This is a genomic window from Streptomyces sp. NPDC003393 (assembly GCF_053589015.1).
The window spans coordinates 1-56913 of the sequence record NZ_JBSFRB010000024.1; the positions used below are offsets into that span (position 1 = coordinate 1).

At 71.4% G+C, this 56913-nt stretch carries 49 protein-coding genes and 2 pseudogenes (1 of these 51 only partly in view); 25 read left to right on the forward strand and 26 right to left on the reverse strand.

Annotated features, from left to right (window positions below; genetic code table 11):
- The 3 genes from ACWDUZ_RS22565 to glgB all read left to right on the forward strand — a co-directional run.
- Positions 1-227, forward strand: a 227-nt coding sequence (locus tag ACWDUZ_RS22565; RefSeq protein WP_451633583.1) for an alpha-glucosidase C-terminal domain-containing protein, incomplete at its 5' end; no start/stop codon positions are given.
- A gap of 92 nt (positions 228-319) precedes the next feature.
- Complete coding sequence (locus ACWDUZ_RS22570; RefSeq protein WP_451633584.1) at positions 320-1759, forward strand: maltokinase N-terminal cap-like domain-containing protein; 1440 nt, start codon at positions 320-322, stop codon at positions 1757-1759.
- Between the two features lie 60 nt (positions 1760-1819).
- Positions 1820-4555, forward strand: coding sequence for a 1,4-alpha-glucan branching enzyme (gene glgB / locus ACWDUZ_RS22575; protein ID WP_451633585.1), 2736 nt, complete (start codon positions 1820-1822; stop codon positions 4553-4555).
- Between the two features lie 57 nt (positions 4556-4612).
- Here the strand turns inward: glgB and ACWDUZ_RS22580 are convergent, their stop codons facing one another.
- The 4 genes from ACWDUZ_RS22580 to ACWDUZ_RS22595 form a co-directional block, all read right to left on the reverse strand.
- Positions 4613-6847, reverse strand: coding sequence for a HelD family protein (locus ACWDUZ_RS22580; protein ID WP_451633669.1), 2235 nt, complete (start codon positions 6845-6847; stop codon positions 4613-4615).
- A 196-nt stretch (positions 6848-7043) separates the two neighbouring features.
- Positions 7044-7379, reverse strand: a complete 336-nt coding sequence (locus ACWDUZ_RS22585; RefSeq protein WP_451633586.1) for a thioredoxin family protein — start codon at positions 7377-7379, stop codon at positions 7044-7046.
- Positions 7376-7807: a MerR family transcriptional regulator gene (locus ACWDUZ_RS22590; protein WP_451633587.1), complete on the reverse strand. Its 432-nt coding sequence runs from the start codon at positions 7805-7807 to the stop codon at positions 7376-7378. The genes ACWDUZ_RS22585 and ACWDUZ_RS22590 overlap by 4 nt, the downstream gene beginning before the upstream one ends.
- 29 nt (positions 7808-7836) lie before the next feature.
- The gene (locus ACWDUZ_RS22595) at positions 7837-8631 is read right to left on the reverse strand and encodes a DUF2127 domain-containing protein (RefSeq protein ID WP_451633588.1); all 795 of its coding nucleotides are present in this window, start codon (positions 8629-8631) and stop codon (positions 7837-7839) included.
- Between the two features lie 78 nt (positions 8632-8709).
- Between ACWDUZ_RS22595 and ACWDUZ_RS22600 the strand changes: the two are divergent.
- A pseudogene (locus tag ACWDUZ_RS22600) lies at positions 8710-8907 on the forward strand (TetR/AcrR family transcriptional regulator); the annotation flags it as partial.
- Positions 8908-9091: 184 nt separating this feature from the next.
- On the opposite strand, the gene ACWDUZ_RS22605 reads toward ACWDUZ_RS22600, so the two are convergent.
- A complete protein-coding gene (locus tag ACWDUZ_RS22605; RefSeq protein ID WP_451633589.1) occupies positions 9092-10501 on the reverse strand; it encodes a cation:dicarboxylate symporter family transporter in 1410 nt (469 codons plus the stop codon).
- Positions 10502-10653: 152 nt separating this feature from the next.
- Here ACWDUZ_RS22605 and ACWDUZ_RS22610 point away from each other — a divergent pair, with 152 nt between their 5' ends.
- The 3 genes and pseudogenes from ACWDUZ_RS22610 to ACWDUZ_RS22620 all read left to right on the forward strand — a co-directional run bounded on the left by ACWDUZ_RS22610 (position 10654) and on the right by ACWDUZ_RS22620 (position 13933).
- Positions 10654-12393: a sensor histidine kinase gene (locus ACWDUZ_RS22610; protein ID WP_451633590.1), complete on the forward strand. Its 1740-nt coding sequence runs from the start codon at positions 10654-10656 to the stop codon at positions 12391-12393.
- The gene (locus ACWDUZ_RS22615; RefSeq protein WP_451633591.1) at positions 12390-13088 is read left to right on the forward strand and encodes a response regulator; all 699 of its coding nucleotides are present in this window, start codon (positions 12390-12392) and stop codon (positions 13086-13088) included. The genes ACWDUZ_RS22610 and ACWDUZ_RS22615 overlap by 4 nt, the downstream gene beginning before the upstream one ends.
- A gap of 134 nt (positions 13089-13222) precedes the next feature.
- Positions 13223-13933, forward strand: a pseudogene (locus ACWDUZ_RS22620) (XRE family transcriptional regulator).
- Here the strand turns inward: ACWDUZ_RS22620 and ACWDUZ_RS22625 are convergent.
- Complete coding sequence (locus ACWDUZ_RS22625) at positions 13930-14955, reverse strand: ATP-dependent 6-phosphofructokinase (RefSeq protein ID WP_451633592.1); 1026 nt, start codon at positions 14953-14955, stop codon at positions 13930-13932. The pseudogene ACWDUZ_RS22620 and the gene ACWDUZ_RS22625 sit on opposite strands and share 4 nt — an antisense overlap.
- Positions 14956-15211: 256 nt before the next feature.
- Between ACWDUZ_RS22625 and pta the strand changes: the two genes are divergently transcribed.
- From pta to pyk, 3 genes are all read left to right on the forward strand, one after another.
- Positions 15212-17314 (forward strand): phosphate acetyltransferase, encoded by a 2103-nt coding sequence (gene pta, locus ACWDUZ_RS22630; protein ID WP_451633593.1) that lies wholly within the window; start codon positions 15212-15214, stop codon positions 17312-17314.
- Positions 17315-17350: 36 nt separating this feature from the next.
- Complete coding sequence (locus tag ACWDUZ_RS22635) at positions 17351-18568, forward strand: acetate kinase (RefSeq protein WP_451633594.1); 1218 nt, start codon at positions 17351-17353, stop codon at positions 18566-18568.
- A gap of 109 nt (positions 18569-18677) precedes the next feature.
- Positions 18678-20108 carry a pyruvate kinase gene (pyk, locus tag ACWDUZ_RS22640; protein ID WP_451633595.1) on the forward strand — a complete coding sequence of 477 codons (1431 nt, stop codon included), beginning with the start codon at positions 18678-18680 and terminating at the stop codon, positions 20106-20108.
- Positions 20109-20207: 99 nt separating this feature from the next.
- Here the strand turns inward: pyk and ACWDUZ_RS22645 are convergent, their stop codons facing one another.
- From ACWDUZ_RS22645 to ACWDUZ_RS22660, 4 genes are all read right to left on the reverse strand, one after another.
- The gene (locus ACWDUZ_RS22645; RefSeq protein ID WP_451633596.1) at positions 20208-21593 is read right to left on the reverse strand and encodes a hypothetical protein; all 1386 of its coding nucleotides are present in this window, start codon (positions 21591-21593) and stop codon (positions 20208-20210) included.
- Positions 21583-22134, reverse strand: a complete 552-nt coding sequence (locus ACWDUZ_RS22650) for a DUF6114 domain-containing protein (RefSeq protein WP_451633597.1) — start codon at positions 22132-22134, stop codon at positions 21583-21585. Before ACWDUZ_RS22650 ends, ACWDUZ_RS22645 begins: the two co-directional genes overlap by 11 nt.
- Positions 22135-22262: 128 nt before the next feature.
- Positions 22263-22895, reverse strand: coding sequence for a DUF6230 family protein (locus tag ACWDUZ_RS22655; RefSeq protein ID WP_451633598.1), 633 nt, complete (start codon positions 22893-22895; stop codon positions 22263-22265).
- Positions 22896-23546: 651 nt separating this feature from the next.
- Complete coding sequence (locus ACWDUZ_RS22660; RefSeq protein ID WP_451633599.1) at positions 23547-24521, reverse strand: tetratricopeptide repeat protein; 975 nt, start codon at positions 24519-24521, stop codon at positions 23547-23549.
- 292 nt (positions 24522-24813) lie between these two features.
- Between ACWDUZ_RS22660 and ACWDUZ_RS22665 the strand changes: the two genes are divergently transcribed.
- Positions 24814-25461 carry a TetR/AcrR family transcriptional regulator gene (locus tag ACWDUZ_RS22665; protein WP_451633600.1) on the forward strand — a complete coding sequence of 216 codons (648 nt, stop codon included), beginning with the start codon at positions 24814-24816 and terminating at the stop codon, positions 25459-25461.
- A 93-nt stretch (positions 25462-25554) separates the two neighbouring features.
- On the opposite strand, the gene ACWDUZ_RS22670 is transcribed toward ACWDUZ_RS22665, so the two are convergent.
- The 4 genes from ACWDUZ_RS22670 to ACWDUZ_RS22685 all read right to left on the reverse strand — a co-directional run bounded on the left by ACWDUZ_RS22670 (position 25555) and on the right by ACWDUZ_RS22685 (position 29591).
- Positions 25555-27255: an acyl-CoA mutase large subunit family protein gene (locus ACWDUZ_RS22670; protein ID WP_451633601.1), complete on the reverse strand. Its 1701-nt coding sequence runs from the start codon at positions 27253-27255 to the stop codon at positions 25555-25557.
- A 97-nt stretch (positions 27256-27352) separates the two neighbouring features.
- Entirely contained in the window at positions 27353-27691 is a 339-nt protein-coding gene (locus ACWDUZ_RS22675; RefSeq protein ID WP_451633602.1) for a DUF3817 domain-containing protein, read from the reverse strand.
- Positions 27692-27767: 76 nt separating this feature from the next.
- Entirely contained in the window at positions 27768-28277 is a 510-nt protein-coding gene (locus tag ACWDUZ_RS22680; RefSeq protein ID WP_030170104.1) for a MarR family winged helix-turn-helix transcriptional regulator, read from the reverse strand.
- A gap of 33 nt (positions 28278-28310) precedes the next feature.
- Positions 28311-29591, reverse strand: a complete 1281-nt coding sequence (locus tag ACWDUZ_RS22685; RefSeq protein WP_451633603.1) for an MFS transporter — start codon at positions 29589-29591, stop codon at positions 28311-28313.
- Between the two features lie 81 nt (positions 29592-29672).
- On the opposite strand from ACWDUZ_RS22685, the gene ACWDUZ_RS22690 reads away from it, so the two are divergent.
- Entirely contained in the window at positions 29673-30659 is a 987-nt protein-coding gene (locus ACWDUZ_RS22690; RefSeq protein ID WP_451633604.1) for a DUF5937 family protein, read from the forward strand.
- Between the two features lie 105 nt (positions 30660-30764).
- Here the strand turns inward: ACWDUZ_RS22690 and ACWDUZ_RS22695 are convergent, their stop codons facing one another.
- Together ACWDUZ_RS22695 and ACWDUZ_RS22700 are read right to left on the reverse strand one after the other, a co-directional pair.
- Positions 30765-31067, reverse strand: a complete 303-nt coding sequence (locus ACWDUZ_RS22695) for an MTH1187 family thiamine-binding protein (RefSeq protein ID WP_451633605.1) — start codon at positions 31065-31067, stop codon at positions 30765-30767.
- Positions 31064-31408 (reverse strand): DUF3817 domain-containing protein, encoded by a 345-nt coding sequence (locus tag ACWDUZ_RS22700; protein ID WP_451633606.1) that lies wholly within the window; start codon positions 31406-31408, stop codon positions 31064-31066. Before ACWDUZ_RS22700 ends, ACWDUZ_RS22695 begins: the two co-directional genes overlap by 4 nt.
- 131 nt (positions 31409-31539) lie before the next feature.
- Here ACWDUZ_RS22700 and ACWDUZ_RS22705 point away from each other — a divergent pair, with 131 nt between their 5' ends.
- The 4 genes from ACWDUZ_RS22705 to ACWDUZ_RS22720 all read left to right on the forward strand — a co-directional run bounded on the left by ACWDUZ_RS22705 (position 31540) and on the right by ACWDUZ_RS22720 (position 34190).
- Positions 31540-32172: an AIM24 family protein gene (locus tag ACWDUZ_RS22705; RefSeq protein WP_451633670.1), complete on the forward strand. Its 633-nt coding sequence runs from the start codon at positions 31540-31542 to the stop codon at positions 32170-32172.
- A gap of 1 nt (position 32173) precedes the next feature.
- The gene (locus tag ACWDUZ_RS22710; RefSeq protein WP_451633607.1) at positions 32174-32824 is read left to right on the forward strand and encodes an AIM24 family protein; all 651 of its coding nucleotides are present in this window, start codon (positions 32174-32176) and stop codon (positions 32822-32824) included.
- Positions 32821-33618, forward strand: a complete 798-nt coding sequence (locus ACWDUZ_RS22715; RefSeq protein ID WP_451633608.1) for an AIM24 family protein — start codon at positions 32821-32823, stop codon at positions 33616-33618. The genes ACWDUZ_RS22710 and ACWDUZ_RS22715 overlap by 4 nt, the downstream gene beginning before the upstream one ends.
- Positions 33619-33713: 95 nt before the next feature.
- Positions 33714-34190 carry a MarR family winged helix-turn-helix transcriptional regulator gene (locus ACWDUZ_RS22720; protein ID WP_451633609.1) on the forward strand — a complete coding sequence of 159 codons (477 nt, stop codon included), beginning with the start codon at positions 33714-33716 and terminating at the stop codon, positions 34188-34190.
- Positions 34191-34269: 79 nt separating this feature from the next.
- Here ACWDUZ_RS22720 and meaB read toward each other — a convergent pair whose 3' ends face one another.
- Both meaB and ACWDUZ_RS22730 read right to left on the reverse strand, forming a co-directional pair.
- Positions 34270-35226 carry a methylmalonyl Co-A mutase-associated GTPase MeaB gene (gene meaB, locus ACWDUZ_RS22725; protein WP_451633610.1) on the reverse strand — a complete coding sequence of 319 codons (957 nt, stop codon included), beginning with the start codon at positions 35224-35226 and terminating at the stop codon, positions 34270-34272.
- 170 nt (positions 35227-35396) lie between these two features.
- Positions 35397-36605, reverse strand: coding sequence for an acetyl-CoA C-acetyltransferase (locus ACWDUZ_RS22730; protein WP_451633611.1), 1209 nt, complete (start codon positions 36603-36605; stop codon positions 35397-35399).
- Positions 36606-36754: 149 nt separating this feature from the next.
- On the opposite strand from ACWDUZ_RS22730, the gene mce reads away from it, so the two are divergent.
- The 7 genes from mce to ACWDUZ_RS22765 all read left to right on the forward strand — a co-directional run bounded on the left by mce (position 36755) and on the right by ACWDUZ_RS22765 (position 46773).
- Positions 36755-37195, forward strand: coding sequence for a methylmalonyl-CoA epimerase (gene mce / locus ACWDUZ_RS22735; protein WP_451633612.1), 441 nt, complete (start codon positions 36755-36757; stop codon positions 37193-37195).
- A 256-nt stretch (positions 37196-37451) separates the two neighbouring features.
- On the forward strand, positions 37452-41366 hold the full coding sequence (scy, locus tag ACWDUZ_RS22740; RefSeq protein ID WP_451633613.1) for a polarized growth protein Scy: 3915 nt from the start codon (positions 37452-37454) through the stop codon (positions 41364-41366).
- Between the two features lie 228 nt (positions 41367-41594).
- The gene (locus ACWDUZ_RS22745) at positions 41595-42530 is read left to right on the forward strand and encodes a cellulose-binding protein (protein ID WP_451633614.1); all 936 of its coding nucleotides are present in this window, start codon (positions 41595-41597) and stop codon (positions 42528-42530) included.
- 85 nt (positions 42531-42615) lie between these two features.
- Positions 42616-43713, forward strand: coding sequence for an ATP-binding cassette domain-containing protein (locus tag ACWDUZ_RS22750; protein ID WP_451633615.1), 1098 nt, complete (start codon positions 42616-42618; stop codon positions 43711-43713).
- 3 nt (positions 43714-43716) lie between these two features.
- Complete coding sequence (locus ACWDUZ_RS22755; protein WP_451633616.1) at positions 43717-44490, forward strand: ABC transporter permease; 774 nt, start codon at positions 43717-43719, stop codon at positions 44488-44490.
- Positions 44491-44629: 139 nt separating this feature from the next.
- A complete protein-coding gene (locus tag ACWDUZ_RS22760; protein WP_451633617.1) occupies positions 44630-45901 on the forward strand; it encodes an ABC transporter ATP-binding protein in 1272 nt (423 codons plus the stop codon).
- Positions 45898-46773 (forward strand): ABC transporter permease subunit, encoded by an 876-nt coding sequence (locus ACWDUZ_RS22765; protein ID WP_451633618.1) that lies wholly within the window; start codon positions 45898-45900, stop codon positions 46771-46773. The genes ACWDUZ_RS22760 and ACWDUZ_RS22765 overlap by 4 nt, the downstream gene beginning before the upstream one ends.
- Positions 46774-46780: 7 nt before the next feature.
- Here the strand turns inward: ACWDUZ_RS22765 and ACWDUZ_RS22770 are convergent, their stop codons facing one another.
- Positions 46781-47113, reverse strand: coding sequence for an ATP/GTP-binding protein (locus ACWDUZ_RS22770; RefSeq protein ID WP_451633619.1), 333 nt, complete (start codon positions 47111-47113; stop codon positions 46781-46783).
- Between the two features lie 256 nt (positions 47114-47369).
- Here ACWDUZ_RS22770 and ACWDUZ_RS22775 point away from each other — a divergent pair, with 256 nt between their 5' ends.
- Complete coding sequence (locus ACWDUZ_RS22775; RefSeq protein ID WP_451633620.1) at positions 47370-48398, forward strand: LLM class flavin-dependent oxidoreductase; 1029 nt, start codon at positions 47370-47372, stop codon at positions 48396-48398.
- Positions 48399-48480: 82 nt separating this feature from the next.
- Here ACWDUZ_RS22775 and ACWDUZ_RS22780 read toward each other — a convergent pair whose 3' ends face one another.
- Positions 48481-48873 carry an SCO5389 family protein gene (locus ACWDUZ_RS22780; protein ID WP_030170159.1) on the reverse strand — a complete coding sequence of 131 codons (393 nt, stop codon included), beginning with the start codon at positions 48871-48873 and terminating at the stop codon, positions 48481-48483.
- A gap of 301 nt (positions 48874-49174) precedes the next feature.
- Here ACWDUZ_RS22780 and nucS point away from each other — a divergent pair, with 301 nt between their 5' ends.
- Positions 49175-49846, forward strand: coding sequence for an endonuclease NucS (gene nucS / locus ACWDUZ_RS22785; protein ID WP_451633621.1), 672 nt, complete (start codon positions 49175-49177; stop codon positions 49844-49846).
- 71 nt (positions 49847-49917) lie between these two features.
- On the opposite strand, the gene ACWDUZ_RS22790 is transcribed toward nucS, so the two are convergent.
- The 6 genes from ACWDUZ_RS22790 to ACWDUZ_RS22815 form a co-directional block, all read right to left on the reverse strand.
- Positions 49918-52554: an ATP-binding protein gene (locus ACWDUZ_RS22790; RefSeq protein ID WP_451633622.1), complete on the reverse strand. Its 2637-nt coding sequence runs from the start codon at positions 52552-52554 to the stop codon at positions 49918-49920.
- 349 nt (positions 52555-52903) lie between these two features.
- A complete protein-coding gene (locus tag ACWDUZ_RS22795) occupies positions 52904-53227 on the reverse strand; it encodes an STAS domain-containing protein (RefSeq protein WP_451633623.1) in 324 nt (107 codons plus the stop codon).
- A 169-nt stretch (positions 53228-53396) separates the two neighbouring features.
- Positions 53397-54245 (reverse strand): 3-hydroxyacyl-CoA dehydrogenase family protein, encoded by an 849-nt coding sequence (locus ACWDUZ_RS22800; protein WP_451633624.1) that lies wholly within the window; start codon positions 54243-54245, stop codon positions 53397-53399.
- Between the two features lie 313 nt (positions 54246-54558).
- The gene (lepB, locus tag ACWDUZ_RS22805) at positions 54559-55275 is read right to left on the reverse strand and encodes a signal peptidase I (protein WP_451633625.1); all 717 of its coding nucleotides are present in this window, start codon (positions 55273-55275) and stop codon (positions 54559-54561) included.
- 34 nt (positions 55276-55309) lie between these two features.
- Positions 55310-55771: an SMI1/KNR4 family protein gene (locus ACWDUZ_RS22810; RefSeq protein WP_451633626.1), complete on the reverse strand. Its 462-nt coding sequence runs from the start codon at positions 55769-55771 to the stop codon at positions 55310-55312.
- A 161-nt stretch (positions 55772-55932) separates the two neighbouring features.
- Positions 55933-56913, reverse strand: partial view of a golvesin C-terminal-like domain-containing protein gene (locus ACWDUZ_RS22815; RefSeq protein ID WP_451633671.1) — the final stretch only. The gene runs 6759 nt beyond the window's last position; 981 of the gene's 7740 nt are visible here — the last part of the coding sequence; the start codon falls outside the window, past its right edge — the gene reads right to left on this strand; it ends in the stop codon at positions 55933-55935.

Genomic DNA, 56913 nt, shown 5'->3' on the forward strand with positions numbered 1-56913 from the left:
TCGCGTTCCTGCGCGAGCACGAGGACGACCTGGTCCTGTGCGTGCACAACTTCTCCCGCTTCGCCCAGCCCACCGAACTGGACCTGAGCGCCTTCCGCGGCAGGCACCCCGTGGAGCTGTTCGGCGGGGTCCGCTTCCCGGCCATCGGCGATCTGCCGTACCTGCTGACGCTGGCGGGACACGGCTTCTACTGGTTCCGGCTCCGTACGGACGCCGCCACCGCGTAGCGCCCCCTGGTGGGGCGGTTTCCGCCGCCCCACCTGTGGGCACGCGTCAGTACACCCGACCAGCGATTGGACGCGACGCCATGTCGGAAGCCATGTCGCAAGCCGTCACACGCTCAGTCACCACCGGCCCTGCCGCCGGCGGCTCCGTCACCACCAGCGGCCACGGTCTCCTCGCGTCACTGGACCCGCTGCTGCGCGAGTGGCTGCCCCGGCAGCGCTGGTTCGCGGGAAAGGGGCGCCCGGTCACGGGATTCTCGCTGGTCGCCGCCACGGAGCTGCTTCCCGTCGAAGGGAAGCTGGGGCTGTACCACCTGCTGGTCCGCGCCCATCAGCCGCTCGCGGCGGTACAGGGGCACGTACCGCACCCCGGCGACTGTTACCAGCTGCTCATAGGCGTGCGCGAGGCGCTGCCGCCCAGGCTGGCGCCCGCGCTGATCGGCCACGTCCACGAGGGCACGCTCGCCGGCCGCACGGCGTACGAGGCCCTGTACGACTCCCGGCCCGCCGAGGTGATCCTGGAGGCGCTGCGCACCCAGGCCCGTATCGGCGGGCTGCGCTTCGAGCGTCGCGACGAGATACGTCCCGACCTGGTCCCCCGCAGGGTGACCGCCGAGCAGTCCAACTCGTCCGTCATCTACGGCGATACGTTTATTCTCAAACTGCTCCGCCGGGTGCTGCCCGGCATCAACCCCGACCTGGAGCTTCCGCTGGCCCTGGCCCGCGAGGGCTGCCCGAGGGTCCCCCCGCCGACGGCGTGGATGACGGCGGAGGCTCCCGCCGAGTCGGGCACCGACGAGCCGTACGTCCTGGGCGTGCTCCAGCCGTTCGTGCCGGGCGCCTCGGACGGCTGGGAGCTGGCGCTGCGCGCGCTGGCCAAGGGCGAGGACTTCAGCGTCGAGGCCCGGGCGCTGGGCCGCGCCACGGCCGAGGTGCACACCGCGCTCGCCCGGGCACTGCCCACCGTCTCCCTGGGCCACCTCCAGCTCCAGTCGCTGGTCGACGGCATGACCGAGCGCCTGGAGGCGGCGGCGCAGGCGGTGCCCGCGCTCCAGCCGTACGCCCCCGCTCTGCGTTCCGCCTTCGATGCGCTGGCCGACCTGGCCGCCGAGGGCGAGACCTGGACGGCCCAGCGCATCCACGGCGACCTCCACCTCGGGCAGTGCCTGCGCTCACCCGCCGGAGAGTGGTCGCTGATCGACTTCGAGGGCGAGCCGGCGAAGCCGCTGGCCGAGCGGCGGCTGGCCCAGCCCGTGGAGCGGGACGTCGCCGGGATGCTGCGTTCCTTCGACTACGCGGCGCACTCGGCGGGCGGCCCGCCCGCAGCGGAGTGGGCCGAGGCCTGCCGGGCCGCCTACTGCACCGGATACGCGGAGATGGGCGGGCGCGACCCGCGCACCGACCCGGTGCTGCTGGGGGCCTACGAGACCGACAAGGCGATCTACGAAGTGCTCTACGAGGCCCGGCACCGCCCCGACTGGCTCGCCGTGCCGCTCTCCGCGGTGCGCCGCCTGGCCGGCTCCGCCCCGGTGTGATCCCTCTGTCATCACGCACCGACCCGATCTGTCCTGTTCTGCGCCGAGGAGGCTCCGCCCGTGACTGACCGCCCCCCGTCCAGCGGTTCGGACCCGAAGCAGACGGCCGGGACCGCCGGCGCCGAGCAGCCGGCGGTCGCGAAGAAGGCCACCTCGAAGAAGACCGCGGCGAAGAAAGCAGCCACGACGAAGAAGACCGCCGCATCGAAGAAGACCGCCGCGACGAAGACCACGGCGAAGAAGGCGGCCGCGAAGAAGGCCCCCGCCAAGAAGACGGCTGCCAAGAAGACCGACGCGGCGACGGCGATGACCACGGCGAAGAAGACCGCCGTGAAGAAGACGGCCGCCAAGAAGACCGTCGTCAAGACGGCGGCGAAAAAGACGACGGTGAGGACGACGGCCGCTGGGGAAGCGCCCGCCGCCAAGACCCCCGCGAAGAAGACCCCGGCCAAGAAGCCCCCTGCCGAGAAGGCGCCCGAGAAGCAGGCCGCCGCCAGGAAGGCCCCCGCCGGGAAGGCCGCCGCGAAGAGGCCACCCGTCGAGGTGGTCGCCCCCGCCGCCGCGCTGTCCGTGGGGGCCCCTGAGCAGGACGCGTCCGCGGGCACGACCGTCTCCCCCGCCCTCGGCGCCCTCGACCGCGAGCGGCTGCTCAGCGGCACGCACCACGACCCGCACACGGTGCTCGGCGCACATCCCGTGCCCGGCGGGGTCGCCGTGCGCGCCTTCCGGCCGTACGCGCTGGGCGTGGCCGTCATCGCCGGTGACCTCCAGGTCGAGCTGCGGCACGACGGAGGGGGCTTCTTCTCGGGGCTGCTGCCGCTGCCGGACGTACCGGAGTACCGGCTGGAGGTGGCCTACGAGGGCACCGTGCTGCGCACCGAGGACGCCTACCGGTTCCTGCCCACGCTGGGCGAGCTGGACCTGCACCTGATCGGTGAGGGACGGCACGAGCAGCTCTGGCAGGTGCTCGGGGCGCATCCGATGACCCACCAGGGCGTGGCCGGCACCCGGTTCGCGGTGTGGGCGCCCGACGCGCGGGGCGTGCGGGTGGCCGGGAACTTCAACTTCTGGGACGGCACCGCGTTCCCGATGCGCTCGCTCGGCTCCACCGGTGTGTGGGAGCTGTTCGTGCCCGGGATCGGGGAGGGCGAGCTGTACAAGTTCGAGATCACCCGGCCGGACGGCTCCAGGACGCTGCGCGCCGACCCGCTTGCCCGCCGGACCGAGGTGCCGCCCGCCACCTCGTCGGTCGTGCACGCCTCGCACCACGAGTGGAAGGACGGGGAGTGGATCCTCCGGCGGGCACAGCGCCCCGCGCACGAGGCGCCGTTCTCCGTGTACGAGGTGCATCTGCCCTCCTGGCGCCCCGGGCTGACCTACCGTGAACTGGCCGAGCAGCTGCCCGCCTACGTCAAGGACCTGGGCTTCACCCATGTCGAACTGATGCCGGTCGCCGAGCACCCCTTCGGCGGCTCGTGGGGCTACCAGGTCACCGGCTTCTACGCGCCGACCGCGCGCCTGGGCACCCCGGACGACTTCAAGTACCTGGTGGACCGCCTGCACCAGGCGGGCATCGGGGTCCTGATGGACTGGGTGCCGGCGCACTTCCCACGCGACGAGTGGGCGCTGGCCGAGTTCGACGGGCGCCCGCTGTACGAGCACTCCGATCCGCTGCGGGCCGCCCACCCCGACTGGGGCACCCTGGAGTTCGACTTCGGCCGGCGCGAGGTGCGCAACTTCCTCGTCGCGAACGCCGTGTACTGGTGCGAGGAGTACCACATCGACGGGCTGCGCGTGGACGCGGTGGCCTCCATGCTCTACCTGGACTACTCGCGCGAGCCCGGCCAGTGGACGCCGAACCGGTACGGCGGCCGGGAGAACCTGGACGCGGTGGCGTTCCTCCAGGAGATGAACGCCACCCTGTACCGCAGGGTGCCGGGCGTGGTGACGGTGGCCGAGGAGTCCACCGCCTGGGACGGCGTCACCCGGGCCACCCATCACCGCGGCCCGAGCGGCTTCGGCGGCCTGGGTTTCGGACTGAAGTGGAACATGGGCTGGATGCACGACTCGTTGGAGTACATGAGCCACGAGCCGATCCACCGCAAGTACCACCACGACGAGATGACGTTCTCCATGGTGTACGCCTACAGCGAGAACTACGTGCTGCCGATCTCCCACGACGAGGTGGTGCACGGCAAGGGCTCACTGGTGTCGAAGATGCCCGGCGACTGGTGGCAGCAGCGCGCCAACCTGCGCGCCTACCTCGGCTTCATGTGGTCCCACCCCGGCAAGCAGCTGCTGTTCATGGGCCAGGAGTTCGCCCAGGGCAGCGAGTGGTCCGAGGAGCGCGGCCCCGACTGGTGGCTGCTGGATCCGTCGTACGGCGCGGCGGCCGACCACCGGGGCGTGCTGGACCTGGTCCGCGACCTGAACACCGCCTACCGGGCGACGCCGGCCCTGTGGGCGCGGGACATCCACCCCGACGGCTTCCAGTGGATCGTCGGGGACGCGGCGGACGACAACGTGTTCGCGTTCCTGCGCCATGACGCCGAGGGTGCTCCGCTGCTGGCGGTGTCCCACTTCGCTCCGACGGTCCGCCACGACTACCGCCTCGGCGTCCCCGACGACGTCCCCGCCTGGCTGGAAGTGGTCAACACGGACGCGGCCCGCTACGGCGGCAGCGACGTCGTCCACCCCGATCCGGTCAAGCCGGAACCCCAGGGGTGGCACGGCCGGCCGGCGAGCATCCGGCTGACCCTGCCGCCCCTGGCGACGGTGTGGCTGCGCCCGGCGTGAATGCCCCCGGGAGCTACCTCCGTAGCCCCGCGGCGACCGGAGCCGCGACGAACACCGTCACCCGGTGAACGCGGCGGCCAGGGCCGGGGGCAGCGCCCCGGTGTGCACCACGCCGAGCCGCTGCGTGGCCCGCGTCAGGGCCACGTAGAGGTCGCTGGTGCCGTAGCGGCCCGGCTCGACCACCAGGACGGAGTCGAACTCCAGGCCCTTGGCCTGGCGCGGGTCGAGAAGGACGACCGTGTGCGTCAGGTCGGGCTCGGCGCCGGCCGTGACCCCGTCCAGCCGGGCTGCCAGGGCGCGGTGCAGCTCGCGCGGTGCGATCACGGCGAGCCGGCCCTCGTCGGGGGTGAGCTCGGCGACCGCCTTCTCCACCGCGCCGGGCAGGTCGTCGGTGGCGCGGGCCCAGGGCCGCACGCCCGTGGAGCGCACCGAGCTCGGCGGCCGGAAACCGGGGTTCTCCGCGCGGACCACGGCGGCCGCCACGTCCATGATCTCGGCCGGGGTGCGGTAGTTGACGCCGAGGCGGGTGTGCTCCCAGCGGTCCTCGACGTACGGCTCGAGGATGCTCTCCCAGGAGCCGACGCCGGCCGCCTCCGCGGTCTGCGCCGGGTCGCCGACCAGGGTCATCGAGCGGGTGGGGCAGCGCCGCATCAGCAGCCGCCACGCCATCGGCGACAGCTCCTGCGCCTCGTCGACGATGATGTGCCCGAACGCCCAGGTGCGGTCGGCCGCGGCACGCTCGGCGGCGCTGCGGTGGTCGGCCTCCTCCTGCCGCTCGGCGAACCGCTCGGCGTCGATGATGTCGTGCGCGGACAGCACCTCCGACCCGTCCGGGTCGCCGTCCTCCTTGTCCTCGAACTCGTAGGTCCGCGAGGCGTACGACACGTCCAGGACGCCCTGCGCGTACGCCACCTGGGTCTCGCGCTCCCGCTCGGCGCGGGCCCTGGCCGGCCGGTCGTCCTCGCCCAGCAGCTCGGCGGCCTCGTCCAGCAGGGGGACGTCCGCCATGGTCCACGCCCGCGTCACCGGCCGGCGGACGGCGTCCGCGTCCTCCTTCGGCAGATACCCGTCGGGATCGGCGAGGAGGTCCGCGACCAGCCGCTGCGGGGTCAGCCGGGGCCACAGCTGGTCGATGGCCGCCCAGACCTCGGGGTTCTCGGCGAGCTCGTCGCGGATCTGGGTGATGTCGGAGGCGTCGAGAAGGCTGGAGCCGTCGTAGGGGTCGGTGCCGACCCGCTCCGCGTACAGCTCGGTCAGCGTGTTGAGGATGTGGCCCTCGAAGTGCTCGCGGGCCACGTTGTGCGGCAGCTTGGCGGCGCGGGTGCGCTCCCGGGCCACGCCCACCAGGCCTTCGTCGAGCATGAGCACCTCGCGGTCGTGCTCGACGGCGATCACCGGGTCGGGCAGCGCCTGCCGGTCGCGTACGGCGGCGGCGAGCACGTCGGCCATGTCGGCGCGGCCCTTGACGGCGGCCGCCTCGGGCCTGTCGGTGGCCGTGGCCCGCACGCCCGGGAACAGCTCGCCCACCGTCGCCAGCAGCACACCGGTCTCGCCGAGCGAGGGCAGCACCTCGCCGATGTAGCCGAGGAAGGCGGGGTTGGGGCCGACGATCAGCACGGCGCGCCGGGCGAGCAGCTCGCGGTGCTCGTAGAGCAGATAGGCGGCCCGGTGCAGCGCGACCGCGGTCTTCCCCGTGCCCGGGCCGCCCTCCACCACCAGCACTCCGCGATGCGGCGCGCGGATGATCCGGTCCTGGTCGGCCTGGATGGTCCGTACGATGTCGCCCATCCGGCCGGTGCGCGCGGAGTTGAGCGCGGCCAGCAGCACCGCGTCGCCGGCCGGGTCCTCGTGCCCGGTGCGGGTGGCGTCGCCGAGGTCGAGGATCTCGTCGTGCAGGGAGGTGACCCGGCGGCCGTCGGTGGAGATGTGCCGGCGGCGGCGCAGGCCCATCGGGGTGTGGCCGGTGGCCAGGTAGAAGGGCCGTGCGACCTCGGCCCGCCAGTCGATCAGGATCGGCGTGCGCTCGGCGTCGTCGGCGCGCAGCCCGATACGGCCGATGTGATGGCTGACCCCGTCGGTGAGGTCGATCCGGCCGAAGCAGAGCGAGCCGTCCACGGAGTTCAGCGCGGCGAGCAGCCCCGAGCGTTCGGCGACGAGGATGTCCCGCTCCAGCCTGGCCTGCATGGGCTTGTCGCCCTGTGCGAGGGCGTCCGTGACGGAGGCCTCGGTGTCGCCGCGCAGGGCGTCCACGCGCACATACAGTCCGTCGATGAATTCCTGCTCCTGCCGCAATTCACCGTCGTGAAATTCGGTGTTTGACAATTCCGCTCCCGCCCGGATATACTGTGCCCACAACGCTTCTCGGTGACCCGATTTCTCAGAAGTCATGAATCACCGAATATACGCAGAGAAATCCCCCGAGCGCAATTGCACTCGGGGGATTTCTCGTGTCCGCGGGACCCTGGCCGGCCTCCTGCCGCCGAACCTCTCAGAGCACGTCGGCCAGCTCCTCCAGCAGTCGCCGCTTGGCACGAGCCCCCACCATGGACCTCACCGGCTCCCCGTCCCGGAACACCATCAGCGTCGGGGTGCCCAGCACTCCGTAGGCGAGGGTGGTCCCGGGATTCCGGTCCACGTCCAGCTGGACGATCTTCAGGCGGTCGCCCTCCTCGAACGCGATCTGCCCCAGCACGGGCGCCAGCTGCCGGCAGGGCCCGCACCACTCGGCCGTGAACTGCACCAGCACCGGCAGGTCCGCCCCGAGCACCTCCGCCTCGAAGTCCGCGTCGGTCACCTCGGCCACCCCGGCCACCTGCTTGATCATGACTCCTGCCCTCCCGGCACCTGCGCGGGCACCAGCTCGCACCTCGGCTCCGGCCCACCCGGAACCAGCGCCTCGGCGGCCAGCTCGGCGCGCGCCAGCTGTCCGGCGACCCGCTCCCGCACCGCCCGCAGCTCGCCGATCAGCGCGTCCAGCTCGTCCAGCTTGCGCCGGTACACCGCGAGCGAGGCCGGACACGAGTCACCCTCGGGATGCCCGGCCCGCAGACACTCCACGAAGGGGCGCGTCTCCTCCAGCTCGAACCCGAAGTCCTGGAGCGTCCTGATCTCCCGCAGCAGCTTCAGGTCCCGCTCGTCGTAGGTCCGGTGCCCGTGGGCGTCCCGCCGCGCGGGCAGCAGCCCCCGCGACTCGTAGTACCGCACCGCCCGCGTCGTGGTACCGGCCCGCCCGGCAAGCTCACCGATTCGCATGCCGTCGACCGTACGGCTTGACGCCGACGTCAAGGCAAGCGCGCGCCCTCGCGGACCGTCCGGTCCAGGACGCCCGCCGACTCCTCCACCTCCAGCAGCGAAGCGCTGCGGCGTTCCTCGTCGAAGGCCCGGCGGCCGCCGCGCAGGCCGAAGAGGCGCTTGGTGACCGCGATGTAGAGGACGGCCAGGACGTTGAGGGCCAGAGTGGTGATCTTGACGGCGCTGATGTGCTCGGTGAGCTCGTAGACCTCGAGGGGGAGGAACGCCGCGGTGGCGACCACCGTCAGGTACTCCGCCCAGCGCCTGGCGTACCACAGGCCGACCGCCTCGATCAGTTCGATCAGCGCGTAGGCCAGCAACAGACCGGCCACCAGCAGCAGGGTGGAGTGCCGGTAGCCGAAGGTCTTCTGGATGGTGCCGACGACCGGCGAGTGGTCGAGGTCGTAGTGGAAGTGCCGGAAGACGGGCCGGAAGACGTCGAGGTACTCGTTGAACAGCCGGCGTACTGCGTCCTGGCTGTTGCTGAACTTCCACACGGCGACCGCGACCAGCACGATGAACACCCCGCGCACGGCCCGCTCGACGGCGAGAAAGCGCAGGACGAACAGATCCCTCAGCACCTTGCCGCGGGGCACCAGCGGAGCGTTCGCGGCCGGGCCGGAGCCGTGCGGCTCGCCGAGCACGAAGTCGCCGCAGCGCAGGCAGCGCCAGACCTCGCCGAGCGCCGTGTCGGCGTGCAGCCGGATGCGCAGCCGGGGATCGTCGGGGGCGTAGGTCACATGGCCCTTGCGGGCGCAGGTCCGCCGGTTCCAGTCGATCGCCATCCCCCGTGCCTCCGTCTTCGTGCTCGCGCGGCCGTGCCGCGCCGGTCGATCCGGCACGGCACGGTAGTGCATCGCGGGGGCGCCTTCAGCTCCCCGCTGCCCGCGCCGGCCCTCGCGTACGTCCACGAGCAGATCCTGTTCGCCCTGATGGAGGCCGTGAACGACGGCCTGCTGGCGTCGCGGGAGGCGGGGCGTTCGGCGGCGGTCACGGTGCTGACGTCGGCGGGGGTGCCGGCCGCGCTCGCGGGCGCGCTGGTGGAGAAGATCGGCGACTGACCGGCCGGTGTGCGCCGGCCCGGTCCGCCGGGCCGGCGCACAGAAGGACCGAGCGGCCGGCCCACGGGGAAGGGCTCGGCCGCTCGGCGGTATTTCGTCGTCGCCGGACGCCCGGCCCGGGTCAGGCGGAGCCGGGCGTCCGGAGCAGGGGTCCGTCAGGGGACCGGTCGACGGGCGTTCTGTGTCAGGCGTTCGCCAGTTCCTTCTCGCCGCCTCCGCGCTGCTCCGGCACGTCCGCAGGGGCGTTGTCGCCCGCGGAGTCGTCCAGCAGGGTCCGCTCGTCGAAGGGCAGGTCGCCGGCGAGCACCCGGCGCACCCGGTCCTTGTCGACCTCGCCGGTCCAGGTGCCGATCAGCAGCGTGGCGACGGCGTTGCCCGCGAAGTTGGTCAGGGCGCGGGCCTCGCTCATGAAGCGGTCGATGCCGACGATCAGGCCGACGCCGTCGACCAGGGCGGGCTTGTGGGACTGGAGGGCGCCGGCCAGGGTCGCCAGGCCGGCGCCGGTGACACCGGCGGCGCCCTTGGAGGCGACCATCATGAACAGCAGCAGGGTGATCTGCTGACCGATGGAGAGCGGCTGGTCCATGGCGTCGGCGATGAAGAGGGAGGCCATGGTCAGGTAGATCATGGTGCCGTCGAGGTTGAAGGAGTAGCCGGTCGGCACGGTGATGCCGACGACCGGGCGGCTGACGCCGAGGTGCTCCATCTTGGCGATCAGCCGGGGCAGGGCCGACTCCGACGAGGACGTGGACAGGATCAGCAGGAACTCACGGCCCAGGTACTTCAGCAGCTGGAAGATGTTGACGCCGGCGACCAGGCGGGTCATCACGCCGAGCACCACGAACACGAACAGCAGACAGGTGACGTAGAAGCCCAGCATGATCGTGGCCAGTGCCTTCAGGGCGTCGACGCCCGTCTCACCGACGACGGCGGCCATGGCGCCGAAGGCGCCGATCGGGGCGGCCCACATGATCATGGCGAGCACCCGGAAGACCAGCCGCTGGATGTGCTCGACCCCGCGCAGGATCGGCTCGCCCTTGCGGCCCATGGCCTGCAGCGCGAACCCGACGAGGAGGGCGACCAGCAGCGTCTGGAGCACCTGGCCCTCGGTGAAGGACGACACCAGCGTGGTCGGGATGATCCCGAGCACGAAGTCGACCGGGCCCTCCTTGGCGGCGTCCGCCTGGGCGTGACCCACGCCCTTCACGGCCTCGGTGAGGTGCATCCCGCTGCCCGGGTGCACGATGTTGCCGACGACCAGGCCGATGGCCAGCGCCACGAACGACATGGCGATGAAGTAGCCAAGGGCGAGCCCGCCCACCTTGCCGACCTGCGCCGCCTTGCGCACCGAACCGACGCCGAGCACGATCGTGCAGAAGATGATCGGGGAGATCATCATCTTGATCAGGTTCACGAAGCCCGTGCCGAGCGGCTTGAGCTCCTTGGCGAAGTCCGGTGCGGCGAACCCGACGATGATGCCGAGGACCACCGCGGCGATCACGGCTATGTACAGATAGTGGGTGCGGTCCCGCTTTGCTGCGGGGCCGGATCCTGCGGTGGGTGCGGCAGGTGCCTTGTCGGCTGCGCTGCTCACGAGCGGCCCTCCTTGACGACGTCGTCGGCATCACCGGCGTGCGGCTCACGTCCGGGGGTTTTCGGGGATGCGGTGACTATCTCGTGCGCTGTGAGGGCGGTCACCCTTCCGTTCATTTAGTTCACGCCATAACGGAGGGGCAGACTGACGGCATGCGGATACCCGTCCCTTCGAAACCTCGCAGCCTGGCGGGCCAGCTCTTCGCCATGCAGGCCGTACTGCTGGCGCTCGTCGTGGCCGGATATGCGTCGTTCACCTTCGTCAGCGACCGCGGCCAGGCCGAGGGCGCGGCCCGCCGTCAGTCGACGGCGGTGGCCCGCTCGATCGCCGACTCCCCCTCGGTCCGGTCCGCGATCCACACCCCGGACCCCACGGCGGAGCTCCAGCCGTACGCGGTGAAGGTGATGAAGGACACCGGCGTGGACTTCGTGACGATCATGACGCCCGAGGGCATCCGCTGGACGCACCCGGAGCCGCGGCAGATCGGAAAGCCCTTCATCGGCACGATCGCCCCCGCCCAGCGCGGCGTGACGTTCACCGAGACCTACACCGGCACCCTCGGCCCGTCCGTCCGGGCGGTCACGCCCGTGGAGGAAGACGGGCACGTCATCGGCCTGGTCAGCGCCGGCATCAAGGTCGAGGCGATCAGCCAGCGGATCCGGGAGCAGGTCACCGCGCTGTTCGGGGTCGCGGGCGGCATCCTCGCGCTCGGCGCGCTCGCCACGTACGTCATCAACGCACGGCTGCGCCGGCACACCCACGGGATGAACGCCGAGGAGCTCAGCCGGATGCACGACTACCACCAGGCCGCGCTGCACGCGGTGCGCGAGGGGCTGCTGATGCTGGACGCCCAGTACCGGGTGGCGCTGATCAACGACGGCGGGCGGGAGCTGCTGGGAGTGGGCGGCGAGGCCGGTGAGGCGGACGTGGTGGGCAGGTCGGTGGCGGACCTCGGCCTGCCCGTGCCGCTGACGGGTGCGCTGCTGGCCTCGGAGCCGCGGGTGGACGAGGTGCATCTGACCGACTCGCGGGTGCTGGTGGTGAACACCTCGCCGGTGTCGGGCGGCGAACGCCGGGGCACGGTGGTGACCCTGCGCGACGTCACCGAGCTGCAGTCGCTGATGGGTGAGCTGGACTCCGAGCGCGGTTTCACGCAGGCGCTGCGCTCCCAGGCGCACGAGGCGGCGAACCGGCTGCACACAGTGGTGTCGCTGATCGAACTGGGCCGCGCCGAGGAGGCCGTCGAGTTCGCCACGGCGGAGCTGGAGCTGGCGCAGGCGCTGACCGACCAGGTGGTGGCGGCGGTCAGCGAACCGGTGCTGGCCGCGCTGCTGCTCGGCAAGACCGCACAGGCCAACGAGCGCGGCGTGGAGCTGGTGGTGTCCGAGGACAGCGGCCTGGACGACGGCCTGCTGCCCCACACCCTGCCGGCCCGGGACCTGGTGACGATCCTCGGCAACCTCGTCGACAACGCGGTGGACGCGGCCCAGGGGGCCCAGAGCGGCGCACGGGTGACCGTGACGGTGACGACGGGCGCCGAGGCCGCCGAGCTGGTCCTGCGGGTCGCGGACACCGGCCCCGGCGTGGACCCCGCCCATGCCGGCCTGGTCTTCCAGCGCGGCTTCTCCACCAAACCGACGGGACCGGGCGGCCGCGGCCTGGGGCTCGCCCTGGTGCGCCAGGCGGTCCATCGCCATCGGGGCATCCTGACGGTGACCGAGGCGGAGAGCGGCGGCGCCCTGTTCGAGGTACGCCTGCCACTGGGCGACGGCCCCCCGACCGGCTCCGGGGGCCCGGCGCTGGAGAGGTCCGGGTCCGGGGCCGAGGGCGGAGCCGATACCGGAGCCGAGGCCGCAGCCGAGTCCGGGGCCGGGGCCGGGGGGCGAAGATGACGGGCGGAGAGGCGATCCGTGTACTCGTCGTCGAGGACGATCCGGTCGCGGCGGACGCGCATGTGATGTACGTGGGGCGGGTGCCCGGCTTCGTCGCCGTCGGGAAGGCGCACACGGGTGCGGAGGCCCGGCGGGTGCTGGAGCGGACCCCGGTGGACCTGCTGCTGCTCGATCTGCACCTGCCGGATGTGCACGGGCTTCAGCTGGCCCGTTCCCTGCGGGCCACGGGCCATCACGCGGACGTGATCGCGGTGACCTCGGCGCGGGACCTCGCGATGGTGCGCGAGGGGGTCTCGCTGGGCGTGGTCCAGTACGTCCTGAAGCCGTTCACCTTCGCGACCCTGCGGGACCGTCTGGTCCGCTACGCCGAGTTCCGCGCGGCGGTCGGCGAGGCCAGCGGACAGGACGAGGTGGACCGGGCCCTCGCGGCGCTGCGCGCCCCGGGGCCCGCCGCGCTGCCCAAGGGGCTGAGCGCGCCCACGCTGGAGCGGGTCACCGGGACGCTGCGCACGGCGGAGGAGGGGCTCACGGCGGCCGGGGTCGCCGAGGCGGTGGGCATCTCCCGGATCACGGCCCGCCGCTACCTGGAGCACCTGGTGGACATGGGGCGGGCCGCGCGGCGCCCCGTGTACGGGCAGGTGGGCAGGCCGGAACTGGTGTACCGGTGGGTGCCGGGGTCCGCGCCGGGCCGGTAGCCGGGCCCGGACGGTGCCGCGACCGCCGCGCCGTGGCCGGCGCGCAGAACCTACGGAACCGTAGCTTCGTACAAGCGGTGTTCCTGTGGGAACGGACCGTAGTCACCCGGCCCGTGGAGCCCTAGCTTGTGGGCGTGCGCCGACCCGACCGGCCCCGTTCGTCCGCCGCTCTGCCGTTCGACGCCCCGGCCGCGCGGCGGCTTCGCGCCGCGCTCGGGACGGGGCCCGCACACGTCGCCCACGGGATGCGGGTCTCGTACGGGCTGTCCCACGTCACCCCCGACCTCGTCACCGCCTGGGAGCGCGGGACCGCCTCCCCGTCCGGCAGGGAGCTGACCGCGCTCGCCGGTGTGCTGTGGTGTGCGCCGGGCGAGCTGATCGGCAGGCCGCGCACCCTGCGCGAGCACCGCATCGCGCGCGGGCTGCCGCCGGAGGACGTGGCCCGCGCGGTCGGGCTCGACCTGGCGCGCTATCTGCGGATGGAGGACCACGACGACTTCAGCGGCACCGAGCGGCAGTCCGCCGCGCTCGCGGACGTGCTGGAGCTGTCGCTGCCCGACTTCGTCGCCGTCACCGGGCGCGAGCACGCACTCGCCGAGCTGCTGCGCGGCGCCGTGGACACCCGCCGGCAGGCCTACGTCCGTCCGGTGGGCAAGGTGGTGCCCCTGCCGCGGCGGGTACTGGAGACGGCGCTCCAGGAGTTGCACCAGGACTACCAGGGGCAGATGGTGGCCTCGCTCAGCTGAGGCGGGAACAGCGCCGCCGGCCAGGCGGGCGACGCCGGACGCGTGTTTCTGGAGCGGATCGTGGAGCGGTTCTGGGCCGCGGTCGGCCCGTACGGCTAGAAGACCGACTCCGTCTCGTCCATCCGGTCCTTGGGGACCGTCTTCAGCTCGGTCACGGCCTCGGCCAGCGGCACCATCACGATGTCGGTGCCGCGCAGCGCGGTCATGTGGCCGAACGCGCCGCGGTGCGCGGCCTCCACCGCGTGCCAGCCGAAGCGGGTGGCGAGGACGCGGTCGTAGGCGGTGGGCACGCCGCCGCGCTGGACGTGGCCGAGGATGACCGGCTTGGCCTCCTTGCCGAGCCGCTTCTCCAGCTCGTAGGCCAGCGCCGTGCCGATGCCCTGGAAGCGCTCGTGTCCGAACTTGTCGATCTCGCCCTTGCCGTAGTCCATGCTGTCCTCGACGGGGTGGGCGCCCTCGGCGACGCAGATCACGGCGAACTTCTTGCCGCGGGCGAAGCGCTCCTCGACCATCTTGACCAGGTCTACGGGGTCGAAGGGGCGTTCGGGCAGGCAGATGCCGTGGGCGCCGGCGGCCATGCCGGACTCCAGAGCGATCCAGCCCGCGTGCCGGCCCATGACCTCGACGACCATCACGCGCTGGTGGGACTCGGCCGTGGTCTTCAGCCGGTCCATGGCCTCCGTCGCGACGCCGACGGCGGTATCGAAGCCGAAGGTGCGGTCGGTGGAGGAGATGTCGTTGTCGATGGTCTTGGGCACGCCGACGACCGGGAGGCCGGCGTCGCTCAGCATGCGGGCCGCGGTCAGGGTGCCCTCGCCGCCGATCGGGACGAGCGCGTCGATCCCGAACCGGTGGATCATGTCCGAGGCGTTCTCACAGGCCTCGCGCAGCCGGTCGCGCTCCAGCCGCGAGGAGCCGAGGATGGTGCCGCCGCGAGCCAGGATACCGCCGACCGCGTTGAGGTCCAGTTCGCGGTAGCGGCCGTCGAGCAGGCCGGCGTAGCCGTCCTCGAAGCCGATGACCTCGTCGCCGTACGCCGTGACCGCTCGGTGCACGACCGACCGGATCACCGCGTTCAGTCCCGGACAGTCGCCGCCTGCCGTGAGAACTCCGATACGCATCGTGCTGTGTCTCCTGCTCGCTGTTGACACCGGTGATCCTGTCCGATTGTTTCACGAACCAGGAGGCTGCTCTGTCTTGACGGGCGCCCTACCTAGTGGCCGGAGTATTGTCAAGAGGGCTCCGCTCGCCCCAGGGCGTTTTTTTGCCTGCCCGGGTGACACTTCGCCACACTTCCGATGAAGCCAACCATCTCGACGCACCCGATCAACGACCACCACGACGTACCCGATGAACCCGATGGAACGGAGAGCCCGCGTGACGCGCAGCGTGTACGTGACCGGCATCGACCGCGGCGACGGCCGCCAGGTCGTCGAGCTGGGAGTCATGGAGCTGCTGACCCGGCAGGTCGACCGGGTGGGTGTCTTCCGCCCACTCGTCCACGACGGTCCGGACCGGCTCTTCGAACTGCTGCGCTCCCGCTACCGGCTGGCCCAGGACCCGGCGACCGTCTACGGCCTGGGCTACCCGGACGCGTCCGCGCTCCAGGCCGAGCAGGGCACCGACGAACTCGTGTCCGCGCTCGTCGACCGCTTCCACCTGGTGGCCCGGGACTACGACGTGGTGCTGGTGCTGGGCACCGACTTCGCCGACACCCAGCTGCCCGACGAGCTGTCGCTGAACGCCCGGCTCGCCAACGAGTTCGGCGCCTCCGTGCTCCCGGTCGTGGGCGGCCGGCGGCAGACCGCGGAGTCCGTGCTCGCGGAGACGCGCAACGCCTACCGCGCCTACGACGGCCTCGGCTGCGACGTGCTGGCCATGGTCACCAACCGGGTGGCCCGCGAGGACCGCGACGAGATAGCCCGGCGGCTGTCCGGCCGGCTGCCCGTGCCCTGCTGGGTGGTGCCCGACGAGCCCGCCCTGTCCGCACCGACCGTCGCGCAGATCACCCAGGTCCTGGACGGCAAGGTGCTGCTGGGCGACGACGCGGGGCTGTCCCGGGACGCCCTCGACTTCGTCTTCGGCGGCGCCATGCTGCCCAATCTCCTCAAGGCCCTGACCCCGGGCTGCCTGGTCGTCACGCCCGGCGACCGCGCCGACCTGGTCGTCGGCTCGCTCGCCGCGCACAGCGCCGGCACCCCGCCGATCGCCGGCGTCCTGCTCACCCTGAACGAGGAGCCGGGCGAGGAGATCCTCACCCTGGCCGCCCGGCTCGCCCCGGGCACCCCGGTCGTCTCGGTCACCGGCAACAGCTTCCCCACGGCCGAGCGGCTGTTCTCCCTGGAGGGCAAGCTGAACGCGGCCACCCCGCGCAAGGCCGAGACCGCGCTAGGCCTGTTCGAGCGCTACGTCGACACCTCCGACCTCAACAAGCGGGTCTCCGCGCCCAGCAGCGACCGGGTCACGCCGATGATGTTCGAGCACAAGCTGCTCGAACAGGCCCGCTCCGACAAGCGGCGGGTGGTGCTGCCCGAGGGCACCGAGGAGCGTGTGCTGCACGCGGCCGAGGTGCTGCTGCGCCGCGGGGTGTGCGACCTGACGCTGCTCGGTCCCGAGGACGCCATCCGCAAGAAGGCCGCCGATCTCGGCATCGACCTCGGGGACTCGCAGCTGATCGACCCCGCCGTCTCCGACCTGCGGGACGCCTTCGCCGAGAAGTACGCCCGGCTGCGCGCCCACAAGGGCGCCACGGTCGAGCTGGCCTACGACGTCGTCTCCGACGTGAACTACTTCGGCACGCTGATGGTCCAGGAGGGCCTGGCCGACGGCATGGTGTCGGGGTCGGTGCACTCCACGGCCGCCACCATCCGGCCCGCCTTCGAGATCATCAAGACGAAGCCGGGGGCCTCCATCGTGTCGTCGGTGTTCTTCATGTGCCTGGCCGACAAGGTGCTCGTCTACGGCGACTGCGCGGTCAACCCGGACCCGGACGCCGAGCAGCTGGCCGACATCGCCGTCCAGTCGGCGACCACCGCCGCGCGGTTCGGTGTCGAGCCGCGGATCGCGATGCTGTCGTACTCCACCGGCACGTCCGGCTCGGGCGCCGACGTGGACAAGGTGCGCGAGGCCACCGAGCTGGTACGGCTGCGCCGCCCGGACCTGATGATCGAGGGGCCGATCCAGTACGACGCGGCCGTGGAGCCTTCGGTGGCCGCCACCAAGCTGCCGGACTCGGAGGTCGCCGGGCAGGCCACCGTGCTGATCTTCCCGGACCTGAACACCGGCAACAACACCTACAAGGCCGTGCAGCGCTCGGCGGGCGCCATCGCGGTCGGGCCGGTGCTCCAAGGCCTGCGCAAGCCGGTGAACGACCTGTCCCGGGGCGCGCTGGTGCAGGACATCGTCAACACCGTCGCGATCACCGCGATCCAGGCCCAGGCCCAGAGCCCCGCGGCGCCCGCCGCCGAGCCCGCCCGCTGACGTCCACGACACCCGCACAGAGAGCTTTCGAACACCGTGAACGCGACCCGCGTCCTCGTCCTCAACTCCGGTTCCTCCTCGGTGAAGTACCAGCTGCTCGACATGCGCGACGCGAGCCGCCTCGCCGTCGGACTGGTCGAGCGCATCGGCGAGCAGACCTCCCGGCTCAAGCACACACGCGTCGCCTCCGGGGAGACGCGTGAGCAGAACGGCCCCATCGCCGACCACGACGCCGCCCTGAAGGCCGTCGCCGAGGAACTGGCCAAGGACGGGCTGGGCCTGGACTCCCCCGAACTGGCCGCGATCGGGCACCGCGTGGTGCACGGCGGCATGTTCTTCACCGAGCCGACCGTCATCGACGACGCCGTGCTCACCGAGATCGAGCGACTGATCCCGGTCGCCCCACTGCACAACCCGGCCAACCTGACCGGCATCCGCACCGCCATGGCGCTGCGGCCCGATCTGCCCCAGGTCGCGGTCTTCGACACCGCCTTCCACACCACCATGCCGGAGTCGGCGGCCCGCTACGCCATCGAGACCAAGCTCGCCGACCGGTACCGGGTGCGCCGCTACGGCTTCCACGGCACCTCGCACGCCTACGTCTCCCGCAGGACCGCCGGACTGCTGGGCAAGGCGCCCGAGGACGTCAACGTCATCGTGCTGCACCTGGGCAACGGGGCGTCCGCCTCGGCGGTGCGCGGCGGCAGGTGCGTGGACACCTCCATGGGGCTCACCCCGCTGGAGGGGCTGGTGATGGGCACGCGTTCCGGTGATCTGGACCCGGCCGTCATCTTCCATTTGCAGCGAGTCGGTGGAATGTCCATGGACGAGATCGACACTCTTCTCAACAAGAGGAGCGGTCTGTTCGGCCTGTGCGGCGACAACGACATGCGGGAGATACGGCGGCGGATGGACGAGGGCGACGAGCAGGCGCGGCTCGCCTTCGACATCTACATCCACCGGCTGAAGAAGTACATCGGCGCCTATTACGCGGTACTCGGCAGCGTGGACGCGGTCGCGTTCACCGCCGGGGTGGGCGAGAACGCGGACTTCGTGCGCGCCGCCGCCGTCGCGGGCCTGGAGGCGCTGGGCCTCGCGGTGGACGACGGGCGCAACGCCGTGCGCGGCGACGAGGCTCGGCTGATCTCTCCCGACGGCGCGCGGGTGGCCGTGGCCGTGGTTCCCACGGACGAGGAAATGGAGATCGCCAGTCAGACCTACGCACTGGTCGGAAAGGACAACCGAGACAACTGAATTCATTCGACACCCCTTCGACCGGCACTCGCCTGAGCGCGGACGCGCCCATTTGTATTTTCCGCCAGCCGGAATATTCCGCAGCGAAACAAACCGATAGGATCGCCCCATGCGCCGTTCGAAAATCGTCTGTACTCTCGGCCCCGCGGTCGACTCCCACGAGATGCTCGTGTCCCTGATCGAAGCCGGCATGAACGTGGCCCGCTTCAACTTCAGCCACGGCTCGCACGCCGAGCACCAGGGCCGCTACGACCGCGTCCGCGCCGCCTCCAAGGAGACCGGCCGGGCCATCGCCGTCCTCGCCGACCTGCAGGGCCCGAAGATCCGTCTGGAGACCTTCGCCGAGGGTCCGGTGGAGCTGGAGCGAGGTGACGAGTTCACCATCACCACCGAGGACGTCCCGGGCGACAAGCAGGTCTGCGGTACGACGTACAAGGGGCTGCCGGGTGACGTCTCGCGCGGCGACCAGATCCTGATCAACGACGGCAACGTCGAGCTGAAGGTCGTGGACGTCGAGGGCCCGCGGGTGCGGACGATCGTCATCGAGGGCGGCGTGGTCTCCGACCACAAGGGCATCAACCTGCCCGGCGCGGCCGTGAACGTGCCCGCGCTGTCCGAGAAGGACGTCGAGGATCTGCGCTTCGCGCTGCGCATGGGCTGCGACATGGTCGCCCTGTCCTTCGTCCGGGACGCCAAGGACGTCGCCGACGTCCACCGGGTCATGGACGAGGAGGGCCGTCGCGTCCCGGTCATCGCCAAGGTGGAGAAGCCGCAGGCGGTCGAGAACATGCAGGACGTCGTGATGGCGTTCGACGGTGTGATGGTGGCCCGCGGCGACCTGGCCGTCGAGTACCCGCTCGAGAAGGTCCCGATCGTGCAGAAGCGCCTGATCGAGCTGTGCCGGCGCAACGCCAAGCCGGTGATCGTGGCGACCCAGATGATGGAATCCATGATCACCAACTCCCGTCCGACCCGCGCCGAGGCCTCCGACGTGGCCAACGCGATCCTGGACGGCGCCGACGCGGTGATGCTCTCGGCCGAGTCGAGCGTGGGCGCGTACCCGATCGAGACCGTCAAGACGATGTCGAAGATCGTCACGGCGGCCGAGGAGGAGCTGCTGTCCAAGGGCCTGCAGCCGCTGGTGTCGGGCAAGAAGCCGCGTACGCAGGGCGGTTCGGTGGCCCGTGCCGCCGCCGAGATCGCCGACTTCCTCGGCGGCAAGGGCCTGGTGGCCTTCACCCAGTCCGGTGACACGGCCCGCCGGCTCTCCCGCTACCGTGCGGCCCAGCCGATCCTGGCCTTCACCACCGACGAGTCCACCCGCAACCAGATGGCGCTCAGCTGGGGCGTGGAGCCGCACCTCGTGCCGTTCGTCAACAGCACCGACGCGATGGTCGAGCTGGTCGACCAGGAGCTGATCAAGCTCAAGCGGTTCAACGAGGGCGACATCGTGGTCATCACCGCCGGCTCCCCGCCCGGCGTTTCGGGCACCACGAACATGGTCCGCGTCCACCACCTGGGCGGCGGCCAGCGCGACTGACGCGCGGACGGTTCCGTACGGCGCCGAGGGCGCCCCTCGCCTTGCGGCGGGGGGCGCCCTCGGCTGTCGCGCGGCTCCCGGAGGTGCTGTCGGTGCCCGTCAGTCGGTCGTGTACACGTGCATGCCGGGCACGTGCAGATTGCCGCCGAACTGGGCCGCCTGGACCACCTTCACGTGGGTGAAGTAGATCAGAGGGATGTTCAGCGGGGGCGGGCTGTCCGGGCTGAAGGTGACCGGGATCAGACCGAGCAGGTTGCCGGAGATGGACTCGGTGTACATCACCGTCTTCCCGCCGCGGATCGTGGACGTCGAGCCCTTGGCCGCCTGCACGTGGTAAGTCTTGCCGGACTGCTTGTCCTTCACCGTCTGGTGCAGGTCGCCGATGTCCGTGCCGTTGGAGACGACGTACTTCAGCACCTTCTTCACGGTGCCGTTGGCGGTCTTGACCTCGACGACACCCTGGTAGTCGGCGCCCTTCAGCAGCAGCGAGCTGGCGTTCAGGTACCACGGGTCGTCCGCCAGGGGCACCGTGTTGTCGATGCCGCCCTCGGCGTCGGTGGCCGCCGGGCAGTTCTCGGGGTCGGTGGTGGAACCCGCGGACGGGCTCGACGAGCCGGTGACCGTGCCGACGGTGTCGTTCACGGTGTCCTCGACCGTCCCGGTGACGTCCCCGGCCGTCTTGGACACCGTGTCGGTGGTGTCCTTCACGGTGTCCTCGACGGTGCCGGTGACCTTTCCGGTGGTGTCCTTGACGGTGTCCCTCACCGTGTCGGTGAGGCTCGCGCCGGCGGAGTCACCGGTGGCGCTCGCCGACGGCGTGGCGGAGGCGGACGGGGTGGCCGTGGCGTCCTGCGTCGTACCGGAGTCGGACTTCCCGCCGGTCAGGACGTTCCCCAGCGTGTCGCCGAGCGCGCCCAGGAGGCCGCCGCCGCTGCCCGAGGTCTCCGACGCGGACGGCGATGCCGTGTCGCCGCTTCCGGAGCCCGAGCCGGAGGTGGACGTCTGGGGCGCGGCCTTGTCGTCGGAACCTGAATCCGGTGAAGAGGACGCGTCCGAAGGCGACTTGTCCCCCGTGCCGCCGGCGTCCGCGGAGGAGGACGGCGTCGGGGTCGGCTGCGCCGAGCCGTCGTCGGCGGTCTTGCCGTCCTCGGTGGAGTCGCCGTCGCTCGTGGAGGGCGACGGCGTGGGCGAGGCCGAGGACGCCTCCTCGGCGCCGTCCAACGCCGCGACGCAGTCCTTGTACTCGTCGGCCGTCAGGGTGTTGGACGGCGAGGACGTGGAGCTGTTGTTGTCGGCGAGGGCGAGCGAGGACGTGAACCCCATTCCCATGAGGACGGCCGTCGGCATCGCCACCGTGGCTATCGCCTTGCCGGCCGGCATGTGGAACCTGGTGAACAGCGGCTTCTTGGGTGCCGCATGGCGCGGCCCGGTTCTCGCACGGGACTCGTCCACCTCGGTCCCGTGGGTCACCTCGTCAGCCGGCACTGTGCCTCCCGTTCGCCCCGTTGGCCGGGCTCGTTCCTGACAGGTCGTTCGACTCGTTGCTCGTCTGGTCCACCGCCGGGCCGGACGCGGCCTCCGGGACGGCACCCCGTGCCGTCCCGCTCTCCTCGGCGTCCTCCGGCGCGGGCGCGTCGCCCGGTACCCATGCCACGGCCATCGCGCCGCCGATCATCGCGAACAGGAAGCCGACGACGAAGCCGCCGAAGTTCGACACGGGAAGGGACACCAGCGCCAGCAGGATCGCCGCGACGCCCGCGAAGACCCGGATGTGCTTCTGGAACCACAGGCTGATGCCCAGGACGATGAGCAGCACGCCGATGATCAGGGAACCGGCACCCGCGGTGGTGGCCATCGCCAGGGTCAGATGACCGAGCTGGAGATGGGCGTACGGGAAGTACATGATCGGAAAACCGGCGATCAGGACGAACAGGCCGGCCCAGAACGGTCGGGTGCCCCGCCAGGCGCGGAACTGCAGCCTCCGGCGGGTGAACTGGCCGGATGCGGCAGGAGTTTCGGCGCTCATGGAAAACAGCTCCCTGGTGCGGCGTTGCTGTGGTGAGGGGTGGTACTGCGTGTGGGGGGTGTGTGAAGGAGCGGGTGAAGGTGGAACGGGCGGGGGCGCCATCGGCTCCCCCGCCCGTCACCGAGCGCTCAGTAGCACTCGTGGGTACCCGTCTTCAGCGACATCTTCAGCCCGCTGAGCTTGAAGGTTCCGGCAGTGGTCGCCCACGCCGTCTGCTTCACGCCGGTCAGCGTGGCCGAGTCGGCCTGCTGGGCGAACCCGTACGGGTTCGACATCTCGCCGTTGCCCTTCATGCCCGGACCCTTGTTGGCGTCCTTGGCGGCCACACCGATGTCGATGTTGTTGAAGGTGGCGTCGGCGTTGAGGTCGGCGACGTCGATGTAGAGGTTGTCGGCCTCGACCGGCTTGTCACCGCCCGCCTTCAGGACCAGGCTCACCGAGCCCAGCAGCGGGATGTCCGGCGTGACGACGGACTGGCACATGTTGTTGATCGAGGCCTTCTTGAAGGCCGAGACCGCGACCGGGTGTGCCGTCTTCTGCCCGTCGAGGGTGTAGCCCTGGTCGACCGCGCCGTACTGCTCGAACCCGGTGCCGACCAGCTTGTCGGCCGTCACCTTGAACGACTGGCCGGACACGCTGAACGACGCGGCGAGAGCACCCTGCGCCAGGGCCACGCCTATCGCCGCCGTGGCGGCCACGCTGGGCACCATGACCACGGCGAACCGCTTCCATCTGGTCCCGCCACGCACCTGGGACTCCATATTTCCTCCTTCTCGGACGTACATCTCCTGGCCTCGACTCGCCCCCGGGTCGGCGGCTCAAGCCGGGCAGGGATGGGAGAAGTGCTACGTCCTCGGGAAGGAGAGCGCCTGCACTCGTCAGGCGCGAACCGCGCCCGCATCACCGGCGATCACCCCCGAGCGACAACCACTGGTCGCGCCTGACACGCATCACGCACAACCTTGCTGGACAGGCTTCGTCGGGAAAGGACGAAGACCCCCCTGTCCAAGAGCCGGCGCCACTGCCGCCGGCTCTGCTCGGTGGGGACCCAGACATCCCGCGACCCGACCGGCTGCCGGGGTACGGGAATGGACCGAGCGTCGCCGATCGTGGTGCATTCTCGCCGCCCGCACAAGGGGGTTCGTTACTGGCTAGTAACGGCCGGATAACCCCGCGACGACACACCGGCCCCGAACGGCGACACTCGGTGGTAACAAGGGCCGGTACAAAACTGTTGATGACTGGATAGAAGCGGGCAGAACAACGCCCTCGACTTACTCGCAGTAACAGCGGCCGCGATTACCAAGTTTTGGTAAAGCGCGGCCGCTGTGACGGCTCGTCGCAGATCTTTCACTCCGGCATCACATGCCCCGGCGTTTAGCGACTGGTCAGCCGAGGGGCTTCCGAACGGCTCAGAACAGCGCCCGGGCGAGCGCCCGGCGCGCCCCCGCCACCCTGGGGTCCTCGGCTCCGACCACCTCGAACAGCTCCAGCAGCCTCAGCCGCGCCGCGTCCCGGTCCTCACCGGCGGTGCGCTGCACGGTCTCGATCAGCCGGCCGAAGGCGTCCTCCACATGCCCGCCCACCAGGTCGAGGTCGGCGGCCGCGATCTGCGCCGTCACGTCGGTCGGCTTCTCGGCCGCCTCCTGACGCACCTTCTGCGGGTCCATGTCCTGCACCCGCTGGAGCAACTCGGCCTGCGCGAGGCCCAGTTTGGCCTCGGGGTGGGCCGGGTCGTCGGCCAGTACGTTCTTGTACGCCTGGACGGCGCCGCCCAGGTCACCGGTGTCCAGGGCCTCTGCGGCGGCGTTCAGGAGCGCGTCGTACGGGCCGGCCTTGGGCTGGGGGGCCGTCTCCGCGCCGCCCGGCTGGGCGTCCGGGTCGACCGTCAGGCCGGTCAGGCCGAAGCGCTGCTCGGCGACCTGTACCAACTGGTCCAGCGTCTGCCGGATCTGGGCCTCGCCCGCGGCCCCCTGGAACAGGGGCAGGGCCTGGCCGGCCACCACCGCGAAGACCGCGGGGATGCCCTGGATCCCGAACTGCTGCATCAGCAGCTGGTTGGCGTCCACATCGATCTTGGCGAGGAGGAAGCGCCCGTTGTACTCGACGGCCAGCCGCTCCAGGACCGGGCTCAGCTGCTTGCAGGGCTGGCACCACTCGGCCCAGAAGTCGATGACGACCGGGACCTCGGCGGAGCGCTGGAGGACGTCTCGTTCGAAGGTGGCCTCGTCGACGTCGATGACGAGATCGGCCGGCGAGACGGCCCCCGTCCCGCCTTCCCTGGCGGCTTGGGCGCGCACCTGCTCCGCCTTCGCCTTGGCCTCCTGGGCCGCCTTCACCGCGGCGAGGTCGACGACTCCGCTCATGGACATGTTCCGTGGCTGCATGCGTCTATCCTCCCCCGATCCGCGTCGCTGAGTGAAAACGGCTGGGAAAGCCGGTTCGTTCCCGGCGCCTGATCCCCACCGGGCGCCGGTGTGCTTGCTGCTGCGTGATGCCGCTCTGTACGGCCGTGCGGCGGTGCCGCGGTGTGGTCGTCGCTCGGGCACGGGCTGCCGCCCGCGCTTTCGATACGACCCGTAGCGTAATGGCACGGGGTGCCTTCGCGAAACCACACCCCGGTGATCTCCCTCACGACCGCTCACGAACGGCCGGTTTCGGTCCGGTTATGGTCGTGGGATGCAGAGCCGCACCCCGCCCGCCCGTGCCGGCCGCCCGCGCAGCGCCGCCGCGGACGCGGCGATCCTGGCCGCCACCCGCGCGGCCCTGGTGGAGCTCGGCTGGTCCAAGCTCACCCTGGGAGACGTGGCCACCCGGGCCGGGGTCGCGAAGACCACGCTCTACCGCCGCTGGACGGGCAAGAACGAACTGGTCGTGGACGCGGTCGCCGAGCTCTTCGACGAACTCCGGATGCCCGACCTCGGCGACCTCGCGGCCGACATCGAGGGCGTGGTCCTGCAGTTCGCGGCGATCCTGGCCCGCCCCGAGGCCAGGAGCGGACTGATGGCCGTCGTCGCCGAGTCCACCCGCGACGACGCGCTGCGGGAACGTATCCGCACCTCGATCGTGGACCGGCAGAAACGGCTGGTTCTCGAGGGTCGTGCCCGCGCCCAGGCCCGCGGCGAACTCCCCGTCGAGGAGCACCCCGGCGAGGCCGCCCGCACCGCCGACCTCATCTTCGACGTGGTGGCGGGCGCGGTCGTCCACCGCACCCTGTTCAGCGCGGAACCGGCGGACGCGGAGTGGGTACGGAGCTTCACGCGGGTGCTTCTGACCGGGCTGGCATCGGGCAGCCCGTCCGAGGGTGCCCCCTCCGCGGGAGATTGAGGACGAGGTCGTCGAGGCCGATACCGGCGCCCGGGGACGGGACGGTGGGGCGGCGGGGCGGGACCCTCCACCGCCCGCACCGCCCTCGGCGCCTCAGAACCCTGCGGGTTCCGTGTACACCCCCCACTCGTCCCGCAGTACCCCGCAGATCTCGCCCAGCGTCGCCTCGGCCCGCACGGCCTGAAGCATCGGCTCGATCATGTTCGCCCCGGAGCGCGCGGCCGCCAGCATGGCGTCCAGCGCCGAGCGCACCGCCGTCTCGTCCCGCGCGGCCTTGCGCTCGGCGAGCACCCGTACCTGCTCCCGCTCCACCTCGTGGCTCACCCGCAGAATCTCCAGGTCGCCGGTGACGGACCCGGTGTGCACGTTGACGCCGACGACCCGCTTGTCGCCCTTCTCCAGCGCCTGCTGGTACCGGAACGCCGACTCGGCGATCTCGCCGGTGAACCAGCCGTCCTCGATGCCCCGCAGAATGCCGGAGGTGATCGGCCCGATCGGGTGCTGCCCGTCGGGGTGGGCGCGCAGCCCGCGCTCCTTTATCTGCTCGAAGATCTTCTCGGCGTCCGCCTCGATCCGGTCCGTCAGCTGCTCGACGAACCACGAACCGCCCAGCGGGTCGGCGACGTTGGCGACGCCGGTCTCCTCCATCAGCACCTGCTGCGTGCGCAGCGCGATCTCGGCGGCCTGCTCGCTGGGCAGGGCGAGGGTCTCGTCCAGGGCGTTGGTGTGCAGCGAGTTGGTCCCGCCGAGCACCGCCGCGAGCGCCTCCACGGCCGTACGCACGACGTTGTTGTACGGCTGCTGCGCGGTCAGCGAGACACCGGCGGTCTGCGTGTGGAAGCGCAGCCACTGCGCCTTCTCGCTCCGCGCGCCGTACACGTCCCGCATCCAGCGGGCCCAGATGCGGCGCGCGGCGCGGAACTTGGCGATCTCCTCGAAGAAGTCGACGTGCGCGTCGAAGAAGAAGGACAGGCCGGGCGCGAACACGTCCACGTCCAGGCCGCGGCTGAGCCCCAGTTCGACGTAGCCGAAGCCGTCGGCCAGGGTGTACGCCAGCTCCTGCGCGGCCGTCGCCCCGGCCTCGCGGATGTGGTAGCCGGAGACGGACAGCGGCTTGTACGCGGGGATGCGCGCGCTGGTGTACTCCATCAGGTCGCCGATGAGGCGCAGGTGCGGCTCGGGCTGGAAGAGCCACTCCTTCTGGGCGATGTACTCCTTGAAGATGTCCGTCTGGAGCGTGCCGTTGAGGACGGAGGCGTCCACGCCCTGCCGCTCGGCGGCGACCAGGTACATGCAGAAGACGGGGACGGCCGGCCCGCTGATCGTCATCGAGGTGGTGACGTCGCCGAGCGGGATGTCCTTGAACAGGACCTCCATGTCGGCCGCGGAGTCGATGGCCACCCCGCAGTGGCCGACCTCGCCCAGCGAGCGCGGGTCGTCGGAGTCGCGGCCCATGAGCGTGGGCATGTCGAAGGCGACCGAGAGCCCGCCTCCGCCGTTGCGGAGGATCATCTTGTAGCGCTCGTTGGTCTGCTCGGCGTTGCCGAAGCCGGCGAACTGCCGGATGGTCCACGTCCGCCCTCGGTAGCCGGTCGGGTACAGACCGCGGGTGTAGGGGTACTCACCGGGCCAGCCGATCCGCTCGAAGCCCTCGTAGCTGTCCCCGGGCCGGGGTCCGTACACCGGCTCCACGGGGTCGCCGGAGAGCGTGGTGAAGTCTGCGTCGCGCTTGCGTGCGGCGTCGTACCGGGCCTGCCAGCGTCGGCGGCCCTCTTCGATGGCGTCAGCGTCCATACCCTCGAATTTACTAGGACGTCCTAGTAACTGTCGACGGCAGACCGCCGTACGGAGGTGTGACGTACGGCGGTGCGGCCGCGGTCCGCGGTCGCGGTCAGGCCTCGGCGACCGCGGGCGCGGCGTCCGCGACCGTGGCCTCGAGCTCGCGGCTGACCTTGCGCTCCACGAAGAAGGCGGCGGTCGGGATGGTCCCGGCGAGCAGCACCCACAGCTGCGTGGTGACCGGCCACTTCGCCTTGGAGCCGAGGTCGAAGGCGAAGACCAGATAGATCACGTACAGCCAGCCGTGCGCGATGCCGATGACGGTGGTGAACCGGGCGGCGCCGTCGATCTGGAGGCCGTACTTGGCGATCACGCCGAGGGTCAGCAGGACCAGCAGCACGCCGGTGACGTAGGCCATGACGCGGTAGCGGGTCAGCACGCTCTTCTTCATGCCGTCGAGCGTAACCGCCCGTTCCGGGAGATCTTGTCCCGGGTCACCCGCGGGGGCCGGTGCGCCGAGGGCCGGGTCAGTCCTCTTCGAAGTCGTGTGCGGCGACGCGCAGCGGGCGCAGCATCGCGAAGATCTCCGCACACTCCTCGGCGTCGTAGGCGCCCAGGCCGAAGTCCATCGCCATCAGGTCGCGGGTGGCCGACTCGACCACCTCGCGGCCCTTGTCGGTGATGACGGCGAGGGTGCCGCGGCCGTCGTTGGGGTTGGGGCGCTTGGCCACCAGGCCGGATCTGACCAGGCGGTCCACGGTGTTCGTCACGGACGTGGGGTGCACCATGAGCCGCTCACCGATCTTGGACATCGGCAGTTCGCCGGCCTTGGAGAAGGTGAGCAGCACCAGGGCCTCGTACCGCGCGAACGTCAGTTCGTACGGCTTGACCACCGCGTCGACCTCGGCCAGCAGGATCTGGTGGGCGCGCATGATCGAGGTGATCGCCGCCATGGACGGCACATTGCCCCAGCGCTGCTTCCAGAGTTCGTCGGCGCGGGCGATGGGATCGAACGGGAGACTGAGGGACTTCGGCACGTCACCAGACCCTACCCGGCGGTCATATCCCGGTCAGCCCTGTCTCGCCCCTCGGTCCCTCGCGGGACCGGCGCCACCGCGGGCGGCCCTGGCGAGCAGGGCGCAGCACACCGTGCCCAGCACCCCGGCCCCCGCGACCGTCGCCGTCACCCCGGCGAACTCCGCCGCGACGCCCGCCAGGGCCATGCCCACGCCCTGGATCGTCATGAGACCGGCCGTGAGCAGGGTCATCGCCCGCCCGCGGAGCTCCTCGGGCACGGCCCGGACGAACCACTGGTCCAGGCCCAGCGTGTACGCGGACCCCGCACCGGACAGCAGCAGCAGAACCAGTGAGACGGCCAGATCCGGATGGAAGGCGTAGCCGAGGTACGGCAGCAGCGTGACGCAGACCAGGGGAAGGGCGATCCGCTCCCGGACGGCGGGCCGCAGCCGTGAGCCGGCGTACAGCTCGCCCGCGACGGTACCGACCGGCAGCGCGCACATCAGCAGGCCGAGTCCGCTGGAACCGGTGCCGAGCGCGGCGGCGTACGGAGCCGCCAGCGCCTCGGGCACCACCGTGAACATCGGCGGTACCCAGAACAGCAGGAGCAGCAGACGGACCCGGCGGTCGGCGAGCACCTGCCCGGCGCCCCGGAGCGAGTCGCTCACCAGCGCGCCCGGGGCGCCGCCGCGCGCCGGGCGACGCCGGGTGCCGAAGCGGAGCACGGTGGCGGAGACCAGGAAGGTGCCCACTGTGATCAGCAGCGCGTGCCGGGGGCTGACCACGCTGAGCAGCAGGCCGCCGAGTCCGAAGCCGACGAGCAGGACGCTCTGCGAGACGATCCGCAGCAGGGAGCGTCCGAGGACGAAGAGTTCGCCGTCGCCGAGGATGTCGGCGAGGGTGGCCATGCGCGTTCCCTGGAACACGGGCGACACGACGGCGAGGGCGCACCGCAGGGCGAGCACGACGCCGATGTGCGCGCCGGGCACCGTCATGAGGGCCACGCAGGCCGCGCACACCAGATCGCACACCACCAGGACCCGGCGGGCGGGGAAGCGGTCGGCGATCCCCGCGAGAAGCGTGCCGCCCACGACGTACGGCAGGAATCCCAGCGCGAAGGTGAGGGCGCTGAACAGGGGCGAGCCGGTGAGGGCGTAGACGAGGACCGAGAGGGAGACCTCGCTGACGATCACGCCGAGGAGCGAGAGGGCGTGGGCGGCGAAGACGGCACGGAACTCGGGGACGGCGAGGACCCGGGCGTAGCCGGGAGCGGCGTCGCGGGCGGCGATGCCGGGGCCGGCCGATGCGGGAGGGGCGGCGGGGCGCTGTTGCATACAGGGAGGGTGCGGTGCGGGCGGCGGACGCCCTAGAGTTTCGGCGTCCGCCGAATCTTCACCCCGGGGTGGGTCGCCGTCATGCCGTACCTTCTGCACTTCGGAGACGACGACCTGCTGCGGTGCCGGTTCGCCGTGTCCCCGCTGTGGGAGACGCAGGAGGCGGTGCGGACCCTGGGGCGGCCCGACCGGCACGGGTACCACCCGCACTGGCTGCGGCGGATCCAGCGGGCCGCGCGGCAGCTGGATCTGGGCCCGCTGTGGCTGCTCATGCCGTCGCGCGGGCACACCCCGGACTTCCTGGCGGCGCCACCGATCGGGCCGGCGGCCACGTTCGAGGAGGAGATCGCGGCGGTGCGGGCGACCGACCCCGCGATCGCCCGCAAGGATCTGGCGCTGTCGCTCGCCGATACCGCCGGCGCGCTGCGGTCCGCACGCGGCCAGGCACTGCTGGCCGATCCGGAACGGGCGGTCCAGGAGCTGTCCGATCTGCTTCAGGCCGCGTGGCACGCGCTGGTCGAGCCGGAGTGGCCGCGGCTGCGTGCACTGCTCGAGGCCGATGTGGCCTTCCACTCCAGGCGGCTGGCCGAGGTGGGGCTGGGCGCGCTGTTGACGGAGCTGGACCGGCGGCTGTCCTGGGACGGGCGGACACTGACCGTCGACTGGAACACCGAACACGAGCGTGAGCTGGGCGGGCAGGGACTGGTGCTCATGCCGAGCGTCTTCTGCTGGCCGGACGTGATCAGCGGCTTCGAACCGCCGTGGCAGCCGACGCTGGTGTACCCGGCGCGAGGACTGGCCGGCCTGTGGGCGGAGCCGGGCGCGCGGAGCACGTCCAGCCGGGCGCTGGCCCGGCTGCTGGGACGGGGGCGGGCGGCCGTGCTGACCGCGCTGACCGATCCGGCGACGACGACCGCCCTGGCGCACCGGCTGGGACTGGCGCCGTCGTCGGTGTCCGCGCACCTGGGGGTGTTGCGCGACGCGGGGCTGCTCACGTCACGGCGGTACGGGCATCAGGTGCTGTACGAGCGCACGCCGCTGGGGACGGCACTGGCCGCCGGCGACTGAACGCCGGGCGGCTCGCGGTGCGCCCGCGGGGACGTCGCCGATCAGGACGGTGACGGCACCCCCGCGGCCGGCCCCCGCCGGCGCGCGGCTGCCGGTTCCGGACGGTTATTCGCCCCGCGACGCCAGGTGACGCTCCACGGTCTCCACCTTGGAGGTGAGACCGTCCGTCACGCCGGGGCGGATGTCGGCCTTGAGGACCAGGGAGACGCGCGGGGCACGCGCCTCCACGGCGGCCACGGCGCGCCTGACGACGTCCATGACCTCGTCCCACTCCCCCTCGACGGAGGTGAACATCGCGTCGGTGCGGTTCGGCAGGCCGGACTCGCGGACCACGCGGACCGCGTCGGCCACGTACTCCCCCACGTCCTCGCCGACGCCGAGGGGGGTCACGGAGAAGGCGACGATCATGCGTTCACGATCCCTTCGCGGCGGGCGCGGGAGGCGATCACCGCGTCCTCGGCCTCGCGCTTGAGCTTGCGTTCGGCGAAGAAGCCGCCGGTCGGCAGGACGGAGAGGACGAAGTAGAGGGCGGCGGTCTTCAGCGGCCACTTCGTACGGTTCCAGGCGTCGGCCCAGAAGAGCACGTAGAGGACGAACAGGATGCCGTGGATCGCGCCCATCACCGGTACCGCGTTGAAGTCCGTGGTCCGCTTCAGGACCGAGCAGATCAGCAGCAGGATGAAGGACACCGCCTCGGGGGCGGATACCAGGCGGAGGCGGCGGAGGGCGGTGGCGGTCTTGATGTCCACGGGTCACCTTCGGTGGGAGAGACGCGTTTGTGAACGCGCGCACAAAGTTTCGTCCATTGTGGCAAATCGTCCGCGGATGGACGGGAGGGGGTGTCCGCACACCCGTCCGCCGCTACCTTCGCACCGTGGCGATGTTCCGACTTCAAGGCAGCAAGGTGCTCGCCGTCGACATGACCGGGGACGCCGTGAAGGCGAAGAACGGCTCGATGGTCGCGTACGACGGGCAGATGGCCTTCAAGAAGCTGACGGGCGGCGGTGAGGGCCTGCGGGGGATGGTGACGCGGCGGCTCACCGGTGAGCAGATGACGGTGATGGAGGTGCGGGGGCAGGGGACCTGCTGGTTCGCCGACCGGGCGTCCGAGATCAATCTGGTGCGGTTGCAGGGCGAGAAGCTGTTCGTCGAGTCGAGCAATCTGCTGGCGACCGACGCGGGGCTCAGGACGGGGACGACGTTCACCGGGCTGCGGGGCGCCTCGCAGGGCAACGGGCTGTTCACGACCACCGTCGAGGGGCACGGGCAGGCGGCGATCCTGTCCGACGGACCGGCGGTGGTGCTCCGGGTCAGCCCGCAGTATCCGCTGATCGTCGATCCGGGGGCGTACGTGGCGCATCAGGGGAACGTGCGGCAGTCCTTCCAGTCCGGTGTGACCTTCCGCACTCTCCTGGGTGAGGGCGGCGGGGAGGCCTTCCAGATCCGGTTCGAGGGGGACGGGGTCGTGTACGTGCAGCCGAGCGAGCGAAACACGATCGCGGGGGACATCTGACATGACCTTGCGGGAGATCAACTCCAAGATGGTCGAGGCCACGGTGGCGCCCGGGCAGCGGCTGTTCAGCCAACGGGGGGCGATGCTGGCGTACAAGGGGGACGTGTCCTTCACGCCCGACATCCAGGGCGGTCAGGGCGGGCTGATGTCCATGGTCGGACGGCGGGTGGCGGGCGAGGCCACGCCGCTGATGACCGTGGAGGGCAGCGGGACCGTGTTCTTCGGGCACGGCGGGCACCATGTGCAGGTGATCAACCTGTCGGGCGACACCCTGTACGTGGAGGCGGACCGGCTGCTCGCCTTCGAGGGCACGCTCCGGCAGGGCACGATGTTCATGGGCTCGCAGGGCGGGGTCATGGGCATGGTGCGCGGCCAGGTCACCGGCCAGGGGCTGTTCACCACCACCCTCACGGGGCACGGCGCGGTCGCCGTCATGGCGCACGGCGGCGTCTTCGAGGTGCCGATCACCCCGCAGCGCCCCGTCCACGTCGACCCGCAGGCCTACGTCGCCCACCATGGGGACGTACGCAACAAGCTCTCCACGGCGCTGGGCTGGCGCGACATGGTGGGGCGCGGGTCCGGCGAGGCCTTCCAACTGGAGCTGAGCGGCAACGGCGCGGTGTACGTACAGGCCTCGGAGGAGAAGCTGTGAGCGGTTACGGAACGGCCGGGCCCGTGGTGTACGACCCGATGAACCTGCCGGCGGACGACAACGTCAACAGCTACACCTTCTGCGTGGAACTCAAGGGAGGCCAGTGGTTCCTGCAGAAGGGGAAGATGATCGCCTACTACGGGACGATCGAGTTCAACGGGGTGGGGCACGGGCGGCTGGACCGTCTGGTGCGGACCTCGTTCCATTCGCCTCTGCACGCGAGCGACTGGGTCGTGGCGGAGGGCTCGGGCAAGATGCTGCTGGCCGATCGGGCCTTCGATGTCAACTCCTACGACCTGGACGACGGCAATCTGACCATTCGCTCGGGCAATCTGCTTGCTTTTCAGCCAAGTCTCGCGCTCAAACAGTCGATCGTGCCGGGCTTTCTGACCCTGATCGGAACCGGGAAGTTCGTGGCCGCGTCCAACGGACCGGTGGTGTTCATGGAGCCGCCGATCAGGGTGGACCCGCAGGCGCTCGTCGGGTGGGCCGACTGCCCCTCCCCCTGCCATCACTACGACCATGGGTACATGACCGGGGTGATGGGCGGTCTACGTGCGATGACGGGCCTGGGCGGGGCCTCCGGGGAGGAGCATCAGTTCGAGTTCGTGGGAGCAGGCACGGTCCTGCTGCAGTCGACCGAGACCCTCATGGCCGAGCAGGCCACGGGAGTGGTTCCGCACGAGCCCGGGGTACCCGGTGGCTCGGGAGTGTCCGGAAGCCACGGACCGCAAGCCGGCGCACCGCGCCTTCCCGGACAGCTCGGAGACCTCCAGCGTCGCTTCGGGCTGTGAGCGGTAGTCTGCGGACCGTGACGGCTCGAACACGTGCGCGCCATCACACCACCCCTCACTAGTACGCCTTTCAACTTCTTAGGTAGACTTCATTCATGGAGACCGAGACGGCCACCCGCTGGCTCACCGATGCGGAGCAGTGCGCCTGGCGCACCCACCTGGAGGTCAACAAGCTGTTGACGTACCAGCTCGAAAAGGACCTGCAGCCGTTCGGCCTGACGATCAACGACTACGAGATTCTGGTGAATCTCTCCGAGTCGGAGGACATGCGGATGCGGATGAGCGACCTCGCGACCGCCACTCTTCAGTCCAAGAGCCGCCTCTCGCACCAGATCACCCGCATGGAGAACGCGAACCTGGTGCGCCGTGAGAACTGCGAGTCCGACCGCCGGGGCCTGTACGCGGTCCTCACCGAGCACGGCTTGGAGACCATGCGGAAGGTCGCGCCGCACCACGTGGCGTCCGTGCGGAGGCATTTCATCGACCTGCTGGAGCCGGAGGCGCTGATGGAGCTGGACAAGGCCCTCAAGCCCATCGCCGAGCATCTGCGGGGGCAGCGAGGGCGCCCCTGAGGGCCCCGGCGGGCCCTCACGTACGGAGAAGGCGGAGCCCTGGGGCTCCGCCTTCTCCGTACCGTGCGGCCGACCGGTTTCAGGCCTGCGTCAGGCCCGCCACCAGTTCGTCCGCCGCCCGGTACGGGTCCAGTTCGCCGGCCACGATGCGCTCGGCGAGGGCGCCCAGATGACGGTCTCCGTGGAGGTCGCCGATGCGCTCCCGCAGGGCCGTGACCGCGATCGTCTCCACCTCGTGCGCGGCGCGGGCCAGGCGGCGCCCGGTCAGGACGCCGTGCTCCTCCATCCACGCCCGGTGCTTCTCCAGGGCCTCGACGACCTCGTCGACGCCCTCGGCGCGGGCCGCCACCGTCTTGACGATGGGCGGTCGCCAGTCGCCGGGGGCGCGGGACTCGCCCAGGCCCAGCATGTGGTTCAGCTCGCGGGCCGTGGCGTCGGCGCCGTCGCGGTCGGCCTTGTTGACGACGTAGACGTCGCCGATCTCCAGGATGCCCGCCTTGGCCGCCTGGATGCCGTCGCCCATGCCGGGGGCCAGGAGGACGACGGAGGTGTCCGCCTGGGAGGCGATCTCCACCTCCGACTGGCCGACGCCGACCGTCTCGACCAGGATCACGTCGCAGCCCGCCGCGTCGAGGACGCGGATCGCCTGCGGGGCGGCCCAGGCCAGCCCGCCCAGATGCCCCCGGGTCGCCATCGAGCGGATGTAGACACCCGGGTCGGAGGCGTGCTCGGACATGCGCACGCGGTCGCCGAGCAGCGCGCCGCCGGAGAACGGAGACGACGGGTCGACCGCCAGGACGCCGACCCGCTTGCCCTGCTTGCGGTACGCGGTGACCAGCGCCGCGGTGGACGTCGACTTGCCGACACCCGGGGAGCCGGTCAGGCCCACGACGTAGGCGTTGCCGGTCAGCGGGGCGAGCGCCGCCATGACCTCCCTGAGCTGCGGGGACGCCCCCTCCACGAGGGAGATCAGCCGGGCGACGGCCCGGGGCCGGCCTTCCCTGGCCTGGGCCACCAGCGAGGAGACGTCCTGCATCACTGCTCCGTTCTGCGTCTTCCTTCGCCTCAGGGGGTGCTTCAGCCGGTGTCGAGAGCCGGACCGTGCTCAGCCCTTCGGGCCTGAGCGCGGTCGGACTGTCGACACCGGCGCACCCCCATCGGCTCACATGTTCTACGTGAGGTCGTTCGTCGGTCCGAGAAGGGTTCTTACGCCTTCGGCACCCGGACGATCAGCGCGTCGCCCTGGCCGCCGCCGCCGCACAGCGCCGCCGCGCCGACACCGCCGCCGCGACGCTTCAGCTCCAGCGCCAGGTGCAGCACGAGCCGGGCCCCGGACATCCCGATCGGGTGACCCAGGGCGATGGCGCCGCCGTTCACGTTCACCATTTCCGTGGACACGCCGAGGTCCTTCATTGACTGCACGGTGACGGCGGCGAACGCCTCGTTGATCTCGATCAGATCCAGGTCGGAGACCTCCAGGCCCTCCTTCTTCAGGGCGTGCAGGATCGCGTTGGAGGGCTGCGACTGGAGGGAGTTGTCCGGCCCGGCCACGTTGCCGTGGGCGCCGATCTCGGCGATCCAGTCCAGGCCCAGCTCCTGGGCCTTGGCCTTGCTCATCACGACCACGGCCGCCGCGCCGTCGGAGATCTGCGAGGAGGAGCCGGCGGTGATCGTGCCGTCCTTGGTGAAGGCCGGGCGCAGCTTGGCCAGCGACTCGGCGGTGGTGTCGCCGCGGATGCCCTCGTCCTTGCTGAACAGGACCGGGTCGCCCTTGCGCTGCGGGATCTCCACCGGGGTGATCTCCGCCTCGAAGACGCCGTTCTTCTGGGCGGCGGCGGCACGCTGGTGGGAGAGGGCAGCGATCTCGTCCTGCTCGGCGCGGCCGATGCCCAGGCGGGTGTTGTGCTTCTCGGTGGACTCGCCCATGGGGATGTTCTCCCACGGGTCGGTCAGGCCGTCGTGGGCCATCGCGTCGAGCATCTGCACCGCGCCGTACTTGAAGCCCTCGCGGGACTTCGGCAGCAGGTGGGGCGCGTTGGTCATGGACTCCTGGCCGCCGGCCACGATCACGTCGAACTCACCCGCGCGGATCAGCTGGTCGGCCAGCGCGATCGCGTCCAGACCGGACAGGCACACCTTGTTGATCGTCAGGGCCGGGACGTTCATCGGAATGCCCGCCTTGACCGCGGCCTGACGTGCCGGGATCTGCCCCGTGCCGGCCTGCAGCACCTGGCCCATGATCACGTACTGCACCTGGTCGCCGCCGATCCCCGCGCGGTCGAGAGCGGCCTTGATCGCGAAGCCGCCGAGGTCGGCTCCGGAGAAGGACTTCAGTGAGCCGAGCAGCCGGCCCATGGGCGTACGGGCGCCCGCGACGATCACCGAGCTGGTCGTACCGGGAGTTCCAGAAGTCATGAGCTGCGATCCCCTTACCGGCCTGCACAGCCGAGGAGTGAACGAGGGTTTACTTCGAATGTACTGACGCGCGGTCCGCTCCGTCATCGGGCCGTCGGTGTGATCGCGCGCACGTTGCGTAACCACCGGGTTGGCGTTGCACTGAGACCATGCTGACGCGAATCGACCACATCGGGATCGCCTGCCACGACCTCGACGCCACCGTCGAGTTCTACCGGGCCACCTACGGCTTCGAGGTGTTCCACACCGAGGTCAACGAGGAGCAGGGCGTGCGCGAGGCCATGCTCAAGATCAACGAGACGTCCGACGGCGGTGCCTCCTACCTGCAGCTCCTGGAGCCGACCCGCGAGGACTCCGCCGTCGGGAAGTGGCTCGCGAAGAACGGTGAGGGCGTCCACCACATCGCTTTCGGTACGGCGGATGTGGACGGCGACGCCGCCGAGATCCGGGGCAAGGGCGTACGCGTTCTGTACGACGAGCCGCGACGCGGCTCCATGGGGTCACGGATCACCTTCCTGCACCCCAAGGATTGTCACGGTGTCCTGACAGAACTGGTCACTTCGGCGGCTGTTGAGTCGGCTGAGCACTGACCCTCGTACATAAGGGCCGGTAGGGTTGGGGGCGGTCGTCCCTGAATGCGGGGGCGGCCGGGTTCTGCCGTCGCGGCCGGGTTGTGCCGTAGCGGGCGGCGGAACCTCGCCGGGGTCCGGGTTTCGGGGGACGAGCGACGGGGCAGCAGCCCGTGCTCCGCCGTTGATCTGACACCATTCCCCGGGGGCCCCGTTCGGCGGATGGACGGAGCTCGTTTGGACAGGCTTGCGACCAGGGGACGGATGGGACCGCGCAGTGCGGGGCTACGAACGCCAGGAGCGAGAGCCGGCGGCTGACGTCGACCACCTCTCTCGGTTCGAGGCCGAGATGGAGCGGCTGAAGACCGAGCGGGAAAAGGCGATCCAGCACGCCGAGGACCTCGGCTACCAGGTCGAGGTGCTGCGCGCCAAGCTGCACGAGGCGCGGCGCACCCTCATGACCCGGCCCGCCTACGACAGTGCCGACATCGGCTACCAGGCGGAGCAGTTGCTGCGCAACGCGCAGATGCAGGCCGACCAGCTCCGCGCGGACGCCGAGCGGGAGCTGAGCCAGGCCCGCGCGCAGACCCAGCGCATCCTCCAGGAGCACGCCGAGCAGGCCGCGCGCCTGCAGGCCGAGCTGCACCAGGAGGCGGTGACCCGCCGCCAGCAGCTCGACCAGGAGCTGGCCGAGCGCCGGCAGACCGTCGAGTCGCACGTCAACGAGAACGTGGCCTGGGCGGAACAGCTGCGCGCCCGCACCGAGCAGCAGGCCCGCCGGCTCCTCGACGAGTCCCGCGCCGAGGCCGAGCAGGCGATGGCCGCCGCCCGCGCGGAGGCCGAGCGGCTGACCGCCGAGGCCCGGCAGCGGCTGCAGAGCACCGCCGAGGAGGCGCGCGCCGAGGCCGAACAGATCCTGCGCCGGGCCCGTACCGACGCCGAGCGCCTGCTCAACGCCGCCTCCAACCAGGCCCAGGAGGCCACCGACCACGCCGAGCAGCTGCGCAGCAGCACGGCGAGCGAGTCCGACGCCGCCCGCCGCCAGGCCGCCGAGCTGACCCGTGCCGCCGAGCAGCGCATGGCGGAGGCCGAGGAGGCGCTGCGCAAGGCGCAGTCCGAGGCCGAGAAGACGGTCACCGAGGCCAAGGAGGCCGCGGCCAAGGCGCTGGCGGGCGCGGAGTCCGCCAACGAGCAGCGCACCCGCACGGCCAAGGAGCAGGTCGCCCGGCTGGTCGAGGAGGCCACGAAGGAGGCCGAGCAGACGAAGTCCGAGGCCGAGCAGCTGGTCGCGGACGCGCGCGCCGAGGCGGAGAAGATCGTCGCCGAGGCCGCGGAGAAGGCCCGTACGATCACCGCCGAGGAGAGCGCCACCCAGCTGTCGAAGGCGGCCAGGACCGCCGAGGACGTGCTGAACAAGGCGGCCGAGGAGGCCCGCCAGACCACGAAGGCCGCCGCCGAGGAGGCCGAGCGGATCCGTACCGAGGCCGAGGCCGAGGCGGACCGGCTGCGCGCGGAGGCGCACGACCTCGCCGAGCAGCTCAAGGGCGCGGCGAAGGACGACACCAAGGAGTACCGCGCCAAGACGGTCGAGCTCCAGGAGGAGGCGCGCCGGCTGCGCGGCGAGGCCGAGCAGCTGCGTGCCGAGGCCGTAGCCGAGGGCGAGCGGATCCGGGCCGAGGCCCGGCGCGAGGCCGTGGCACAGATCGAGGAGGCGGCCAAGTCCGCCGAGGAACTGCTGGCCAAGGCCAAGGCGGACGCCGACGAGCTGCGCGGGACCGCGACCGCGGACAGCGAAAAGGTGCGCACCGAGGCCATCGAGCGCGCCACCACGCTGCGCCGGCAGGCCGAGGAGACCCTGGAGCGCACCCGCAAGGAGGCCGAGCGGCACCGCGCGGAGGCGGAGGAGCAGGCGGAGACGGTCAAGGCGGACGCCGAGCGGGCCGCGGCCGAGCTGCGCGAGGAGACCGAGCGGGCGGTCGAGGCCCGGCGGTCGGAGGCCGCCGAGGAGCTGACCCGGCTGCACTCCGAGGCCGAGGAGCGCCTGGCCGCCGCCGAGCAGGCGCTGACCGAGGCCCGCGAGGAGGCCGCGCGGATCCGCCGCGAGGCCGGCGAGGAGACCGAGCGGCTGCGCGCCGAGGCGGCCGAGCGGATCCGCGCCCTTCAGCAGCAGGCGGAGGCCGAGGCCGAGCGGCTGCGTGACGAGGCCGCCTCGGACGCGTCCGCCTCACGCGCGGAGGGCGAGGCGATCGCCGTACGGCTGCGTTCGGAGGCCTCGGCGGAGGCGGAGCGGCTGAAGGCGGAGGCCCAGGACACCGCGGACCGGGTCCGTGCGGAGGCGCAGGCCGCCGCGGAGCGGCTGGCCTCGGAGGCGTCCGAGACGCTGGCCGCCGCCCAGGAGGAGGCCGCCCGGCGCCGCCGCGAGGCCGAGGAGCTGCTCGGTGCGGCCCGGCAGGAGGCCGACCAGGAGCGCGAGCGGGCCCGCGAGCAGAGCGAGGAACTGCTGGCGGTCGCGCGGGGGCGCGTGGAGGAGGCGCAGGCCGAGGCCACCCGGCTGGTGGAGGAGGCCGACCGGCGCGCCACCGAGATGGTCACCGCCGCCGAGCAGCACGCGCAGCAGGTCCGGGACTCCGTCACCGGGCTGCACGAGCAGGCGCAGGAGGAGATCGCCGGGCTGCGCTCGGCCGCCGAGCACGCGGCGGACCGTACGAAGCGGGAGGCCGAGGAGGAGGCGGACCGGGTCCGCACCGACGCCTACGCCGAGCGGGAGCGGGCGAGCGAGGACGCCTCCCGGCTGCGGCGCGAGGCGCAGGAGGAGGCCGAGGCCGCCAAGTCGCTCTCGGAGCGCACGATGTCGGAGGCGATCGCGGAGGCGGACCGGATCGGCGCCGAGGTCGCCGAGCACGCCCAGCGGGTGCGTACCGAGGCCTCGGACGCGCTGGCCGAGGCCGACCAGGCCGCGGCCCGCACCCGGGCCGACGCCCGCGAGGACGCCAACCGCATCCGCTCGGAGGCGGCGACGCAGGCGGACACGCTGATCTCCGAGGCGCGCGCGGAGGCGGACCGGCTGCAGACGGAGACGATCGCGGAGGCCGACCGGCTGCGGACGGAGACGATCGAGGAGACGGACCGGCTGCGCGCGGAGACGGCCGCGGAGGCCGAGCGGGTACGGGCGGAGTCCGCCGCCAGGGCGGACAAGCTGATCTCGGACGCCACGGGGGACGCGGAGCGGCTGCGTGCCGAGGCCGCGGAGACCGTGGGCTCCGCGCAGTCCCGTGCCGAGCGGATCCGCAGCGAGTCCGAGCGGCTGAAGGCCGACGCGGAGGCGGAGGCCGAACACACGCTGGCCGCCGCCCGCGAGGAGGCCGAGCGGACCCTGGACGAGGCCCGCAGGGAAGCCAACAAGCGGCGTTCGGAGGCGGCCGAGCAGGTCGACACGCTGATCACGGAGACCACCGCCGAGGCCGACAAGCTGCTCACCGAGGCGCAGGCGAGCGCCGTCAAGACCAAGGCGGAGGCGGAGTCCCAGGCCGACACCATGGTGGGCGCGGCCCGCCAGGAGGCCGAGCGGATCGTCTCCGAGGCGACCGTGCAGGGCAACACGCTGGTCGAGAAGGCGCGTACGGACGCGGACGAGCTGCTCGTCGGCGCCCGCCGGGACGCCACGCAGATCCGGGAGCGGGCCGAGGAGCTGCGCGAGCGCCTGACCGCCGAGATCGAGGAGCTGCACGAGCGGGCCCGCCGTGAGGCGGCCGAGACGATGAAGTCGGCGGGCGACCGCTGCGACGCGCTGATCAAGGCCGCCGAGGAGCAGCTGGCCAAGGCGCAGGCCAAGGCCAAGGAGATCGTCTCGGACGCCAACTCCGAGGCGGGCAAGGTGCGGATCGCAGCGGTGAAGAAGGCCGAGGGGCTGCTGAAGGAGGCCGAGCAGAAGAAGGCCACCCTCGTGAAGGAGGCCGAGGAGCTGAAGGCCGAGGCGGTCCGCGAGGCGCGGCGCACGGTCGAAGAGGGCAAGCGCGAGCTGGAGATCCTGGTGCGCCGGCGCGAGGACATCAACGCGGAGATCTCCCGCGTCCAGGACGTCCTGGAGGCGCTGGAGTCCTTCGAGGCCCCCTCGTCCGGCAAGGACGGCGGCGTGAAGGCGGGCGCCGTGGTCGGCGCACCCCGGTCCGGCGGCAAGGGGTCCGAGGGCTAATCTGAGGGGCCGGTTCCGGGCGTTTCGGAGGGCTTCCTCCGAGGTCGTCCGGGAGCCTCCCGGGGCCCTCCGGGGGGCTTCCACCCGGTCCTTGGCAAGCCGTCCGGCGGTCAGCCACTCAAAAGAGGTGTCATTCTCCAGATCAAACACGTATCCGCTCGATGACACACCGCTTCGGCCCCTAGGATTCGACCTATCACCTCACCGGTCTCATTCGACAGGAACCCCATGAGCGACACTTCCCCCTACGGCTTCGAGCTTGTGCGGCGTGGGTACGACCGCGCTCAGGTGGACGAACGTATCTCCAAGCTCGTCTCCGACCGTGACAGCGCTCTCGCCCGCATCACCGCTCTGGAGAAGCGCATCGAGGAGCTCCACCTCGAGACGCAGAACGCCCAGGCCCAGGTGAACGACGCCGAGCCGTCGTACGCGGGTCTCGGCGCGCGCGTCGAGAAGATCCTGCGTCTCGCCGAGGAAGAGGCCAAGGATCTGCGGGACGAGGCCCGGCGCGCGGCCGAGCAGCACCGCGAACTCGCCGAGTCGGCGGCCCAGCAGGTCCGCAACGACGCCGAGTCCTTCGCCGCGGAGCGCAAGGCCAAGGCCGAGGACGAGGGCGTCCGGATCGTCGAGAAGGCCAAGAGCGACGCCTCCCAGCTGCGTGCCGAGGCGCAGAAGGACGCGCAGTCCAAGCGGGAGGAGGCGGACGCCCTCTTCGAGGAGACCCGCGCCAAGGCCGCCCAGGCCGCCGCCGACTTCGAGACCAACCTCGCCAAGCGCCGCGAGCAGTCCGAGCGCGACCTGGCCTCCCGTCAGGCCAAGGCCGAGAAGCGGCTCGCGGAGATCGAGCACCGCGCCGAGCAGCTGCGTCTGGAGGCGGAGAAGCTGCGCACCGACGCAGAGCGCCGCGCCCGCCAGACCGTCGAGACGGCCCAGCGCCAGGCCGAGGACATCGTGGCCGACGCCAACGCCAAGGCGGACCGCATCCGTTCGGAGTCCGAGCGCGAGCTGGCGGCGCTGACCAACCGTCGCGACTCCATCAACGCCCAGCTGACCAACGTCCGCGAGATGCTGGCCACCCTCACCGGTGCCGCGGTCGCCGCCACGGGCGCGCCGGCCGAGGACGAGCCGATCTCCCGTGGGGTGCCGGCCCAGCAGTCCCGCTGACGCACGCCCCACCGGGTCCGAACGTCGTGGAGCCCTCCGCCGCCTTCCGGTGGCGGGGGGCTTCGTGCGCCTCTAGCGTGGCCGCATGATCGAGCTGTCGGGGCTGACCAAGCGGTACGGCGAGAAGGTGGCGGTGGACGACCTCACCTTCACGGTGCGGCCGGGCATCGTCACGGGCTTCCTCGGGCCCAACGGTGCGGGGAAGTCCACCACCATGCGGATGATCCTGGGCCTGGACCATCCCACCGCCGGTGACGTGCGCATCGACGGGCGGCACTACCACGAGCTGAGGGACCCGCTCACCCGCATCGGCGCCCTGCTGGACGCCAAGGCGGTGCACGGCGGCCGCCGCGCGTACCACCATCTGCTGTGCCTCGCCCAGAGCAACGGCATCCCCACCGGCCGGGTGCACGAGGTGCTGGAGACGGTGGGTCTGACGGCGGTGGCCCGGAAGAAGGCGAAGGGCTTCTCGCTCGGCATGAGCCAACGGCTCGGCATCGCAGGCGCGCTGCTGGGCGATCCGCGGATCCTGATGTTCGACGAGCCGGTCAACGGCCTCGACCCCGAGGGCATCCTCTGGATCCGGAGCCTGATGAAATCGCTGGCCGCCCAGGGCCGTACGGTCTTCGTCTCCTCCCATCTGATGAGCGAGATGGCGCTGACCGCCGACCACCTCGTCGTCATCGGCCAGGGCAGGCTGCTGGCGGACACCTCCATGGCCGAGTTCATCGAACGCAACTCCCGCTCCTGCGTCCTGATCCGCACCCCGGACCGCGAGCGGCTGCTCGACGCGCTGCACGAGGCCGGGATCACGGCCGTGGAGGGCGCCGGCGGGCGGCTGGAGGTCGACGGCGGCAACGCCGAGCGGCTCGGTGAGCTGGCCGCGCGCCACCAGGTGGTGCTGCACGAACTGAGCGTCCGGCAGTCCTCGCTGGAGGAGGCGTTCATGCGGCTGACGGCCTCGTCGGTGGAGTACCACGCCCGCACGGAGCCGCCGCCCGGGCGGCCGTGGGGAGCGGACCGGGACACGACGGGAAACGCCAGGACCACGAAGGCCGCGGAGACCGTGCAGACCGCGGAGACCGGGAGCGACAGCGGCACCACGAGCGGCATGGACACCGCTGCGGACACGAGGACCACGAAGGCCGCGGCCGACACGGCCACGACGACGGCGGAGGGCTGAGGCATGGCGGCGACCCAGGTCATCCGGTCCGAATGGACCAAGATCCGGTCGGTGGCGTCCACCGTGTGGACCCTGTCCCTGGTGGTGGTCGTCACCGTCGCCCTCGGCATGCTGATCTCGGCGCTGACCAAGCACGAGTTCGACAACATGCCACCGCGCGAGCAGCTCTCCTTCGACCCGACGCTCATCAGCTTCGCGGGCATGACACTGGGCCAGCTGGCGATGATCGTGTTCGGGGTGCTGGTGGTGTCCAACGAGTACAGCACCGGCATGATCCGCACCTCACTGGCCGCGGTCCCCCGGCGCGCCGCCTTCCTGACGGGCAAGGTGGCCGTCGCGACCACGCTGGCGCTGGTCGTCGGCCTGGTCACCAGCTTCGCCGCCTTCTTCCTCGGCCAGGCGATGCTCGGTTCGCCGCTGCGGACCTCGCTCGACTCCCCCGGCGTGCTGCGCGCGGTCATCGGCGGCGGGCTCTACATGGCCCTCATCGCGATGTTCTCGATGGGCGTCGCCGCGATGCTGCGCTCGCCGATGCTGTCGCTGGGCGTCCTGATGCCGTTCTTCTTCCTGGTCTCCAACATCCTCGCCAACGTGTCGGCGACCAAGAAGGTCGGTCAGTACCTGCCCGACCAGGCCGGCAGCCGGATCATGCAGGTGGTCCCCCGGGTCGGTGACGACACCCCGTACGGGCCCTGGGGCGGCCTGGGGATCATGGTGCTGTGGGTGATCGCGGCGCTCGCGGGCGGCTACGCGCTGCTGCGCCGGCGTGACGCCTGAGGCTTCTCCCCCTCCCTTCCCGGTTTTACTTTCTTTTGGCCGGAACCGTCAGCGCCCGGATATCCTCCTAACCCTTACGGGGGCGTGTGCCCCGCTGTCCTGAATTCCCGGGACGGGTACCTTCCGATGGGACCGGAGCATGATCGAGGCAGTCGGCCTGACCAAGCGCTATGGCGACAAGACCGCCGTGTACAACCTTTCCTTCCAGGTACGGCCCGGCGCCGTCACCGGCTTCCTGGGCCCCAACGGGTCGGGCAAGTCGACGACCATGCGAATGATCCTCGGCCTGGACAACCCCACCGCGGGCACGGTGACGATCGGCGGCTACCCGTACCGGAAGCTGCCCAACGCACCGCGCCAGGTGGGCGCCCTGCTGGACGCGAAGGCCGTGCACGGCGGCCGGAGTGCCCGCAACCACCTGCTGTCCCTGGCCCAGCTGTCGGGCATCCCGGCGCGCCGCGTCGACGAGGTGCTGGGCGTGGTCGGCCTTCAGGACGTGGCCAGGAAGCGTTCCAAGGGCTTCTCGCTGGGCATGGGGCAGCGGCTCGGCATCGCGGCGGCGCTGCTGGGCGACCCGCAGGTGCTGCTGTTCGACGAGCCGGTGAACGGCCTCGACCCCGAGGGCATCCTCTGGGTGCGGAACCTGATGAAGGCGCTGGCCGCCGAGGGACGGACCGTGTTCGTCTCCAGCCACCTCATGAGCGAGATGGCGCTGACCGCCGACCACCTGATCGTCATCGGGCGCGGGCAGCTGCTCGCGGACATGAGCGTGACGGCGTTCATCTCGGCGAACTCCGCGGACTTCGCGCGGGTGCGCACCCCGGACGCCGAGCCGGAGCAGCGGGAGAAGCTGACCTCGGCGCTGACCGAGGCCGGCGGGCATGTGCTGCCCGAGCCGGACGGCGCGCTGCGGGTGACGGGGCTGCCGCTGCCGCGCATCAGCGACCTCGCGCACGAGGCCGACGTACGGCTGTGGGAGCTGTCGCCGCACCAGGCCTCGCTGGAGGAGGCGTACATGCGGATGACGCAGGGCGCCGTCGACTACCGCTCGACGATCGACCAGAAGGCGGGGCTGATGCAGCCCCTGCCGCCCGGCGCCCTGCCGCCCCTGCCGGTCCCGGGCCAGGGCCAGCCCGGCTGGTACGCCCCACCGCCGCCCCAGCAGGCCGGTCAGCCCCTCACCGCACCGCAGCCGCAGCCGGGCCAGGGTCCCTACGGCGCCCAGGCCCAGCCCCAGCCGTACGGCGCTCCGGGAGCGGGCGGGCCGAACCCGTACGCCCAGCCCGTCGCCGCACCCGCCGTGCCGGCCGCGCCCCCCGCTCCGCCCGCCGCTCCCGCCTCCCCCGCCCCGGGGGCCGCGCCCGCCCCCTCCCCCGCCGTCGACACCACCAAGTCCGAGGACGCCCGATGAGCACGCCGCAGACTCCGACGCCGCAGGCCGCGCCGCCCGCCTGGGAGGCGGCGGCCGGCCGCGCGTACCCCGCTTACACCTCGCCGATCCCCGTGGTCCGCACGCACCTCGGGCACGCCCTCGCCTCGGAGTGGACGAAGATCAGATCGGTGCGCTCCACCATGTGGACGCTCGGTGTGTTCGTCCTGCTCGTACTCGGGATCGGGCTGCTGACCGGTCTGGTGATCGCCAGCTCCTCGTCGGACCTCTCCGGTGACGAGAACCCGCTGTCGCTGGGCTTCTTCGGGCTGCTGCTCGGCAGCATCTGCCTGATCACGCTGGGCGTGCTGACCACGGCCTCCGAGTACGGCACCGGCATGATCCGCACGACGATGACGGCGTGCCCCAGCCGGGGGCGGGTGCTCACGGCGAAGGCGCTGGTGTTCTTCCTGGTCGCCTTCGCGATCACCCTGGTGTCCACGGCCCTGGTCGCCGTCTTCCAGACGGCCCTGCTGGAAGGCAGCGGCGCCCGGCAGCCGACCGGGGCGGAGTGGTTCAAGGGCACGGTCGGCGTCAGCCTCTACATGGCCCTGCTCGGCCTTCTGTCGCTGCTCATCGGCTCCGTGCTGCGGCACTCGGCGGGCGCCATCACCATCATGATCGGTGTGGTCCTCGCCCCGCTGGTGATCGCGCTGTTCATGTTCACGCGGTCGCTGGAGAACGTACGCCAGGCCCTGTTCGAGTACTCCATCCCGAACCAGTTGAGCGTGTTCTACTCCAACTCCCTGAGTCGCTCCGGCCCTTCGGGCTGGGACCCGCTGTGGATCATCCTGGGCACGACCGTGGTCGTCGCCGTCGGCGCCTGGGCGCTGCTGCAGAAGCGGGACGTCTGAGGACGGTTCAGAACCTCGGCGCGTCCCGGGACCGCCGCACCCGCGTGGTGCGGCGGTCCCTCGCGTTCCAGCAGGCCTTGTGCCAGTGCCGGCGGTCGTCCACCCCGGCGTACTCGGGCCAGGCCACCACGTGCGGGACGCCCGAGCCGATCACCTGGTCGCAGCCCGGGCAACGGTAGGTCTTGCCCGCCGCGCTGGCGCCCGCGACATGGCGCACGCTCCACTCCTCGCCCTGCCAGTCCTCCGTGGACTGCCAGCCGCCGTAACGGCCTCCCGCGTCGTCCTCGGCGCTCCGGCCGGACGAGCCGGCTCCCTTGGGGCGGTTGCGACGCGGGGACACGGGACACCTCACCGGGGTCTGCGGACGGACGGGTTTCGCCTCCAGCGTACGCGGCGCCGGCAGGGGCACACGCCAGGATCCTCCGGGATCCGCCGGTATCGGAATACCCGGCCAAATCCTGTCAACCCGCCCTCAGGAACGTCCGATTCCGCAGACAATCCGGAAATCCCTTCGCCAGGCCGTGTCCTCGTCACGTGTCGTGCGGTTATGCCCGGTGGGGGAGCTCCGCGTCGGAGCCGAGGAAGCAGGAAAAGCAATGCGTGTAGGAAGTTTCGTGTTGGCCGCCCAGTTCCCGGGACAGGGTCAAGGGGAGCCACTGCACCGCGCGGTCCGTACGGCCGAGGTCGCCGAGGAGGCGGGGCTGGACGCGGTCTGGCTGGCCGAGCACCACTTCGTACCGTACGGGACGTGTCCGTCGGCCATCACCCTGGCCGCACTGCTGCTCGGCCGTACCCGCCGGCTGAGGGTGGGGACGGCGGTCAGCGTGCTGCCCACCGTCCACCCGGTGGCGCTCGGCGAGCAGGCCGCGCTGCTGCACGTGACCAGCGGCGGCCGGTTCTCGCTGGGCGTGGGACGCGGCGGGCCGTGGGTGGACCTGGAGGTGTTCGGGGCCGGTCTGGAGGCGTACGAGAAGGGGTTCCCGGAATCACTCGATCTGCTGGTCCGCTGGCTGCGCGACGCGTCGGTGTCGGCCTCGGGCGAACGATTCAGCTTCCGGGAGGTCCCCGTCGTGCCCCGCCCCTCGGAAGCGTTGCACGAGGCCTCGGGCCCCGAGGTCGTCGTCGCCTGCACCTCCCCGACGAGCGTGCGGCTGGCCGCCGAGCGCGGGCTGCCCATGCTCCTGGGGATGCATGTCGGGGACGAGGAGAAGGCCGAGATGGTCGCCCTGTGGCAGCGCTGCGCGCGGGCGGCCGGACGGTCCGGCGAGGAGATCCAGGCCGCCGCGCATGTCTCGGCCGGCGTCTGCCAGATCGCGGACCGGCGCACGGACGCGGCCGAGACCCTGCTGAAAGCGATGCCAGGGTGGCTGAAACAGGGGCTGGACGCGCATGTCACCGTGGACGGCCGCAACCGCCGGATGCGCGATCCGCTGGCCTACACGGAACTGCTCTGCGGGCTGCACCCCGTGGGCACTCCGCGCCTGTGCGCCGACCGGCTGGCGGCCACCGCGGAGCGGACCGGCATCTCCCGGTTCGCGCTGCTCGTCGAGGGTTCGGGCGACCTCGCGGCGACCGAGGAGAACGTACGCCGGCTCGGCGCCGAGGTGCTCCCCCACCTCGGCTGAGCCGGCGGCCGTCACGAGGGCCTGCCGCCCCGGCACTGAATGCACCTCCCGCGTACGGGGCGGCAGGCGGACAACTGCCCCGTCAGCAGTCCCTGAGCTCCGGTGACTGGTTGAGCAGCTGGGCGCGCACCGACGTGAACTTCGCCAGCCTCTCGTCGGCCGAGGCGTCCAGCGGGAAGACCGCCACCCGGTGGCAGTTCTGGAAGGCCAGCCGGACACCGAAGTGCCGCTGGAGCGCGCCGCGTATGGCGTCACTGGCGAGCGCACGCAGCAGCTGACCGCGATGCTGCTCACTCGGCGGCGGCGTCTGGTTGTCGGCGAACTCTCCGCCGTCCACCTTCAGCTGGGCCACCAGGGAGCTGATCATCTCCCATGCGTAGGGCAGGGAGGTCCGGACGCAGTCGACGAATTCAGCTTCGTCGACCTCGCCTCGCTCGGCCTGTTCGAGTAGGGCCGGTGAGACGTCGAGCGACATGGGTTCTCCTCTCGCACCCCCGGTGAGCAGGGGTTGCCGGACAGATGAGGGAGTGCGCGATACCGAACACGGTGCGTACACACATCGCGACCTCCCGTTCTCTACGGTAGGCAACGAAACGAGGCCCCACCAGGCGAATGCACGTACAGACAGGGCGGGTTGGGCACACAATCGGCCATAAGTGAACACGGGTGATCCAGGGAAAAATGGGACGGCCCACACAGGCCCGCCCGACCGCCGGGAAGGCGGGTCCGGTGACCGGATCGCGCGCGGCCCGGTGCGTCGAGTAGCGTTGCGGACCATGCGTCTCGTCATCGCCCGGTGTTCCGTCGACTATGCGGGCCGGCTCACCGCCCACCTCCCGTCAGCGCCCCGTCTGATCCTGGTCAAGGCGGACGGCAGCGTCTCGATCCACGCGGACGACCGCGCCTACAAGCCCCTGAACTGGATGTCGCCGCCGTGCACACTCAAGGAGGGCACCGGTGACGACGAGGGCGTGTGGACCGTCGTCAACAAGGCGGGCGAGAAGCTCATCATCACGATGGAGGAGATCCTGCACGACTCCTCGCACGAACTCGGCGTCGATCCGGGGCTGATCAAGGACGGCGTGGAGGCGCACCTCCAGGAGCTGCTCGCCGACCGCATCGAGACGCTCGGCGAGGGCTACTCGCTCATCCGGCGCGAGTACATGACGGCCATCGGCCCGGTGGACATCCTGTGCCGGGACGGCGCGGGGCAGACGGTCGCCGTGGAGATCAAGCGGCGCGGCGAGATCGACGGCGTGGAGCAGCTCACCCGCTACCTGGAGCTGCTGAACCGCGATCCCCACCTCGCCCCGGTGCGCGGCATCTTCGCCGCGCAGGAGATCAAGCCGCAGGCGCGGGTGCTGGCCACCGACCGCGGCATCGGCTGCCAGGTGCTGGACTACGACGCGCTGCGCGGCATCGAGGACGACAAGCTGCGGCTGTTCTGAGAGCGGCGACCCACGGCAGCAGGCGGAGGGGCCCGGCCCGCGTGACGCGGATCGGGCCCCTCCCCGTGTGTTCAGATCACCGCGTCGTCACTGCCGCTCGGGGCGCCCGGCTCCGCGTCGCCGCCGGTCGAGCCGCCGGACTCGGCGGGGGCGCTGGAGGTGGCGGTGCGGGTGGGGGCGGAGCCGCTGGCCGAGTCGGTGGTGTCCGGCGCCGTCGAGGCATCACCGGTCGGCTCGTCGGTCGGCGACGAACTGCCGGACGGCGTCGGCGACGAAGTGTGGGACGGCGTGTCGCTGGGGGACGACGTGTTCTCCGAGGGTGTCGGCGTCGGGGATCCGGGCCTGGTCGACGAACCGGACGGCTTCGGCGGTCCTCCGTTGCCGCCCTTGTCGTCGCCCGTTCCCTTCGTCGGGTCGGAACCCGTGGCCGGCCCGTGCGTGCCCGCCGCCGGGGTCGGGTCGTCCGACGTGCCGTAGGTGCCGTCGGGGCCCGGGTCGGTGGGGCTGCTGGTGGTGCCGGGGGTACTGCCGCGGCCGGTGGCGGTGTCGCCGCCGTTCTGCGGGATGTCGGCGTCCAGGCTGTCGTCGTCCGTGCCCTGGCTGGCGGACGGGTTGACGCCGACGTTGTCGGAGGGGTCGTTGGCGTCGTTGTGGGACGTGGCGCCGAGCGTCACCACCGTGCCGAGGACGGCCGCGAGCAACGCGCCCGCGCCCGCCGCCACCAGGTTGCGCCGGGCCAGGCCCTTGAGCCCGACCCGGTGCTTCGTCGTGCTGTCCGGTGAGGAGGCGTGCGACGACGCGTACGCGCCGGAGCCCGAGCCGGCGGCCGAGGGCTGGTAGGTGACCAGTGCGGTGGTCGCGTCGTCGGACCGCCGGAGCGCCGGGAAGGGCGCGAGGACGCCGCCGGGCGGCGAGGCGGACTTCTCGGTGCGGGCGTCGGGCACCTCTTCCCCGGCGGTCGCCCCGAGGCCCGGCAGGGCGGCCGCTCCCGGGGTGGTGCCGGAGAGGTCGGCGACCAGGGCGAGGGCACGTCGGCCGGCGACGGTGCCGCGCTTGTCGGCGAGGGCGCCGCGCAGCCCGATGGACGCCTCCAGCTCGGCGCGGGCCCGGTCCAGTTGGCCGCCGCAGAGCGCGACTATGCCCAGCTCGTGGTGGAAGTAGGCCTGGTCGGCGACCTCGCCGGAGAGCCGGGAGGCCTCCGTGCCGAAGCGCAGCGCGCGTTCCCAGGCACTCCAGTTGAGGCCCGCCGCGAACGCGGGGGCGGCGGTCCGGGCGAGCCGGACGGCGACGCTCTCCTCGCCCTCTCCGGTCGCGGTCGTGATGGGGACGAGCACGGCCAGCGCGGCGAGCACGGCGTCGGCCTCGGCGGCGACCCGCTCGGGCGTGACCGAGGGATGGCCGGCCCACCAGGCGTAGTGCTGGGCGGCGGTCCGGGCCTGTTCCTCGGCGTCGTCGCCGTATCCGGCGGCCTCCAGCTGGGTGAGGACCCCGGCGGCGAGCCGGTGGCGGGAGCCGGCCGGGGAGACCAGGCCGCAGCTCACCAACTCGCCCAGCGCGGCGTCGGCATGGGTGTCGCCGACCAGCGCGGGCAGATGGGCCTGGTGGGGCACCTCGCCGCCGAGCGCGACGGCGAAGCGCAGGGTGGCGCGGGCGGAGGCGCTGAGCCGGGAGGCGAGCAGCGGGGCGGGCGCGGCGGCCTCGCCGAGCGAGGGCAGGGGCACGTCGTCGCCGCCCCCGTCGAACGGCCCGTCCGCCGGCGGCGCGTCGGCGAAGACGCCGAACTCCTCGACGGCGTCGGTGCCGGCCCGCAGCCGGTCGCGCTGGCGCAGCAGGGCGCCGGCCTGGACGAAGCGCAGGGGCAGGCCCTCGGACTCGAACCAGAGGTCGCCGGCCCAGTTGGCCTCCTCCTCGGTGAGCACCCGGCCGACGCCGCGCTCGATGAGTTCGACGCCGCCGGCCCGGTCGAGACCGCCGAGGAAGACCTCCTCGACGGCGGACTCGGCGGACGGCGCCGGCACGTCGGGGGTGGCGGAGATCAAGAACGCGCACTCGGGGGTGGCCTCGAGGAGTTCGTCCAGGGCGCTGCCGCCGAACTCGATGTCGTCCAGGACGACGACCGCGCCGATCTCACGGACGTACTCGAGCAGTTCGTCCCGGCCCGGGCGGTGCCGGGGCGCGTGGTGCACGGCGTGGAAGAGCTCGTGCAGCAGATCGGTGACCGTACGGCGATGCCCGGTGAGGCGGACGACGCCGTCGGGGGCGAGGTCCACGCAGTCCTCGGCGACCAGGTCGAGCAGGCTGGTGCGGCCGGAGCCGCCGGGGCCGGTCAGCCGCACGGAGCGGCCGCGGGCGAGCAGCCGTACCAGCCGCTCGCGTTCGTCCTGGCGCTCCAGCAGCGGCTCCGTCGACGGGGCGGGCCCCGGTGCGACGGGCGGCTTGGCCGCGCGGTCGGTCTCGGCGCGCTCCGCCGCCGTGTGCCGGTGCGCCCGGTCCGGGCGTTCTCCGGGCGGACACGCCTCTATCTCGCTGCCGTCGACGGGATTGACGGTGAGCAGGAAGTCACCGGTGACGACCTGCACCGTGCGGGCCGGTGCGGGCGTGTGCGGTGTGAAGTCGGATGCGAGGGAGTCCCTGGGGGGCCGCCGGCCCGGCCCGTGGCCGTCGCCGTCATGGCCCATGCCCTCGGGATCCCGGTTGTTCGGGTCCATGGGTTCCATAGGTTCCAAGCCCCCAAAAGCGTCTCGTGTGCTGGGCGGAGTCCGGCGACCCAGCCCACCCCCGGCCTTGCCGCACACCACGCTGTCGCTTCTGGTCCGGGCCCGCTCGAGGGTCGCGAGGCAGCGGGCGACCGAACCCTAAACCTTCGCACAGTATCTCCGACAGCCCGGGGTGCTACGCCGACCGGGACGTCACAGTCTCGTGAGGATTGCGTGTGACGTACGGTTCGCCGTGGTCCGTCCCGTCTCTGCCGTCGCCCGGTTCACACCGGTACGTGCCGCTCCGCGGACCGGCCGGCCTCCGTCGCGGCGGGATGCCGGCCCGGGCCGGCTGCGGGCCTCAGACGCGGGGCAGGGACTCCACTCCGATGCCGCCCTCGATGGCGAGGATGCGGTGCAGCCGGGTGGCCACCAGCAGGCGCTGCATCTGCGGCGGTACGCCGCGCAGCACCAGCCGCCGGCCGCAGCGGCCGGCGCGCCGGTGGACACCCATGATCACACCGAGTCCGGTGGCGTCCCAGGAGTCGAGTTCCGACAGGTCGAGGACGAGGTCGCCCGCACCGTCGTCCACGGCCGAGTGCAGGACCGTACGGGCGTCCGCCGCGCTGCGGACGTCGAGGCGGCCCCCGACGACCACCTCGGCGTGGTCGCCCTTGATGTACATATGCGCTCCCGTGAATGCGGTGGCGTGCTCCGTGTGACGGTTGGCTGTGCAACGTCTGACTGCTTCTGTGACGGTACGGTTGCTGGTTGTTGGCTAATCGATACCGAATTCACCCTCATGGGTGAGGCAGACAACCGTTGTGCGGCCCGGACCGGCCCTGGTGCTGGTTCTAGTGCTTGTAGAAGCCCTGCCCGCTCTTGCGACCGATGTCACCGGCGTCCACCATCCGGCGCATCAGCTCCGGCGGGGCGAACTTCTCGTCCTGGGTCTCGGTGTAGATGTTGCCGGTGGCGTGCAGCAGGATGTCGACGCCGGTGAGGTCCGCGGTGGCGAGCGGGCCCATGGCGTGCCCGAAGCCCAGCTTGCAGGCGAGGTCGATGTCCTCGGCGCTGGCCACGCCCGACTCGTACAGCTTGGTCGCCTCGACGACGAGGGCCGAGATGAGCCGGGTGGTGACGAAACCGGCCACGTCGCGGTTGACGACGATGCAGGTCTTGCCGACGGACTCGGCGAACTCCCGCGCCCTGGCGAGGGTTTCGTCGCTGGTCTTGTAACCGCGGACGAGTTCGACGAGCTGCATCATCGGCACCGGCGAGAAGAAGTGCACACCGACGACCCGCTCCGGGCGCTCCGTCACGGCCGCGATCTTGGTGATCGGAATGGCGGAGGTGTTGGAGGCGAGCACGGTGTCCTCGCGGACGAGCTTGTCGAGCGTGCGGAAGATCTCGTGCTTGACGTCGAGCTTCTCGAAGACCGCCTCGACGACGACGTCGGCGTCGGCCGCCGCGTCCAGGTCGGTGGTGGTGGTGATCCGGGCGAGAGCGGCCTCGGCGTCCGCGGCCTCCAGCTTGCCCTTGGAGACGAACTTGTCGTACGAGGCCTTGATGCCGTCGGTGCCACGCCGGAGCGCCTCGTCCGTGACGTCCCGCATCACGACCTCCCAGCCCGCCTGCGCGGAGACCTGGGCGATGCCGGATCCCATGAGACCGGCCCCGATGACGGCGAGCTTCCGTGCCACTGACGACTCCCCTTCGAAAACGACTGCGTCAACCGACTCCGCGTGGACGATGCCCGCGGTCGAGGCCTGACCCACTGTTCAGGTATGCCCCTGGCCGGACACTAGCGCCAGACACGGGCGGTGCGGCGGAGTTAGTAACGCGTTTCACGTCTCACGGGGTGAGACGCCGGTCACGTGGTCCGTTCTTCGCGGCCGATCGAGATCCGCTCACACCGAAACCCGCCTCGCTCGGCCTCATGTCGCCGACGTACGGGCCGGGTTCGCCGACGGTGCTCATGAGGCCCCGCCCATCACGAGGGTGCGCGCTCGCCGTTCACGCGGAGCGACGGCGCCCGATGACCGCCAAGGCCGCTGCGGCGACCAGGCCCGCGGCGGCCGTCGCCGCGCCCACCCACATCCACGAGCGATCCGGGGACGGAACACTCGCGCGGTCCACCGCCACGCCGACGACGGCGGAGCGGGCGATGCTCCCGCCGTCCTCAGAGATGTGCGCGCGTGAGTCGGCCGCGATGTCCCGGTGGTCACCGAGGAGGAAGAGCCGATTCGCGGGGACGGTGACATCCACCGGGGAGCTGAAGCCGCCGTGCTCGGCGACATACGGCTCCCGCAGCGTCTTGCCGTTGACGCTCACCTTCCCGGTCTCGTCGATGACGACGTGATCTCCGCCCACTGCTGTCACCCGCATCAGGAAGACACCGTCGACGCCCCAGTCGTGCGCGGAGAACAGGACCACCTCACCACGCCGGACAGCCGAGCCGTCGACGGACCTCACCGTGACGTCGTCCCCCGAGGGGTACGTCGGTTCCATCGCCCGGCTCTGCTGCTGCCACGTCCGGTAGCCCGTCGCCGCGTCTCCCGCCACCAGGGCACCGCCCACCGCCAGCACCACACCGGCCACCGCGATGCCCAGCGCCACCACGAGCGGCACGCGGCTGCCCGCGCGGCCCGGAGCCGGCGGATGCGGCCACTCGTACGGTGCAGACGCCGGTTGCCGGGACTCGTACGACGGCGGTTTCCACACGTCGTCCATCGAAATGAGCTCCCTTCTCTCCGTCACCCTCGGTTCAGGCCGGCTCGAAGAACGGCTGAGGCACGGAATCGGCCACGGTATAGGGCCGGAATCCGGGATCGGTGAGGATCCGGTACAGAAACTCCGTGGCGCACATCTCGTAGCGGTCCCAGTCCTCGGCGTCCTCCATCTTGGCAAGGACCGGCCATGCGTCCACGGGGCCGTCCGTGACCTGCCAGTAGTACCGATCGGCCGCACGCGAGACACCCCAGGGGACAAGACCACCGGTGGTCCCGGGCCGGTGGATCCGGTAGGGCGCGAACGGGCCGTCCGTACTGTCGTCGTTCGCCAGCAGCCGACGCCAGATTCTCAGCAGGTCCGCCACTCTCGTCTCGTCGGCGCACAGCACCGACACCACCTGCGAGAACTCGCCGACGCCGAACGCCTGACACAGCCGCTTGTAGTCTCCTGGCAGTTCGGTGCCCAGCTCCGCTTCGATCTCCGCCCAGGGTTGCACGGCGTTCCGTGTGTCACGATCTGTGACACGGAGCAGAGAATCAACCCACATCACACAATACCTCCGCTTGTTCACACATGTGTCGGCTCTTGAGGAGCCCAGGGCCGGATGCAGGTGCGGGCCATGTCTGCCCGCACCTGCATCCGGACGACCGGGGATGATCAGGGCGCAGTGTTCGCGATGCGCCCGTACTCGGTTTCTCCGGTGGTGATGTCCTTCCAGAAGTACGACAGCCGGTAGGGTTCCAGACTGTTACCGCTGTAGCCGGCCGAAACCTCGTAGTACATCGTGTGGCCGCTGCCGAGTCGGCCGACCACCTCCTTCTCGACGGTGTTCCACATGATCGGATGGTTCACGTCCGAGAACAGCGGAGTGAGGTTCCTGCGGTCCAGGCCGGTCCCACCCAGTCGGTTGGCGAGCAGGTGGGAGCGGTCCTTGCCGCGCCCCGTGCCGGGCGGGTTCCACAGTGGGTCGGTCCAGGCGCCCGGGCCCTTACGAGGCACCGGGGTGCCGCGCAGCCAGGAGTCGGCGTTGCCCTTGATCTCGCCCGTCTTGCCGTCCACCCAGCCGAAGTCGCCGTCGGTCAGACAGGCGCGGGCGCCCTGTGCACGACCGAGTGAATCGAGCGGCGAGTAGTACGCGGCACTGTTGCCGGCCTCGCAGTCGTCCATGTTGACCGGCCAGGTGTCCCCTTGGCCGACCTCGGCCTGATACCCGGGCTTGGTGAGCAGCCCCTTGGTGTAGTCCGGGTTCGACTGGTCGTATGCGCTCTCCCCGCTGCCCCGCGGCGTCGAGTTCCAGCCGAGGACGTTGCCGAAGATCCGTCCGACGATGGCCGCCCGGTTCTGGGAGGCGAGCTCGCTCGCGATCTCCTTCAGCTGGCCCCAGAACCAGTTGTCGTACGTGTCGTCCGCCGGCGGCTTGCCGTCACCGCTCGGCGCGGAGCCGCCACCGCCGCCGTCCAGCATGTGCCCGTCGAGCTCCACGCAACTGGCGGGGTTGCCACCCGCGAACGCATACCGGTTGCTGGTGTACGGGTCGGTACCGAGGCCCATGTCGGCCAGCGCGCCGTTGTACATGTCCCGTGAGGTGAAGCGGTTCAGGCCCGGATCGTAGTCGCGGAAGCCCATGTCGTAGGTGCC

Bases quoted from the DNA above. Each gene is read 5' to 3' on its own strand.
- ACWDUZ_RS22570 (WP_451633584.1), top strand. From the start codon at position 320: ATGTCGCAAGCCGTCACACGCTCAGTCACCACCGGCCCTGCCGCCGGC.
- ACWDUZ_RS22585 (WP_451633586.1), bottom strand. From the start codon at position 7,379: ATGATCAAGCAGGTGGCCGGGGTGGCCGAGGTGACCGACGCGGACTTC.
- ACWDUZ_RS22590 (WP_451633587.1), bottom strand. From the start codon at position 7,807: ATGCGAATCGGTGAGCTTGCCGGGCGGGCCGGTACCACGACGCGGGCG.
- ACWDUZ_RS22595 (WP_451633588.1), bottom strand. From the start codon at position 8,631: ATGGCGATCGACTGGAACCGGCGGACCTGCGCCCGCAAGGGCCATGTG.
- ACWDUZ_RS22610 (WP_451633590.1), top strand. From the start codon at position 10,654: ATGCGGATACCCGTCCCTTCGAAACCTCGCAGCCTGGCGGGCCAGCTC.
- ACWDUZ_RS22615 (WP_451633591.1), top strand. From the start codon at position 12,390: ATGACGGGCGGAGAGGCGATCCGTGTACTCGTCGTCGAGGACGATCCG.
- ACWDUZ_RS22625 (WP_451633592.1), bottom strand. From the start codon at position 14,955: ATGCGTATCGGAGTTCTCACGGCAGGCGGCGACTGTCCGGGACTGAAC.
- pyk (WP_451633595.1), top strand. From the start codon at position 18,678: ATGCGCCGTTCGAAAATCGTCTGTACTCTCGGCCCCGCGGTCGACTCC.
- ACWDUZ_RS22650 (WP_451633597.1), bottom strand. From the start codon at position 22,134: ATGAGCGCCGAAACTCCTGCCGCATCCGGCCAGTTCACCCGCCGGAGG.
- ACWDUZ_RS22655 (WP_451633598.1), bottom strand. From the start codon at position 22,895: ATGGAGTCCCAGGTGCGTGGCGGGACCAGATGGAAGCGGTTCGCCGTG.
- ACWDUZ_RS22660 (WP_451633599.1), bottom strand. From the start codon at position 24,521: ATGCAGCCACGGAACATGTCCATGAGCGGAGTCGTCGACCTCGCCGCG.
- ACWDUZ_RS22665 (WP_451633600.1), top strand. From the start codon at position 24,814: ATGCAGAGCCGCACCCCGCCCGCCCGTGCCGGCCGCCCGCGCAGCGCC.
- ACWDUZ_RS22670 (WP_451633601.1), bottom strand. From the start codon at position 27,255: ATGGACGCTGACGCCATCGAAGAGGGCCGCCGACGCTGGCAGGCCCGG.
- ACWDUZ_RS22675 (WP_451633602.1), bottom strand. From the start codon at position 27,691: ATGAAGAAGAGCGTGCTGACCCGCTACCGCGTCATGGCCTACGTCACC.
- ACWDUZ_RS22685 (WP_451633603.1), bottom strand. From the start codon at position 29,591: ATGCAACAGCGCCCCGCCGCCCCTCCCGCATCGGCCGGCCCCGGCATC.
- ACWDUZ_RS22690 (WP_451633604.1), top strand. From the start codon at position 29,673: ATGCCGTACCTTCTGCACTTCGGAGACGACGACCTGCTGCGGTGCCGG.
- ACWDUZ_RS22695 (WP_451633605.1), bottom strand. From the start codon at position 31,067: ATGATCGTCGCCTTCTCCGTGACCCCCCTCGGCGTCGGCGAGGACGTG.
- ACWDUZ_RS22705 (WP_451633670.1), top strand. From the start codon at position 31,540: ATGTTCCGACTTCAAGGCAGCAAGGTGCTCGCCGTCGACATGACCGGG.
- ACWDUZ_RS22710 (WP_451633607.1), top strand. From the start codon at position 32,174: ATGACCTTGCGGGAGATCAACTCCAAGATGGTCGAGGCCACGGTGGCG.
- ACWDUZ_RS22720 (WP_451633609.1), top strand. From the start codon at position 33,714: ATGGAGACCGAGACGGCCACCCGCTGGCTCACCGATGCGGAGCAGTGC.
- meaB (WP_451633610.1), bottom strand. From the start codon at position 35,226: ATGCAGGACGTCTCCTCGCTGGTGGCCCAGGCCAGGGAAGGCCGGCCC.
- ACWDUZ_RS22730 (WP_451633611.1), bottom strand. From the start codon at position 36,605: ATGACTTCTGGAACTCCCGGTACGACCAGCTCGGTGATCGTCGCGGGC.
- mce (WP_451633612.1), top strand. From the start codon at position 36,755: ATGCTGACGCGAATCGACCACATCGGGATCGCCTGCCACGACCTCGAC.
- ACWDUZ_RS22745 (WP_451633614.1), top strand. From the start codon at position 41,595: ATGAGCGACACTTCCCCCTACGGCTTCGAGCTTGTGCGGCGTGGGTAC.
- ACWDUZ_RS22750 (WP_451633615.1), top strand. From the start codon at position 42,616: ATGATCGAGCTGTCGGGGCTGACCAAGCGGTACGGCGAGAAGGTGGCG.
- ACWDUZ_RS22755 (WP_451633616.1), top strand. From the start codon at position 43,717: ATGGCGGCGACCCAGGTCATCCGGTCCGAATGGACCAAGATCCGGTCG.
- ACWDUZ_RS22760 (WP_451633617.1), top strand. From the start codon at position 44,630: ATGATCGAGGCAGTCGGCCTGACCAAGCGCTATGGCGACAAGACCGCC.
- ACWDUZ_RS22765 (WP_451633618.1), top strand. From the start codon at position 45,898: ATGAGCACGCCGCAGACTCCGACGCCGCAGGCCGCGCCGCCCGCCTGG.
- ACWDUZ_RS22775 (WP_451633620.1), top strand. From the start codon at position 47,370: ATGCGTGTAGGAAGTTTCGTGTTGGCCGCCCAGTTCCCGGGACAGGGT.
- ACWDUZ_RS22780 (WP_030170159.1), bottom strand. From the start codon at position 48,873: ATGTCGCTCGACGTCTCACCGGCCCTACTCGAACAGGCCGAGCGAGGC.
- nucS (WP_451633621.1), top strand. From the start codon at position 49,175: ATGCGTCTCGTCATCGCCCGGTGTTCCGTCGACTATGCGGGCCGGCTC.
- ACWDUZ_RS22790 (WP_451633622.1), bottom strand. From the start codon at position 52,554: ATGGACCCGAACAACCGGGATCCCGAGGGCATGGGCCATGACGGCGAC.
- ACWDUZ_RS22795 (WP_451633623.1), bottom strand. From the start codon at position 53,227: ATGTACATCAAGGGCGACCACGCCGAGGTGGTCGTCGGGGGCCGCCTC.
- lepB (WP_451633625.1), bottom strand. From the start codon at position 55,275: ATGGACGACGTGTGGAAACCGCCGTCGTACGAGTCCCGGCAACCGGCG.